46 protein-coding genes and 2 pseudogenes are annotated in these 50,647 nt (G+C 58.2%); 28 read left to right on the top strand and 20 right to left on the bottom strand.

Going from position 1 to position 50,647, the window contains the following annotated elements:
• Positions 1–184: 184 nt before the first annotated feature.
• Positions 185–608: pseudogene (locus ACZ6ZO_RS10400) on the top strand (IS256 family transposase); the annotation flags it as partial.
• Positions 609–685: 77 nt separating this feature from the next.
• Here the strand turns inward: ACZ6ZO_RS10400 and ACZ6ZO_RS10395 are convergent.
• The 3 genes from ACZ6ZO_RS10395 to ACZ6ZO_RS10385 form a co-directional block, all read right to left on the bottom strand.
• On the bottom strand, positions 686–1,195 hold the full coding sequence (locus tag ACZ6ZO_RS10395; protein WP_465292459.1) for a hypothetical protein: 510 nt from the start codon (positions 1,193–1,195) through the stop codon (positions 686–688).
• Positions 1,196–2,806 (bottom strand): hypothetical protein, encoded by a 1,611-nt coding sequence (locus tag ACZ6ZO_RS10390; protein WP_465292457.1) that lies wholly within the window; start codon positions 2,804–2,806, stop codon positions 1,196–1,198. It abuts the gene before it with no gap.
• Positions 2,807–3,399: 593 nt separating this feature from the next.
• Positions 3,400–3,699: a WhiB family transcriptional regulator gene (locus tag ACZ6ZO_RS10385; RefSeq protein ID WP_465292455.1), complete on the bottom strand. Its 300-nt coding sequence runs from the start codon at positions 3,697–3,699 to the stop codon at positions 3,400–3,402.
• A 308-nt stretch (positions 3,700–4,007) separates the two neighbouring features.
• Between ACZ6ZO_RS10385 and ACZ6ZO_RS10380 the strand changes: the two genes are divergently transcribed.
• Both ACZ6ZO_RS10380 and ACZ6ZO_RS10375 read left to right on the top strand, forming a co-directional pair.
• A complete protein-coding gene (locus tag ACZ6ZO_RS10380) occupies positions 4,008–4,571 on the top strand; it encodes a sigma-70 family RNA polymerase sigma factor (protein ID WP_465292453.1) in 564 nt (187 codons plus the stop codon).
• Positions 4,572–5,378 (top strand): hypothetical protein, encoded by an 807-nt coding sequence (locus tag ACZ6ZO_RS10375; protein ID WP_465292451.1) that lies wholly within the window; start codon positions 4,572–4,574, stop codon positions 5,376–5,378. It begins immediately after the preceding gene.
• Between the two features lie 117 nt (positions 5,379–5,495).
• Here the strand turns inward: ACZ6ZO_RS10375 and ACZ6ZO_RS10370 are convergent, their stop codons facing one another.
• On the bottom strand, positions 5,496–5,864 hold the full coding sequence (locus tag ACZ6ZO_RS10370; protein ID WP_182386882.1) for a DUF5319 domain-containing protein: 369 nt from the start codon (positions 5,862–5,864) through the stop codon (positions 5,496–5,498).
• Positions 5,865–5,946: 82 nt separating this feature from the next.
• On the opposite strand from ACZ6ZO_RS10370, the gene guaB reads away from it, so the two are divergent.
• The 3 genes from guaB to guaA all read left to right on the top strand — a co-directional run bounded on the left by guaB (position 5,947) and on the right by guaA (position 10,280).
• The gene (guaB, locus tag ACZ6ZO_RS10365; protein ID WP_182386881.1) at positions 5,947–7,473 is read left to right on the top strand and encodes an IMP dehydrogenase; all 1,527 of its coding nucleotides are present in this window, start codon (positions 5,947–5,949) and stop codon (positions 7,471–7,473) included.
• A 9-nt stretch (positions 7,474–7,482) separates the two neighbouring features.
• Positions 7,483–8,625 carry a GuaB3 family IMP dehydrogenase-related protein gene (locus ACZ6ZO_RS10360; protein WP_182386880.1) on the top strand — a complete coding sequence of 381 codons (1,143 nt, stop codon included), beginning with the start codon at positions 7,483–7,485 and terminating at the stop codon, positions 8,623–8,625.
• 104 nt (positions 8,626–8,729) lie between these two features.
• Positions 8,730–10,280, top strand: a complete 1,551-nt coding sequence (guaA, locus tag ACZ6ZO_RS10355) for a glutamine-hydrolyzing GMP synthase (RefSeq protein ID WP_182386879.1) — start codon at positions 8,730–8,732, stop codon at positions 10,278–10,280.
• Between the two features lie 102 nt (positions 10,281–10,382).
• Here the strand turns inward: guaA and ACZ6ZO_RS10350 are convergent, their stop codons facing one another.
• The 3 genes from ACZ6ZO_RS10350 to ACZ6ZO_RS10340 form a co-directional block, all read right to left on the bottom strand.
• The gene (locus tag ACZ6ZO_RS10350; RefSeq protein ID WP_465292447.1) at positions 10,383–10,949 is read right to left on the bottom strand and encodes a hypothetical protein; all 567 of its coding nucleotides are present in this window, start codon (positions 10,947–10,949) and stop codon (positions 10,383–10,385) included.
• Positions 10,950–10,970: 21 nt separating this feature from the next.
• Positions 10,971–11,435, bottom strand: a complete 465-nt coding sequence (locus ACZ6ZO_RS10345) for a PspC domain-containing protein (RefSeq protein ID WP_465292445.1) — start codon at positions 11,433–11,435, stop codon at positions 10,971–10,973.
• 171 nt (positions 11,436–11,606) lie between these two features.
• Positions 11,607–12,605, bottom strand: a complete 999-nt coding sequence (locus tag ACZ6ZO_RS10340; protein WP_465292443.1) for a PspC domain-containing protein — start codon at positions 12,603–12,605, stop codon at positions 11,607–11,609.
• A gap of 85 nt (positions 12,606–12,690) precedes the next feature.
• Here ACZ6ZO_RS10340 and ACZ6ZO_RS10335 point away from each other — a divergent pair, with 85 nt between their 5' ends.
• From ACZ6ZO_RS10335 to ACZ6ZO_RS10320, 4 genes are all read left to right on the top strand, one after another.
• Complete coding sequence (locus tag ACZ6ZO_RS10335; protein WP_182386875.1) at positions 12,691–13,845, top strand: ATP-binding protein; 1,155 nt, start codon at positions 12,691–12,693, stop codon at positions 13,843–13,845.
• Positions 13,845–14,492 (top strand): LuxR C-terminal-related transcriptional regulator, encoded by a 648-nt coding sequence (locus tag ACZ6ZO_RS10330; RefSeq protein WP_182387358.1) that lies wholly within the window; start codon positions 13,845–13,847, stop codon positions 14,490–14,492. The genes ACZ6ZO_RS10335 and ACZ6ZO_RS10330 overlap by 1 nt, the downstream gene beginning before the upstream one ends.
• A gap of 94 nt (positions 14,493–14,586) precedes the next feature.
• A complete protein-coding gene (locus ACZ6ZO_RS10325) occupies positions 14,587–15,255 on the top strand; it encodes a hypothetical protein (protein WP_465292441.1) in 669 nt (222 codons plus the stop codon).
• 9 nt (positions 15,256–15,264) lie between these two features.
• The gene (locus ACZ6ZO_RS10320) at positions 15,265–16,758 is read left to right on the top strand and encodes a Y-family DNA polymerase (protein WP_465292439.1); all 1,494 of its coding nucleotides are present in this window, start codon (positions 15,265–15,267) and stop codon (positions 16,756–16,758) included.
• Here ACZ6ZO_RS10320 and ACZ6ZO_RS10315 read toward each other — a convergent pair.
• The gene (locus ACZ6ZO_RS10315; RefSeq protein ID WP_232843337.1) at positions 16,755–17,381 is read right to left on the bottom strand and encodes an AMIN-like domain-containing (lipo)protein; all 627 of its coding nucleotides are present in this window, start codon (positions 17,379–17,381) and stop codon (positions 16,755–16,757) included. The two genes, ACZ6ZO_RS10320 and ACZ6ZO_RS10315, sit on opposite strands and share 4 nt — an antisense overlap.
• A 127-nt stretch (positions 17,382–17,508) precedes the next feature.
• Here ACZ6ZO_RS10315 and ACZ6ZO_RS10310 point away from each other — a divergent pair, with 127 nt between their 5' ends.
• Positions 17,509–18,372: a sucrase ferredoxin gene (locus tag ACZ6ZO_RS10310; RefSeq protein ID WP_465292436.1), complete on the top strand. Its 864-nt coding sequence runs from the start codon at positions 17,509–17,511 to the stop codon at positions 18,370–18,372.
• 5 nt (positions 18,373–18,377) lie between these two features.
• Positions 18,378–21,299 carry an FAD-binding and (Fe-S)-binding domain-containing protein gene (locus ACZ6ZO_RS10305; RefSeq protein ID WP_465292434.1) on the top strand — a complete coding sequence of 974 codons (2,922 nt, stop codon included), beginning with the start codon at positions 18,378–18,380 and terminating at the stop codon, positions 21,297–21,299.
• On the opposite strand, the gene ACZ6ZO_RS10300 is transcribed toward ACZ6ZO_RS10305, so the two are convergent.
• Positions 21,296–22,288 carry an alpha/beta hydrolase gene (locus ACZ6ZO_RS10300; RefSeq protein WP_465292432.1) on the bottom strand — a complete coding sequence of 331 codons (993 nt, stop codon included), beginning with the start codon at positions 22,286–22,288 and terminating at the stop codon, positions 21,296–21,298. The genes ACZ6ZO_RS10305 and ACZ6ZO_RS10300 overlap by 4 nt on opposite strands.
• Positions 22,289–22,401: 113 nt before the next feature.
• Between ACZ6ZO_RS10300 and ACZ6ZO_RS10295 the strand changes: the two genes are divergently transcribed.
• Positions 22,402–23,895 carry an ATP-binding protein gene (locus tag ACZ6ZO_RS10295; protein WP_465292430.1) on the top strand — a complete coding sequence of 498 codons (1,494 nt, stop codon included), beginning with the start codon at positions 22,402–22,404 and terminating at the stop codon, positions 23,893–23,895.
• 18 nt (positions 23,896–23,913) lie between these two features.
• On the opposite strand, the gene ACZ6ZO_RS10290 is transcribed toward ACZ6ZO_RS10295, so the two are convergent.
• Positions 23,914–24,150, bottom strand: a complete 237-nt coding sequence (locus ACZ6ZO_RS10290; RefSeq protein WP_465292428.1) for a hypothetical protein — start codon at positions 24,148–24,150, stop codon at positions 23,914–23,916.
• 212 nt (positions 24,151–24,362) lie between these two features.
• On the opposite strand from ACZ6ZO_RS10290, the gene ACZ6ZO_RS10285 reads away from it, so the two are divergent.
• On the top strand, positions 24,363–25,520 hold the full coding sequence (locus ACZ6ZO_RS10285) for a protein adenylyltransferase SelO family protein (protein WP_465292426.1): 1,158 nt from the start codon (positions 24,363–24,365) through the stop codon (positions 25,518–25,520).
• A 76-nt stretch (positions 25,521–25,596) separates the two neighbouring features.
• Here the strand turns inward: ACZ6ZO_RS10285 and ACZ6ZO_RS10280 are convergent, their stop codons facing one another.
• From ACZ6ZO_RS10280 to ACZ6ZO_RS10270, 3 genes are read right to left on the bottom strand one after another with little or no spacing between them, the layout of a single operon-like run.
• Positions 25,597–26,274 carry a methionine ABC transporter permease gene (locus tag ACZ6ZO_RS10280; protein ID WP_182386866.1) on the bottom strand — a complete coding sequence of 226 codons (678 nt, stop codon included), beginning with the start codon at positions 26,272–26,274 and terminating at the stop codon, positions 25,597–25,599.
• Positions 26,271–27,308, bottom strand: coding sequence for a methionine ABC transporter ATP-binding protein (locus tag ACZ6ZO_RS10275; RefSeq protein WP_208768737.1), 1,038 nt, complete (start codon positions 27,306–27,308; stop codon positions 26,271–26,273). The genes ACZ6ZO_RS10280 and ACZ6ZO_RS10275 overlap by 4 nt, the downstream gene beginning before the upstream one ends.
• Before the next feature lie 21 nt (positions 27,309–27,329).
• Positions 27,330–28,196, bottom strand: a complete 867-nt coding sequence (locus ACZ6ZO_RS10270; RefSeq protein ID WP_182386864.1) for a MetQ/NlpA family ABC transporter substrate-binding protein — start codon at positions 28,194–28,196, stop codon at positions 27,330–27,332.
• 206 nt (positions 28,197–28,402) lie between these two features.
• Here ACZ6ZO_RS10270 and ACZ6ZO_RS10265 point away from each other — a divergent pair, with 206 nt between their 5' ends.
• On the top strand, positions 28,403–31,546 hold the full coding sequence (locus ACZ6ZO_RS10265) for an error-prone DNA polymerase (RefSeq protein WP_465292422.1): 3,144 nt from the start codon (positions 28,403–28,405) through the stop codon (positions 31,544–31,546).
• Here the strand turns inward: ACZ6ZO_RS10265 and ACZ6ZO_RS10260 are convergent, their stop codons facing one another.
• Positions 31,547–32,167 (bottom strand): trimeric intracellular cation channel family protein, encoded by a 621-nt coding sequence (locus ACZ6ZO_RS10260; protein WP_465292420.1) that lies wholly within the window; start codon positions 32,165–32,167, stop codon positions 31,547–31,549. It lies immediately after the preceding gene.
• Positions 32,168–32,374: 207 nt separating this feature from the next.
• Here ACZ6ZO_RS10260 and ACZ6ZO_RS10255 point away from each other — a divergent pair, with 207 nt between their 5' ends.
• The 8 genes from ACZ6ZO_RS10255 to ACZ6ZO_RS10220 all read left to right on the top strand — a co-directional run bounded on the left by ACZ6ZO_RS10255 (position 32,375) and on the right by ACZ6ZO_RS10220 (position 39,752).
• The gene (locus tag ACZ6ZO_RS10255; protein ID WP_465292418.1) at positions 32,375–33,757 is read left to right on the top strand and encodes an anaerobic C4-dicarboxylate transporter; all 1,383 of its coding nucleotides are present in this window, start codon (positions 32,375–32,377) and stop codon (positions 33,755–33,757) included.
• A gap of 64 nt (positions 33,758–33,821) precedes the next feature.
• The gene (locus tag ACZ6ZO_RS10250; RefSeq protein ID WP_465292416.1) at positions 33,822–34,271 is read left to right on the top strand and encodes a PH domain-containing protein; all 450 of its coding nucleotides are present in this window, start codon (positions 33,822–33,824) and stop codon (positions 34,269–34,271) included.
• Positions 34,268–35,593, top strand: a complete 1,326-nt coding sequence (locus ACZ6ZO_RS10245; protein ID WP_465292414.1) for a PH domain-containing protein — start codon at positions 34,268–34,270, stop codon at positions 35,591–35,593. The genes ACZ6ZO_RS10250 and ACZ6ZO_RS10245 overlap by 4 nt, the downstream gene beginning before the upstream one ends.
• Positions 35,594–35,668: 75 nt before the next feature.
• Positions 35,669–36,763: a metal ABC transporter substrate-binding protein gene (locus ACZ6ZO_RS10240; RefSeq protein WP_208768743.1), complete on the top strand. Its 1,095-nt coding sequence runs from the start codon at positions 35,669–35,671 to the stop codon at positions 36,761–36,763.
• Positions 36,763–37,446, top strand: coding sequence for a metal ABC transporter ATP-binding protein (locus ACZ6ZO_RS10235; protein ID WP_465292412.1), 684 nt, complete (start codon positions 36,763–36,765; stop codon positions 37,444–37,446). The genes ACZ6ZO_RS10240 and ACZ6ZO_RS10235 overlap by 1 nt, the downstream gene beginning before the upstream one ends.
• Complete coding sequence (locus ACZ6ZO_RS10230; RefSeq protein ID WP_182386856.1) at positions 37,434–38,261, top strand: metal ABC transporter permease; 828 nt, start codon at positions 37,434–37,436, stop codon at positions 38,259–38,261. Before ACZ6ZO_RS10235 ends, ACZ6ZO_RS10230 begins: the two co-directional genes overlap by 13 nt.
• On the top strand, positions 38,258–39,082 hold the full coding sequence (locus ACZ6ZO_RS10225) for a metal ABC transporter permease (RefSeq protein ID WP_465292409.1): 825 nt from the start codon (positions 38,258–38,260) through the stop codon (positions 39,080–39,082). The genes ACZ6ZO_RS10230 and ACZ6ZO_RS10225 overlap by 4 nt, the downstream gene beginning before the upstream one ends.
• Positions 39,069–39,752: a metal-dependent transcriptional regulator gene (locus ACZ6ZO_RS10220; RefSeq protein WP_208768747.1), complete on the top strand. Its 684-nt coding sequence runs from the start codon at positions 39,069–39,071 to the stop codon at positions 39,750–39,752. The genes ACZ6ZO_RS10225 and ACZ6ZO_RS10220 overlap by 14 nt, the downstream gene beginning before the upstream one ends.
• Here the strand turns inward: ACZ6ZO_RS10220 and ACZ6ZO_RS10215 are convergent.
• Positions 39,732–40,202: a tRNA (cytidine(34)-2'-O)-methyltransferase gene (locus ACZ6ZO_RS10215; RefSeq protein ID WP_182387354.1), complete on the bottom strand. Its 471-nt coding sequence runs from the start codon at positions 40,200–40,202 to the stop codon at positions 39,732–39,734. The two genes, ACZ6ZO_RS10220 and ACZ6ZO_RS10215, sit on opposite strands and share 21 nt — an antisense overlap.
• A 49-nt stretch (positions 40,203–40,251) precedes the next feature.
• Between ACZ6ZO_RS10215 and ACZ6ZO_RS10210 the strand changes: the two genes are divergently transcribed.
• Together ACZ6ZO_RS10210 and ACZ6ZO_RS10205 are read left to right on the top strand one after the other, a co-directional pair.
• Complete coding sequence (locus ACZ6ZO_RS10210) at positions 40,252–41,103, top strand: bifunctional methylenetetrahydrofolate dehydrogenase/methenyltetrahydrofolate cyclohydrolase (RefSeq protein WP_208769121.1); 852 nt, start codon at positions 40,252–40,254, stop codon at positions 41,101–41,103.
• Between the two features lie 20 nt (positions 41,104–41,123).
• Complete coding sequence (locus ACZ6ZO_RS10205; RefSeq protein WP_182386852.1) at positions 41,124–41,441, top strand: DUF3017 domain-containing protein; 318 nt, start codon at positions 41,124–41,126, stop codon at positions 41,439–41,441.
• Here ACZ6ZO_RS10205 and metX read toward each other — a convergent pair.
• Together metX and ACZ6ZO_RS10195 are read right to left on the bottom strand one after the other, a co-directional pair.
• Positions 41,438–42,490: a homoserine O-acetyltransferase MetX gene (gene metX / locus ACZ6ZO_RS10200; protein ID WP_182386851.1), complete on the bottom strand. Its 1,053-nt coding sequence runs from the start codon at positions 42,488–42,490 to the stop codon at positions 41,438–41,440. The genes ACZ6ZO_RS10205 and metX overlap by 4 nt on opposite strands.
• 1 nt (position 42,491) lies before the next feature.
• The gene (locus tag ACZ6ZO_RS10195) at positions 42,492–43,805 is read right to left on the bottom strand and encodes an O-acetylhomoserine/O-acetylserine sulfhydrylase (protein WP_465292405.1); all 1,314 of its coding nucleotides are present in this window, start codon (positions 43,803–43,805) and stop codon (positions 42,492–42,494) included.
• A 332-nt stretch (positions 43,806–44,137) separates the two neighbouring features.
• On the opposite strand from ACZ6ZO_RS10195, the gene ACZ6ZO_RS10190 reads away from it, so the two are divergent.
• Positions 44,138–46,411, top strand: coding sequence for a carbon starvation CstA family protein (locus ACZ6ZO_RS10190; protein ID WP_465292403.1), 2,274 nt, complete (start codon positions 44,138–44,140; stop codon positions 46,409–46,411).
• A complete protein-coding gene (locus tag ACZ6ZO_RS10185; RefSeq protein ID WP_465292401.1) occupies positions 46,398–46,577 on the top strand; it encodes a YbdD/YjiX family protein in 180 nt (59 codons plus the stop codon). The genes ACZ6ZO_RS10190 and ACZ6ZO_RS10185 overlap by 14 nt, the downstream gene beginning before the upstream one ends.
• A 147-nt stretch (positions 46,578–46,724) precedes the next feature.
• On the opposite strand, the gene ACZ6ZO_RS10180 is transcribed toward ACZ6ZO_RS10185, so the two are convergent.
• On the bottom strand, positions 46,725–47,888 hold the full coding sequence (locus ACZ6ZO_RS10180) for a saccharopine dehydrogenase family protein (RefSeq protein WP_465292399.1): 1,164 nt from the start codon (positions 47,886–47,888) through the stop codon (positions 46,725–46,727).
• 105 nt (positions 47,889–47,993) lie between these two features.
• Between ACZ6ZO_RS10180 and ACZ6ZO_RS10175 the strand changes: the two genes are divergently transcribed.
• Positions 47,994–48,461 (top strand): hypothetical protein, encoded by a 468-nt coding sequence (locus ACZ6ZO_RS10175; protein ID WP_465292461.1) that lies wholly within the window; start codon positions 47,994–47,996, stop codon positions 48,459–48,461.
• Between the two features lie 86 nt (positions 48,462–48,547).
• Here the strand turns inward: ACZ6ZO_RS10175 and ACZ6ZO_RS10170 are convergent.
• Positions 48,548–48,799: pseudogene (locus ACZ6ZO_RS10170) on the bottom strand (hypothetical protein); the annotation flags it as partial.
• The gene (locus ACZ6ZO_RS10165) at positions 48,790–50,064 is read right to left on the bottom strand and encodes an MFS transporter (protein ID WP_465292397.1); all 1,275 of its coding nucleotides are present in this window, start codon (positions 50,062–50,064) and stop codon (positions 48,790–48,792) included. The gene ACZ6ZO_RS10165 and the pseudogene ACZ6ZO_RS10170, both read right to left, overlap by 10 nt.
• Between the last annotated feature and the right edge of the window lie 583 nt (positions 50,065–50,647).

Raw genomic sequence — 50,647 nt, 5'->3', positions numbered from 1 at the left:
GTAAACCTCTTGCGTTGCTGACTCATAATGAACATCCTCTCCTACGGACACAACATCCGTACTAATTGGGTGTCCACTACTCGAGGGTAACCTCACAGGAAACAGAGCAAGTCTTCAAGCCGTTTCTCGATGAAAAGACCAGGTACAAACCCGGCCAGCAGCTGATAAGGAAAACTCTAGGGAATGGACTGATCTACGCGATCGCAAGGCTTTGAATTCGCTTACACACTTGTACCGGCAAGGCTGGCTGTTCGCATGGCTGGACGCCCCAGACGGTTTCATAGGAACCCCCAAATCCACAACAAACAGCCTTGAAGGTGGCATCAACTCGCCCCTGAAGCTCCTAGCCCGCACGCACCGAGGAATGGGCAAAGAACATCAACGCACCGCGATCGATTGGTGGCTGTATTCGAAAACGCAACTGCCTGACGATCCAATAGAAGTCGCCAGGCAGTAACGCTTCGGTCAAGACGCACTCGCCAAAGTTACTGTCTTGACCCAACCAAACGAAAGCCACGCCAACCAGGAAACAGGTCGGCCGGCGCTCTTGCGACAACGCTATCCCAACCGAATACAACCACAACATCGGAATACGCAAAGGAACCATCGACTCAAGACACAAGTGTGTCCGGCCGACAACACCCCGACCGGACACACTTTTTGTTACTTAACCCCCTTTCGTTGGTCAAAACCAACTATCCTTGAACATCTCTTCACATTTGCTGAATTTCTCGTAATTGGAAATCTTGTGTTTTCCAATGATCAATTCTCCCTCTTTGAGGTTCAGGATCTCATCTCGCGTGGCATAAACTCCGGCACTTCTGGTATCTTTTCCTCTAGCAACAGTATAAATGCTAATCTCTCCCATATCTTGGGTGAATATTTCGAGACTTTCCGGGGAATTGGGGTCGAGTGGAAAGATCAACTCGAATTCTTCCGACTTGGGAGCTTCAAATCGGATGTCCTTTGAGAACTTTTCGATACGTTGTGGCGTTTTTGATTCAGGTCGGATGTTGTGAATGAACACGTCGGTCATTGGTGCACCGCATGGATTGACTAGCACTTTTATGGATGTGTCATCCACTTTTTGAATTGCTGCTTGCCCAATAAGCTTGGTGTCTACGGCGTTTCCGCATCCTAAGACTGAGAACGATGCGGAAAACAAGATCAGTGCTATGCAAATCTTCTTGAACAACTATTTACCCACAATTCCAAAGTAGTTTTCATGATGCTTTGCCACTACGGCTCCCCAGTAAGTTCTTGCGACATCGCGGCATAGTGGCGCGGCCCATGGGTACTGTAGTGTCTCGTTTTTACACACAGTCATCATATTCATATGAAACATTGCATCGCACTTGCGCATTCTTTCGCGACGTTCAGGCGCGTAGATTGCGTCGGGGGAATCGGAACGAAATCCATTTTTAACTTCGAGATAGCACATATCATGACGCGCGCACGCACCCCGAAAGCTGACGGATACCCCTGCCATATTCCAAGCATCCGGTGAGGAAGTACAAAAATCATCTAATCCATTGGTGTTGTGATACTCGTATTCCTCAGGAATCGTGACGCCTCCAACATTTGGGTTATCTGGGAACGGAAGCGAATCTTCTGTCACAAACGGACGTATGCTCACTGTCCCGGCATGAGGCTCGGTAGTAACCATCTGGTCAGGGATTAAATTGCTGACTTCCTTTCCATTGATATTTCGGCTTCCAAGTGAGCTAATCTCGGCGAACAAGTCGAATTCTCCGTGCTCAAAATGTTGAATTCCGTTACCTGTTGGAAGCGGCTGAGAATCTTCGACTGGATATCCCCAGCGGGAACGTTCCCAACCATGCTTTCCCCATACCGCAGAAACCAATGGATTAAGCCAATGTGCTCCGTGCTTAGGGTGCCAGTAGATCATGCCAAGCGCGAAGCGGTTGAACCGGCCGACACCGTCAGGGGTGCCCTCTTCATCGGTGGCTGGGTAACCGAGGGGCCCTTTTTCTTCACCCGTTTCGATCCACTTTTCTAAGATCTTGCCTTCAATAGACACCACGCCGGACAGGGACGTGTAGATACGACCTTTTTGGAACATTTGCTTGCGTCCGACCCCGTCGCCGGTACCGATCTCATCGGAGGTGGGGTAGCCGAGGCGTCCTTGTTCCCAGCCGTTGCGTGCCCAGACGATGGAGTTGTGGGTGGTAACTGACCATGCTCCGGTATCGGGGTGCCAGTAAATAAATCCGTTGTCGAATTCGGTGCGTTTGCCCACCCCGTCAGGGTTGGTTAGTTCCCCAGATTTGGGTAGCCCCAGGAAGGAGAGGGGTGTTTGTCCTGCCCAGGCGACGGCGAGGGATTCGTATTTGGCTTTAATGGCGCCGCAGACTTGGTGGGGGCGGGGCCAGTAGGTGCGGCAGTTATCTGCTGTCATGGCCCGCAGCTGGGGTTGCTGCTCTTTGGCTTCCATTACTTCGGCTTGGTCGGCTTCGTGTTTGGTGACGGTGTCCGGCAGGGTGATGCGGTCGGAGCGCATCTGTCCGTCAATGATCTGGGGTTGTGGCTCACCGAGGTCGGTGGGGAGTAGCTGTTCGTAGTAGTGGTTGTCGATGTTGTTTTTATTGACGCCGGGTTCGTTAAAGTCCCAGCCTGTGGTGTCAACATCGTAGATGTCTCTTTCGGATGGATGGCGCAGTTCATCGAGACTTGTTGTTGGCATGACCGGGTCTGCTGTGGCCGGGTCGAACGCGTCTAGCTGTGTGGTGAGGTCTGTTTCCTGCGCTGAAGCGGGGATGGGGTTAAAGCAAACGGTTGCGAGCACGGCTAGTGTGGCCCCGAGTTTTTTTTAGTCTGCATGTCATTGCTGGTCCTTGACAATAGGTAATCACTGGCAGTGGTAAATGTGGCAACTTTGTGAGTGTTGCCTGTAAGTAAACATAAAGTAACGGGAGCGTTCTGGTTGGCAATTTCAGAAATTTTTGCGAAGAGAGGGGAGCGGACTGCTAGCAATATGTCCGTACTCTCGTAGTGGTCACAGGTGACAGCATGTGTGGATCTTGAGCGTTACCAAGGCCTTTTGTGGGTTTTGTGCTTGTGCTGATATTGGATTGACGATAATTGCAGGTCACGTTAGTGAAAAAGGGTGGTATCGAGGGATCATCGTCAACCCAATATCGTCAGAACGCCGAGCCTGAAAGCCTGGAAAGCGTGCCAGTATGGTTTGTGCGTGAAAAGCCCCACTGTTTAGGGGTGAAGGGGATCTCCCTATTAGCCGTGATCACACATCTCTGACACCCGGCGACAATCCCCCCGGAGCATGGAAACTGCAGGCTAGATGTAGCGACTATCCCAAAAATAGGGGATTCGCACAAGGCGCCCTGAGAGCGGGTTCTAAAAGCAGAGGCACAGAAGGGATTAAACCACCATGCGACGGTTGCTGCGACGTGGGCGGAGGAGGAGGTCGCGTTCCGACTCACTGAGGCCACCCCAGATGCCGTACGGCTCGGCCACCTCTAGGGCGTGGTGACGGCACTGGGTGAGCACGGGGCACTCGCGGCAAATCGCTTTGGCGCGGTTTTCGCGTTGGGTTCGGGCCCGTCCGCGTTCCCCGTCTGGGTGGAAGAAAACTGCAGAGTCTTCGCCTCGACATGCGCCGTGAAGCTGCCAATCCCAAAAGTCTGCGTTCGGGCCTGGAAGTTGGCTAGGCTGTGGCATGCTCGATCCTCCTGTGAGCGGCAAACATTAACTACGACAGTGATCTTTAATTCCTTGGGTAAACAAAGCGTGTCGGAAAAGATGAGCACGGGTTAACTTGATGCTTTGTTAGGGGAGGAAAACTGTATCTAGCTGCGCAAATCGGGGTAGATTAACTGTAGATGAACTTTTTCTGCGGATGATACGTTCATTACAATCTGCTTACGGATGGCGTGGAAAAACCAGCTGCTTCACGCAAATGGGTAAAAATATAGCGTTGGGCTATAGTCCGAAAGGGGGCCGACGATCAGGCTGGGAAGGTTTAAGACGTGAATGACTTAGAAGCTCAGCTAGTGGAGCTTGTTCCATTGGCTGCTGACGGTGATCGCCGTGCGCTTCAACAGGTCATCACCCTCATCCACCCATTGATTCTGAGGTACACCCGCGCTCGCGTAGGTGGTGGAAAGCATCCCACTGCCGAGGACGTCACGCAAGAAGTTCTCCTGGCAGTGGCTACCTCAATTGGCAACTACGTTGACCGTGGTCGCCCATTCATGGCCTTCGTGTACGGTATCGCCTCCAATAAAGTGGCTGATGCTCACCGCAGCTTTGCGAAAGACCTGTCCAACCCCACAGATGAGATTCCTGATTCTGCGCTAGAACACGAAACTCCAGAAGAGTTTGCCCTGGTCAGCGACGGTAGTAACAGAGTGAGGCTACTTCTCGATTCATTAAATGAGAGGGCACGCGAAATCATTACTCTACGTGTGTTCGTGGGCCTTTCGGCAGAAGAAACTGCCGAAATTATAGGTAGTACTCCGGGTGCGGTCCGAGTAGCTCAACACCGAGCTCTTGCCTCGCTTCGGAAGCAAATGGATGGGCAGGAACATTAAATGACCGATCGTCGTGACGAGAGAGGCGCAGCCGAGCAGTTCGAAGAGCTGTTCGGTACTGACGCTTTCCTCGATGACCTTTCGCGCGGCGTAGATCCGACCGGCGGCACTGATCCGTTGGCGGAGCTGATGCTGACACTGCATCATGAGGTCACGGCACCAATGCCCCCGGCACCAAGCCTGGACGATTTGCTCCCCGAGGAAAACCCAGCAGTTGCATCGTTGGACGCGCACCGCCGTCGTCGTGTCAGCCCATGGATGTCTGGTCTCGTGGGGGCTGCCGCCGCAACGATGCTCATTGCGGGCACTGGTGGTGCCGTGTACAACGCCAGCCCTGGTTCTCCACTCTGGGGAACCAAAACCGCTGTCTTTGGAGAACACGCTGCTGTAGTTGATCTGGCGAGCGCCCTGGAAGAAGTAGACAAGCGTCATTCCGAGGGTGACGTAACCGGCGCTATGGAAGTACTGGAGCAAGCCCGTGTCTTGGCGGATGCTGTCAACGCGCAGGACCGCGAATCGACGCAGCGCGCCATCCAGGCCCTCGAAGCCCGCATCGTTGAGGTGCCGACAACGGTAACGGAATCGGTATCCACCACTACCGTAGAAACGTCCGTCTCCACCTCTACAGAAACGACTACCAAGGAACCCACCGTACCGGCATCGCCAATCTTCATTACGGAAACCGAAACGGTGACAGTCACCGTGGTGCCACCAGTAGCTACGGGTACGCCGACGCCGACGCCGGAGCCGACGCACCCCACTGATGGAGTTACCTCCCCGTCAGTTACCCCTACGCCAAAGCACTAAAAGCCAAAAGCCTCGCAGTGATGCGAGGCTTTTTCGTGTGGCCAGAGCGGAGATTTAGCGTACGGATGGGACGATCCGTGGCTTCAAAATCCCATCGGTACGCTAAATTCCGGGAACCTATCTAGCTTCTAGTCCATCCAGGTACCCGAGGCAATAGTCCCACGGTACATACGCTTGCACATCCGGGTTTGCGGATGGTTCGTGCACTGGGCTTTGCTGGCCACTGAGGATGGACCGCATGTTGTCCTTCATGATTTCCCAGTTGTAGTAGTGTGGCTCGGCGCAGTCTTCGCAGAAGAAGAAGATTCCGAGGACGCCGCGGGGCTCCAGGGCTGCCTGGAACTTTTCCAGCAGGGTGAGGTCTTCGAGGACATGGGCGCGTTCATCGATGGTCAGTGGCGGGAAATCATCCTCGGGTTCGAGGAATGATGCGGGATCGTTGGGATCGTCCGCAAAAGGGTCGAGTGGCATTCCTTCAAAGTTCACAGTGCAAACCTTACCGTGAATTAACCTAAAAGCCAGGAACGCACTACTCTAGGAAGCAATTACTTGCTTCGAGGAGGACTAGATGACTGACAATCGCGTAGCGACCGGTGGAGATGATCCAAATAAGGTTGCCCTTGTGGGCCTGACCTTTGATGATGTGCTGCTTATTCCGGATGAGTCCAACGTTATTCCATCCGATGTGGACACCTCCAGCCAACTGACTCGTGAGGTTCGACTCAAGACCCCAATCGTGTCCGCTGCCATGGACACCGTCACCGAGGCCCGCATGGCTATTGCCATGGCTCGCCAGGGCGGTATGGGTGTGCTGCACCGTAACCTTTCCACCGAGGATCAGGCGGAGCAGGTCGAGATCGTGAAGCGCTCCGAGTCCGGCATGGTCACCAACCCGATCACGTGTTCTCCAGAAATGACCATCGGTGAAGTTGACGCGCTGTGCGCCCGCTACCGCATTTCCGGTCTCCCTGTGGTGGATGAGACCGGCAAGCTGGTGGGTATCTGCACCAACCGCGATATGCGTTTCGAAGCGAACATGGACCGCAAGGTCGCTGAAGTCATGACCCCGATGCCGCTCGTGGTGGCTGAGGAAGGTGTCTCCAAGGAAGAAGCACTGGGGCTGCTGTCTGCAAACAAGGTAGAAAAGCTTCCGATCGTCGATAAGCAAGGCAAACTGGTCGGCCTGATCACCGTCAAGGACTTTGTGAAGACCGAGATGTACCCGGATTCCTCCAAGGATGCCTCCGGTCGTCTGCTCGTGGGTGCAGGCATCGGCACCGGCCCGGATTCCTGGGCGCGGGCAGGCGCGCTTGTCGACGCCGGAGTTGATGTCCTCATCGTCGACACCGCACACGCCCACAACCGTGGCGTCCTGGATATGGTCGCCCGCGTGAAGCAAGGATTCGGCGATAAAGTCCAGATCATCGGCGGTAACCTCGCCACCCGTGGCGCCGCTCAGGCCATGATCGACGCTGGCGCTGACGCCATCAAGGTCGGTATTGGTCCAGGTTCCATCTGCACCACTCGTGTGGTCGCCGGCGTGGGCGCACCGCAGATCACCGCCATCATGGAGGCCGCTGCCGCTGCTAAGAAGGCAGGCGTTCCGATCATCGCCGACGGCGGTATGCAGTTCTCTGGCGACATCGCCAAGGCACTGGCAGCTGGCGCATCCACCGTGATGCTCGGCTCCATGCTGGCCGGCACCGCAGAAGCCCCAGGCGAGATTACCGTGGTCAACGGTAAGCAGTACAAGATGTACCGTGGCATGGGCTCCCTCGGCGCTATGCAGGGCCGTGGCCTGACCGGTGAGAAGCGTTCCTACTCCAAGGACCGTTACTTCCAGGCAGATGTGAAGAGCGAAGAGAAGCTGGTGCCAGAAGGCATTGAAGGGCGTGTGCCGTTCCGAGGCAACATTGATTCGATCATCCACCAGCTGGTGGGCGGTCTGCGCGCTGCTATGGGCTACACCGGTTCCGCCACCGTGGAGGAGCTGCAAAACGCCCGCTTCGTCCAGATCACCGCAGCTGGCCTGCGCGAGTCCCACCCACACGACATTCAAATGACTGTCGAAGCACCTAACTACTACATGCGCTAAGGATTCATCGTGCGAGACATTGTCGAAATTGGCATGGGCCGTGAAGCGCGCCGCGCTTTCAGCCTGAACGACATTTCCATCATCCCTTCGCGTCGCACCCGTTCCTCCAAGGACGTGGACACTACCTGGCACATCGACGCGTACACCTTCGACATTCCTTTCATGTCCCACCCGACCGATGCTTTGGCAACGCCAGAGTTCGTCATCGAGATGGACAAGCAGGGTGGCCTCGGAGTGATCAACGCCGAAGGCCTCTGGGGACGCCACGCTGACCTGGAAGGCGCCATCGATCAGGTCGTAACAGCTGCGAAGGACGAGCTGCTGTCCACCGACATCCTCAACTCCAAAGCAATCGCTAAATTGCAGGAGCTGCACGCGGCGCCGTTGGACACTGACTTGCTGTCTGAGCGGATCGCCGAAGTGCGTTCCTCGGGTGCGACGGTGGCAGTGCGAGTGTCGCCGCAGCGGTGTCGTGAGCTGGCACCGGTCGTCGTGAAGGCAGGCGCTGAGCTGCTCATCATCCAGGGCACGCTCATCTCCGCCGAGCATGTGCAGGCCGACGGCGAGCCCCTCAACCTGAAGGAATTCATCGGCAACCTGGACGTTCCGGTAATCGCCGGTGGCGTGGGCGACTACACTACCGCGATGCACCTCATGCGTGCCGGTGCTGCTGGAATTATCGTCGGCGGCGGTGACAACACGAACGTCACCGCCCTCGGGCTGGAAACCCCGATGGCTACTGCCATTGCCGACGCCGCAGCCGCGCGACGTGAGTACCTGGATGAAACGGGTGGTCGCTACGTGCACATCATCGCGGATGGTGAGATTGAAACGTCTGGTGACGTCGTGAAGGCCATTGCTTGTGGCGCTGACGCCGTTGCGCTGGGCGCCCCACTCTCGCAGGCCGCAGAAGCAGCCGGCAAGGGTTACTACTGGCCAGCAGTGGCCGCGCACCCACGGTTCCCACGAGGCGTGGTGTCCGCAGAATACCTGGAAGACACCCCTGCGCCATCCCTGGAGGTTGTGCTGCACGGCCCATCTACCGATGCATTCGGCCACCTCAACTTCGTCGGTGGTTTGCGTCGCGCACTGGCCAAGTGTGGTTACACGGATCTCAAGAGCTTCCAAAAGGTAGCGCTCGGGGTTCGTTAACCCCACCTCGCTTTAACCAAGGCAGCCAGCATTCCTGTTGGCTGCCTTTTTGGTTCGCCCCAGGGTAGTCGCGTCCACATGTCCACGTGGGCTAAACTGCAGGTGTGACTCAACATCGCCCAGTACTCGTCGTCGATTTCGGCGCCCAATATGCCCAGCTCATTGCGCGACGTGTGCGTGAAGCCCGGATCTACTCTGAGGTTGTTCCACACACGGCCAGCATTGAGGAAATTACCGCTAAGAACCCGTCTGCGCTGATTCTGTCCGGCGGACCGTCCTCCGTCTACGAGGACGGCGCGCCGAAGATCGACCCGGGCGTGTTCGAGCTCGGACTGCCGGTCTTTGGCATCTGCTACGGCTTCCAAACCATGACTCACGCCCTCGGTGGCGTTGTCGCCAACACGGGTAACCGTGAGTACGGGCGCACCGACATGTCTGTCACCGGTGGTATCCTCCACGCAGGTTTCGAGCAGACACACAAGGTGTGGATGTCACACGGCGATGCCGTGCATGAAGCCCCTGAAGGTTTCACTGTCACTGCGAAATCCGCTGGTGCGCCGGTTGCGGCGTTTGAGTGCGTCGAAAAGCGGATGGCTGGTGTGCAGTACCACCCAGAGGTCATGCACTCGCCACATGGCCAAGAAGTGCTGGTCAAGTTCCTCACTGAGATCGCTGGCCTGGAGCAGGATTGGACCCCGGCTAACATTGCTGAGGAGCTCATCGTCGCGGTGAAGGAGCAGGTTGGCCCAGAGGGGCGCGCGATCTGTGGCCTGTCCGGCGGTGTGGATTCTGCGGTGGCTGCCGCCCTGGTGCAGCGCGCCATCGGGGACCGCCTGACCTGTGTGTTTGTTGACCACGGTCTGCTGCGCGCGGGCGAACGCGAGCAGGTGGAGAAGGACTTCGTGGCCGCAACCGGTGCGCGGTTGGTGACTGTGGATGAGCGCGCTGCGTTCCTTTCCAAGCTCGCCGGTGTGACCGAGCCGGAAGCCAAGCGTAAGGCCATCGGTGCGGAGTTCATTCGTTCCTTCGAGCGCGCCGTCGCTTCGGTGCTGGAAGGCCAGGACGTGGGCTACCTGGTGCAAGGCACCCTGTACCCGGACGTCGTCGAGTCCGGTGGCGGCGCCGGCACCGCGAACATCAAGAGCCACCACAACGTCGGTGGCCTGCCTGACGACGTCGAATTTGAACTCGTCGAGCCACTGCGCCTGCTGTTCAAGGACGAGGTCCGCGCCGTCGGCCGTGAGCTGGGCCTGCCAGAAGAAATCGTGAACCGCCAGCCGTTCCCAGGCCCAGGCCTGGGCATTCGCATCATCGGTGAAGTCACCGAAGAGCGCCTCCAAACTCTGCGCGCCGCTGACCTGATCGCCCGCACCGAGCTCACCGCAGCCGGCCTGGACAACGAAATTTGGCAGTGCCCCGTCGTGCTGCTTGCCGACGTCCGTTCCGTCGGCGTCCAAGGCGACGGCCGCACCTATGGCCACCCAATCGTGCTGCGCCCAGTGTCTTCCGAGGACGCGATGACCGCTGACTGGACCCGCCTGCCTTACGACGTTCTGGAGAAAATTTCCACCCGCATTACCAACGAAGTCCCGGATGTGAACCGAGTGGTGCTGGACTGCACCTCCAAGCCTCCGGGAACCATCGAGTGGGAGTAACGTTCGAATAAGCGCCCCGTGGCCAGTGCCCGGGGCGCTTGTTTGTGCTTTCACTTGATAGCGATTTGTTTGCCGAAACACATCGCTATCCGCGAGCGGCCACTAGTTGATGTTCAGTTCACCACCGTTGCTGATGACTTTGACGGTGAGGGTTTTGCCGTCGGCATCGAGGTTGTAGATCTCTTCGCCTTGAGCGAGCGGATCGGTCTTGTCGCTGTGCCTGATTCGGACACGAGTGTCATCTGGCAAGGTGAGGTTGAGGTCACCGGAGCCGTGGGTGATAGTGACGGTTCGCTTCTCATCGAGTGGACCCACATTGGACAGGTCGAAGTCGACGTCGTTGTCTCCGAACTCATGGTGTCGTTTCAGGTTGCCGACGTTAGCAACATAGACGTCACGGTCTTCTTTGCTGTCTTCGAATGCTGGTTCGCCGCTGACATAGTCGTCGTTCATGGCCGCCAGGACGGTGCCGCCGATTGTGGCGACTCCTGCGATGGCGAGGATGAAAGCCAGCGCGATGCCGATGAGGATACGGAAGACCCATTTGAGCGGGTTGCTGCTTTTCGCTGCGTAGGTGGAGGCGTTGGGGTCCGGAAGGTCCCAGGCAAACGGTGCTGCGCCAAGTGGGTCCCAAGATGGAGGAGTGCGGTCGTTGTTGTCGTTGTTCATGATTCCTGCTTTCTGAAAAACTTAGGCGATGGGGGCGCGCTTGTGGAGGAGGTACCAGACACCGAAGGTGACGGCGAAGGTGATGAAGGGGGAGCTGCCGATAAGCGCGATGAGGCTGGTTCCTACCGTGCCCAGGCCCAATACGAGGACAGCTACCAGGAGCCACCAGCCGAGGCGCTGCTCTGCGGGGGCGTGCCCACCACCTGGTTTGATTGCGGCTTCGATGGGGGAGAGCTGGCAGTCTGGGCGCCGCATGATCAGCCAGGCGATGAGGTAGGCGAGCACACCACCGCCGAAGAACGCGGCCAAGAGAAAATAGATCCGGACGAGTGTGACGTCTACCTGGTAGCGGGCGGAGATGCCTTCGCAGACACCGGCGATTTTCGCGTCACCGTAGATGTCTTTCGGGAGGCGCAGTGGGCGCTGCGCCCACATCTGTTCAAAGCTTGGGGAAAACTGTTCTGTCCCTGGTTGTGTCGTTGTCATGCTTTTATTGTGGCTGCTTAGGCACCCTAAATACATCGGGGTTTGTCCTGATTTAGCCCTGAACTTAAAACGTCAGGGTTACCTTTTTGAGCCCACGCATGCTTGTCGACGCCTCCCCCTAGCGCGAAAAGGCCCCGCCGGTGCGGGGCCCAAGGTGTGCAGCGATTGGAGTTAGTAGCCGATGTAGACATCACCGATACCGCTGGTGATGTTGACGGTGAGCATGTGGCCGTCGCCTTGGTTGTAGAGTCCAGAGACGCAGTTGGACTCTCCGACGCGGTATTTGCTGACGCTGGTGTGGCACTGGAGTTGCACCGGAACGTCTTTAGGCAGCGTGAGATCAAGGTCGCCTAGATCGTGGGTGACGTTCACGGTGCGGTCATTCGGTAATGGACCGAGTTGGCTGAGATCCAGGTTAAGATCGCCGATGCCGTTATCGTAAGAGTCTTGCAATTCATCAGGGGAGTTGACGACGATGAGCGCGGAGGCCGGCTCTGACATGGTGTCCACAATGCGGCCGCTAAACATGCTGGCCAGTGCCGTGCAGCCCAGGATGACCACAGCGCCTGCGATCCATATCCAGCCGTGCGACTTCTTTTTCGGGGCGGGAGGCGGCGTAGCTGCGCCGGGCTCTGGCAGATGCCACAGCGAAGGGACCGCGCCGAGCGGATCCCACGCTGGTGGGGTAGGCATTTCAAACCCAGGTGCGGGGTGAATCAACGCGGTATCAACCTTCGGCGGCGTTGGTTGTTTGGTGTGTAGGAAATACCAGGCGCCGAACGCCAATCCTAATGAGACAAGGGAAGTTCCGCTGAGGAAATCACCGCTCGTGCTGGTGGCGCTAAACCCGAAAATAACGAGGGCGATAAGGAGCCACCACCCGGTTTCTTTTTCCTTTTTGTATTCGTCGCCGAGGTTTTTAATCATGGCTTCGATGGGGGAATATTGCGTCGAGAAGCGTGGCATGATGAGCCATGCCACCAGGTAGACGCCGAGCCCTCCTCCCGCCAAGCCAGCGGCTACGAATAGGATGCGGATAAGCGTCGGGTCGATCTGGTAGCGAACACCGATGCCTTCACAGACACCGGCGATTTTTGCATTGCCCCCTTGGCTGGAAGGGATGCGGGCAGGGCGGGTCTCCCACATGGCATTAATAGTCTGTGTATTCATACTTTTATGATCCCGCAAAACAAGGAAGAAAACATCAGGGTTTCCACTGATTTCAAAAAGATAAAAGCGTGCGAAGATAGCAGTCATGATGTACCCCAAGTTTTATCGCCCGCGGAAGCGTGTTGTTGGCGGCGTGGCGTCTGGTTTGGCTGTCCACCTTGATGTTGACGTGCTGACCGTGCGCCTGGTGCTGCTGGTGTCGTGTCTTCTTGGTGGCATGGGGCTGGCATTTTATATGGGCACCTGGATGTTGACGAAGCCGTCCCCGGTGGGACAAGAACCGGAAGTGCCGACCAAAACGGAGATCCCGCGGCTCGTCAACCTCGGGATTGTGGTGCTGGGCATGGCAGCGGCGGTGCTCAGCTTGTCAGTGCTGACAGGCTTCGAGGGTTCCTCGTTGATCCCGCTGCTGGTGGTGGGCGTTGGTGCGTTAGTGGCGTGGCGGGCCTACGACCAAGGAGTGGAATCGCTCGCGCAACCCAAGAATGCGGTCTCTATTTTCGGGGGCATGAGCTTGGTGCTGCTCGGAATTTTTGTCGTGGCGGTGAACTGGGCTGATCCTGCGTTGTTCGTAGCGACGATCGTGGCGGTGATGGTAACCCTGTTAGGCGCCGCGGTGCTGGCGATTCCGCTGCTGCTGCGTATGTGGCAGCGCCTCACCGAGGAACGCGATGAGAAAGCCAAAGCGGAAGAACGTGCCGAGATCGCGTCCCGCATCCACGATTCGGTGCTGCAAACGCTCGCCCTGATTCAGAAACGCGCCGAAGACTCCGCCGAGGTCGCGCGGTTGGCGCGGGGACAGGAACGCGAACTACGGCAGTGGCTTTTCGACGGCAAAACCTCCTCTTCTAGTACCGTCTCCCAAGCCCTGGAATTAGCAGCCGGCGAAGTGGAAGATATGTACGGGATCCGTATTGCCCCGGTGACGGTGGGGGACGCTCCGATCACTGATGAAACACAAGCTGCCGTGCTGGCGGCTCGTGAAGCCATGGTCAATGCGGCGAAGCACGCACAGGTGACGAACCTCGACGTGTACTGCGAGGTCTTTGGGGATGTGGAGATTTTCGTCCGGGACCGCGGGGTAGGCTTCGATCCTTCCCAGGTAGCTCCTTCCCGGCACGGACTGCAAGACTCCATTTGCGGTCGCGTGGAGCGCGCCGGGGGTGAGGTGTTTGTGAAGACGGCGCCTGGTGAAGGCACTGAAATACATATCCAGATGCCAGTAGACTCGGAGGCATGATACGTGTCTTTCTTGTTGATGATCACTCCGTCTTCCGCTCCGGTGTCCGCGCGGAGATTTCCGGGCAGGTGGATATCGTCGGCGAGGCAGGCAGCGTAGCGGAGGCTGTCGAGGGGATTTCACGCACAAATCCGGATGTTGTGCTCCTCGATGTGCACATGCCCGACGGCGGTGGCCTCGCAGTGATCGCCGGCGCCCCCACCCCGCGCTACCTGGCGTTATCCGTATCCGATGCCGCTGAGGACGTGATTTCCGTGATCCGCGCTGGCGCCCGCGGGTACGTCACCAAATCAATCAACGGCGCCGAGCTTGTCGACGCCATCCGCCGAGTCCACGAAGGCGACGCAGTGTTCTCGCCACGCCTCGCAGGTTTTGTTCTCGATGCCTTTGCCACCCCTGATGCGCACGCGGGAGCAGGTGTAGTAGACGAACCGGCCGAGCAGCCAGAGCTAGTTGACGCACTGACCCGCCGAGAGCTGGAAGTATTGCGCTTGCTGGCCCGCGGTTACACCTACAAAGAAATCGCCGCCGAGCTGTTTATCTCCATTAAGACAGTAGAGACCCACTCTTCGAACATTCTGCGCAAGACCCAGCAATCGAACCGGCATGCGCTGACGCGGTGGGCGCAACGGTATGACCTCGCCTGAGAAGGTTTGAAATGGACAGAGGTTTTGTTAGCCGTCATGAAACCGTGCGCTCTCGGCTTGACGAGCGCCACAACGACCCGCAATACTGTTACCCATGGAGGGAACAAGCGTTCGAAAAATTGTGGCGGGTGAGCTCTCGACGCTAAGTCGGGAGGATCGCATCGCCACTCTTCGGGCGCGCATGGAAGCCGTAGGGGCGGCGCCCAGGCCAGAGCTTCCGGAAGAACAGGGGATACCTGCCCCGCCGACGCTTCAGCTAACCTTCCCGCGTCGCGCGGTGGTGCACTGCACGGATACTCCCGCTTTTGTGGTTGAGATCATTCGAGCAGCGGTGCAGGAAGGAAATTTTGTTGCTGTGGTGGGCTGGCCAGAGCTGCTGCTGTCGGATGTTGCGCAGTCGCTGCCCAACGTAGTCACAGTCCCTGACCCGGGCCCGGATCCGCTGAATACCGTGGCCGTGCTGACTGAGGGGATGGATGTGGTGATTTACCGGGCAGAGGCGCCCCAGGAATTGTCGCCAGTGCGGGCACGCCCGCTGTTGGGCAAGGTGCGTAACGGCAACGCTGCGGTGCTGCTTGTGAATCTTACGAGCCCGTCCCCGCACCTGACACTGACGGCTAAAGTGACGCGTTTTCATGGTATCGGTCCTGGTACAGGCCGGATTCGTGGCCTGGAAATTGACGTCGAGATAACAACAAAAATGGGGCGCCGCGTCCAAAAGCTCACGGTGGGTGAGGCGCAGTCGCATTTGCGGGTGGTGTAAATGCGGGTCATGGCGGTGTGGTTTCCGGACTGGCCAACCCATGCGGCTGGGGTGGACGCCGTGGTGAAGCAGCATCGCATCAAAGTCTGCAGTTCGCGGGCTCGATCCCAGGGGCTGCGTCGGGGGATGCGGGTGCGGGAGGCGCAAGCATTGTGGCCTCAGGTGGCGCTCGCAGAATGGGATGAGGACCGGGATGCGCGAGAGTTTGAACCGGTGTTGCGGGAACTGGAAGAGGTGACACCGAGCGTGGAGGTGCTGCGGCCAGGCCTGGCGGTGGTAGCTGCTGATGTGGCGGCACGGTTTTATGGCGGCGAAGAACAGGCGGTGCAGTTATTGGCGGACGCGGCAGCGCTGCGGGGAGTGGACTGCATGGTGGGGGTTGCTGATGAGATTACGACAGCTCTGATTGCTGCCCGTGCGGGGACAGCGGTTGCACCTGGTGCCAGTACCCAGTTTTTGCGCAAGCAGCCGTTATCGGTGCTGCGGGCGGAAGAGGCGTTGGGGTGCGATCCGGAGGTGGTGCGGGGTTTTGAGGGATTGGGCGTCGTGAAGCTTGGCGAGCTGGCTGCGTTGCCTGCCGCTGCGGTGGCGACCCGGTTTGGGCGCGCCGGGCTGCACTGCCGACGGGTGGCGAGCGCCCAAGAGATGCGGAAGGTCGCGCCGGAGTTGCCGACCGCGGAGCTGCGGGTAGAGCTTACCCCAGAGGAGCTGATTACCCGGGTGGATGAGGCCGCGTTTGTGGCGCGCACGTTGGCGGTGACGCTGCATGATAAGTTGCGCCAGGCGGGCGTGGTGTGTCAGCGACTGAGGGTTATTGCAGAGTTTGACGTGCAGCTGGAACGAGTGTGGCGTACTCGGGAGGCGCTTACGGAGCAGGCGACGGCGGACCGAGTGCGGTGGCAACTGGACGGGTGGCTGACGAGCCGTGAACTGCCGGGTATTCGTACGCTCGCGCTGGAGCCGGTTGAGGTGACCGCCCCCGGCAACGATGCAGGGCTGTGGGGCGGTTCCGGGGAGCGTGCGGCGCAGGTGCGCCGGGTGGTGTCGCGGGTGCAGTCGATGCTGGGGACAGATGCGGTGCTCCAACCGCGGGCCGTGGGTGGTCGGGGTCCCGCGGAGTGTGTCGAACTGGTGCCCTACGGGGAAGAGGCGGCCCCTGCGCGTGCGGATGGGCCCTGGCTGGGGGCGATTCCCTCGCCACGCCCGGCGCGCAGCGTCACGCACCCGGCCGCAACGTTGCAGCTTATCGACGCCACCGGCTCCGATGTGTACGTCACTGCGGATGCGGTTCTCAACACACAGCCGGCATGGTTGGTGCGTGGTGGCCGGAAGTTTCCCGTCACCGCGTGGGCGGGGCCGTGGCCCGTGGACGAGCGCTGGTGGGAGGAAACCGGGCGGAGGTATGCGCGCCTGCAGCTAGTGGCGCAGTATGACGACGCCCCGCGAGCTTTGTTGTTGCTGTGGCTCGCGGGGCGGTGGCGGGTAGAAGCTACCTACGATTAGTTCTGTTCGAAGTCGATGACGAGTCGCTTCGGGTCTTCCAGGAAGGAGACCGAGTACGGACGAGGCGCACCATTGAGTCCGATGATGAACTGGGAGCGGCCTTCAAACGTGCCACCGGAGACGACCTCATTCACGGCAGGGCCTGCGCCCTTGACGGGAGTGAGTTCTTGTTCGGGAACGCCAATTTCGAAGGGGTAGGTGGTGCCGTCGATGTTGACGTTGAGGAAAGAATCTCCGCTCACCGGAAGGTCTTGTCCGCTGGCCTGCTGTTGCGGGGTGGGGATGTAATCCACATGCCAGCCAGGGGTGCCTTCGCCCGTGAACTCGACTACCACGCGATCAAAGCTCTTGTGGGTGCCGGCGCGCATCGCGACGGGGACGAGCTTGGCGGGAGCTTCCATTGCGTGAGTTTTCATCGTCGGGTCTGTCTTGCCCAGTGGGGAGAGATCCGTAGATTCTGGGGCGGGGGAGGGGGTGCTATCGGTTGCTAGCGAGTGCTTTTGGATGTTGGTGGGCCCGCCAGACGATGTTTCGGTTGTGCCGCATGCAGTCAGGCCGATAGCGGCCAGGCTGACAGCTGCCACGAGAGCTGTGCTGCGGGCATAACGAAAAATGGCATTCATGTATCTACCGTATCTAGAGGGGCCTATCAAAAGATAATTATCGGCGGAATCGTTGCCAAACAGTAATAACATCAGACACTTGAGTAACAGGTTAGGTAATCCTTAGCGAACAGGCTAGTCTGGTGCCATGAACGCCGATGTTTTTTGCTCTACGGGACGTGCGGAACCGCTGCCGGGGACCGCAAAAACGGGAAAGATATTCCTCGCCATCGAGCATGCACACGGCTGGGGCCACGACGTCATGGACGGTGACGCCTTCGGACCAGAGATCACAGAGCAGTTGGCTTCCTACCTGAAGAGAATGGGTGCCACGGTCCAGCTGATCCGCAAAGCGGGCAGAGAAGGACAGCAACGCGCCAACACAACAGTGTTCATCGCTTTTACAGAAGTAGGAGTGGTAGAAAAACTGATGATCTCGGATATCTCGCAGTTGTGGGATATCGATATTTCCGCACCAGGGCGCTCAGGCGGGGAAGAGGTGGATCACCCCGTGGTGCTGGTGTGTACGCACGGCAAACGGGACCGGTGCTGCGCGCTCAAGGGGCGCCCGCTTGCTGCCGACCTGACCTGTGCCTTCGACGGCGACATCATTTGGGAATCCTCCCACACCAAAGGCCACCGCTTTGCGCCGTCGATCATCACCTTGCCGTGGGGCTACTCCTATGGTCGGCTCAACTCCTCGGCCGCGATCGACATGGTGCGCCACCTGCAACGGGGCGAGCTGTTCATACCCGGCAACCGCGGACGAAGCTGCTACACCAAGGTAGAGCAGGTGGCTGAGCTGGCCGTTGCCACACAGCTCATAGAATCCGGCGAGCCCGTGGCAATGGGGGCACTACAAGCCACTGGAAACACCGTCACTCACCATGACGGGAGAACATGGGACGTCACGCTGGAAGAACGGGAGGTTCCCGGAGTGATTTCTTCCTGCGGAGATGAACCTAAAACTGGGAAAGCGTTGGTGGCCCAGGAAATAACTCGAGTATTTTAAGGAGCATGAAGAAGCTCCTCACCCTCGACACCACCAAGATCGGCCTTCCCCACAGCAGCGGCGAAGAATTCCCGGATCGGTTCCCAGAGGAACTCGCCTCCGGCACGCCACAAGAACTAAAAGCGGATCTATCAGCACTGCTGGGAGCCGAGCAGGTTCATTGGCGTGCCCTGGACCTGGTGCGCTACGCGTCAGACGCCAGCCACTACCGGCTATTTCCGCAGGTAGTGGTGGCTCCGCGTGATGCCTCCGATGTGCAAAAAATCATGGCCTACTGTGAGGCGAACGGTCGAAATCTGGTGTTCCGCTCCGGCGGATCTTCCCTCAACGGCCAGGCCCAGTGCGATGACATCCTGGTGGATGTCCGCTCCAACTTCCGTGGCATTGAGGTACGCGAGGACAGCGTGTACGTTCGCCCCGGCGAAACCCTCACCGCTCTCAATGCGGTGCTGGCACGCTCTGGACGACGCTTCGCCCCAGATCCTGCCTCTGCGGTAGTGGCCACGATCGGCGGCATTCTCTCCAACAACTCCGGTGGCATGCGTTGCACCGTGGAGCAGGACTCCTATCACGCGATCCGCGAAGCCACCATCGTGTTGCCGTCGGGAACGGTCGTCGATACGCGCGCTGCTGACGCTGACGCCACCCTCGCCGCCGCTGAGCCCGAGCTGGTGGCGGGGTTGATGGACATCCGCGCCCGACTGCTTGCCGACGACGCCCTGGTTGCCCGCCTGCGCCGCAAATTCTCCATCCGCAACACCAATGGCATCCGCCTCGACGCCTTCCTCGACGCAGATACCCCCGTTGGAATCCTGCGTCGCCTGATGGTGGGTGCCGAAGGCACACTCGGTTTCATCGCAGACGCAGAACTGGAGACCCAACCACTGCCCACGGTCAAAGCCGTCACGTGGGTCATGCTGCCCACACTCGCCTCCGCGGCGGAGTGCGTCCCACAGCTCATGGCTGCTGGCGCCGCCGCCTGCGAGATCCTGGTGAGCCCCGTGCTGCGCGAATCGGTGGGTAACTTCAAGGGCGCGGACCCGAAATGGATTGACCTCGATGATGACGCCTCCGCGCTGCTGCTGGAAATCGCCGGCGTGGATGAGGCAGACCTCCAAGCAAAAATCGCTGCTGCCCAGGCAGTGCTTGCCGACGCGCCGCTCACCGCGCCACTGGACTTCATGCGGAACCAACGCGATATTGACCTGGCGTGGCAGATCCGTGGTGGCCTGTTCACCCTCTTCGGAAAGCAGCGCAAGGAAGGCACCGCATTGATCACTGAAGACGTGTGCTTCCCACCAGCAGAGGTGGGCGAGGCCGCGAAAGACCTGATGCAGCTGCTGCGCGAACACGAGTACCCAGAGATGGTCATGGGGCACGCCGCATTCGGAAACTTGCACTTCTTCATGACGCCCGCCTTCGGCAACGAAGCAGAAGTACACGCCTACGAAAACTTCATGGATGACCTGGTCAAGCTGGTGATCGATAAGTACGACGGCTCCCTTAAGGCCGAACACGGTACGGGACTTGCCATGGCCCCCTACCTGGAGCGGGAATGGGGCACGGAGCTGTTCAACTTGATGTGGGAGGTCAAGCAACTGCTCGACCCACACGGGATCCTGGCCCCCAACGTCAAATTCACCCGAGACCAAGACACCCACATGAAGAACTTCAAGTCCTTCCCCCGCATCGAAGCGGAAGCCACCCACTGCGTGGAATGTGGTTTTTGCGAGCCGGTGTGCCCCTCCCGCAACGTGACCGTCACCCCACGCCAACGCATCGCCCTGCGCCGCGAGATGGCACGCCAGCCAGCCGGATCCGCGCTGCTCAAGGCGCTGTTCGACGATTACAGCTACGACGCCATCGACACCTGCGCCGCCGACGGCACCTGCGCAATATCCTGCCCCATCTCCATCGACACCGGAGCCCTGATGAAGAGCTTCCGGGCAGCACAACAGTCCGCTGCGGCGAACCAAGTAGCACTGAAACTGGCTCAGAACTGGGCCACTGTGGAAAAGGCTGCCCGCGGTGGACTCTCTGCTGCCGGGGCAGTGGAAAAAGTAGTGGGACGTGGGGCCTTGTCCGCAATCACCGGCGCGCTGCGCACCGTGATTTCCGAAGACCTCGTGCCTTCCGCCCAGGATGGCCTGCCACCGGCGGCCACGACGCTGCCCGCCACGACACGCACCGGGGCCGCGGCCATTTACTTCCCAGCCTGCATCAACCGCATGTTCGGGCGGTCTGGCGCCGGGGTGTCCCTGCCAGAAACCCTGGTCGCAGTGTCCGAGCGTGCGGGCAAGCCACTGCACATCCCAAGCGGCGTCGCCGGAACCTGCTGTGGCACACCGTTTAGCTCCAAAGGTTTCCGAGACGCCAAGCACTACATGTGCGTGAAACTCCTCGAGGACCTGTGGCTGTGGTCCGAATCCGGCACGTTGCCGATCGTGGTAGACGCAGCCTCCTGCACCCATGGCATGCTGGAGAACGTGCCCGGAGAGCTGACAGAGGAGCAGCTGTCGCGCTGGGAGAAGATCCGCATCATGGATGCGGTGGAGTGGGCAGCATCCTTGTTGCCTTCCTTGACCGTCGCCCACCCGGTTAGCCGCGTGGCCGTGCACCCGAACTGCTCCCTCCACCACATGGACCTGGTGGATCCGCTCATGGATGTTGCTTCCTTCGCAGCCGAGGAGGCATTCATCCCAGTCGGCGCCACCTGCTGCGGTACCGCAGGTGATCGCGGCCTACTCCACCCAGAGCTCCTGGAGTCAGCGACGCAGGACGAACGCGCGGGGCTGGCGTTAGCGCAACAGGACGGGCCTATCGACGCCTTCGTCTCCGCCAATCGCACCTGCGAAATGGGCCTGGAGCAAAAGACCGGATACAACTACGAACACGTGTTGTACCTGCTGGATGAGGCGACGCGCTAGCTAGCGGGGTGCCACTGGGACAGCTTGTCGAGCAGGATTCGATCCGAGTCTTGCTTGGCGGTTCGGTTGTCTTCCACAGTGCCTCCGAGCATCTTTTCCCAAGATGGGCCGAAGGTGGTGATGTCCTCGGAGAACATGTGACCGGCGCCCGGGTAGACGTGCGCCTCAAGGCCGGGGTTTCGCTCTGCTAGGTTCGTTGCGGCGATGTCGCCCGGCCACATGGCGTCCTGGTCGCCGGCGAAGAGTAGCCCCTGGCCATGGAAGTTCTCAATAGGAATGCGGGCAGCCTCGGTATTGTCGGCGCGTTCGGGCATGCTTGAGTAAATCTCGCGGTAACGGATCGGCAACCCCAACGCCATGTCTGCCAACATTTTCAGCGACGGGCCAACCTCGGAGTTTCGGAAGGGGAGGAACGGCACCGGCTCACCATCCTGGGTGAAGGACGACTTCTCTTGTTGCCCGAAGGCAAGGCCTTCGTAGGTGTATTCGCTTGGCGTGAATAACACTATGTTGTCGATCTTGGCACCACGTGCTGCCAAGTTCGCGGTAAGCTCCGCCCCCTTGGATGCGCCGATCACAGTGATTGGCCCCTCAGGAATGAGGGCTGTGACCTCGCCAAAGAACTCCAGCGGGACTTCCGCCAAGCTTTCCTGCTGGTTTGGTTGTCCGAAGAAGAACAGCGCGTAGACCTCGTAGCCTTGCTCCCACAACTGTTTGGCCCGGTCGTAACTTGGGGAGCCTTCGGAACCGCCGAAAGTGATCACTACGCCTTGGTGGCGTTTCTCAGTAGGAAGGAAATGGAAGCCATTCAGGTAAGTTCCCTCAATTGGTGAAATGGACTGGCTGGTTTCGTAACTGGACTTGTCGCGTGGATTGGCGCCGGGGACCGCGAATCGCGAGGAATTGTAGCTGTGAATTCCGAACAACACACCCACAATGATGACAACGGCTACCAGCATGGCTAGCAGGAACTTCAGAAGTTTTTTCATAGCATCCACCTAGCAAAATTGGGGAAGAAGGAGATTGCTTACGCCAATCATACTTTCAAAAAGTCTTAGTTAGGGATTGAAACTGAGAAAGTTTGTGAGTTATCATTCGGAGTATGCAACTTAACTCGGGGGAAGTGAAGGCTGTCCTAGCTGAATTGCGCAGCCGTCGTGGCGACTCCGCAAGTATTGAAGTCAAGGCTGCTCAGGGAGGGCTTCCTGCCGATATTGGGGCGACGGTGTGTGCGTTTGCCAACATGCCCAACGGGGGAACTGTCATGTTGGGAATCGGGGAGGAAAGAAACTTTGAAATCCTGGGAGTTTCAGAACCAGCACAACTAGAGGCAGGGCTGATAGAGGCTGCCAGGATGAGCGTGGATCCTTGTCCACATATCAATTCCTATGTGGTGCAGCTGCAACAGAAGCAAGTGGTGATAGCGAACATTCAAGGGCTAGATCCGCTCGATCGACCAGCGCGTTTTCATGGTAAGGCATACTTGCGTCAGTCCGATGGCAATTACGAGATGAGTGCCACTGAATTACGCATGCTGGAATCCAGCAAACTGCAAGTAGATGTATCCGCTACTTTTGAACAGCGACCCGTCGCCGACACAGCAGTGGAGGATCTGGATCCGGCATTGGTCGCTAAGTTTTTGTCGGCCGCGCGTACCCGCATTTCCCGGCTTGCAGGTATTGCAGACGATCACAAGTTACTCCGCACGTTGGGGGTCACAACTGCTACGGGGGAACTGACGCTTGCCGGACTCTACGGGCTCGGGAACTTCCCGCAAGGTCCCTTGCCTTCACTGGCGGTTACCTGCGCAGTTCGTTTGCCACGCAGTGATACAGCGAGATTGCGCAACCTAGAAACCTTCCACGGTCCGGTGCCGGATCTGATTCAGGCAGTTATGCAGTGGGTGGCTCTTAACCTGGACAGGGTAGAGCAGTATCAGCCAGACGGACACATGAAGACGGTCCTCGAACTGCCCTTGCCAGCAATTCGAGAGGCTGTAGCGAACGCGCTGGTGCACCGCGATCTTGGACCCCTGACGGTGGAAAGCGGAAAGTCCATTGACATTCGACTCGAGCCAGGAAAACTGGTCATCGCATCGCCGGGAGGGCTCAAAGCACTTTCCCTCAATCAGCTTCTCAGTGAAGAGCTGACCCGCGCCGAGGTAAATCAGCGACTCTATCGTATTGCCAAACTTATTACCGACCCCGATGGAAACTCAATCATTGAAGGCGAAGGCGGTGGCATCCAGGAAATTCTGCGGCAGTGCGAACGCCACGCGATTGCCCCACCGACTTTTGTGGACACTGGGGTGAAATTCACGACCATTTTTTGGCGGAACCAACCTGAACAGAGAAAACAAAAGATCACTGCATCGCATGATCCCGTGGAGATCCTCAGCCTCGGCAAAAACGCGCCCCTGATCTACCAAGTAGCGCAAACCAAGCCAGATGGCTTTTCCTTGCACGACCTGGAAGAAGAACTATCGCTTACAGAGGCACAAATTCGCTATGCCTTGGCGCCACTGCTGAAAAAAGGAATCATCCACAGGGATGGCGGACAGGGCAAAAAGAATACTTCGTATCGACTCGCACCTTAACAAGGGCACCAACGAATGCTATTTCGGTGTGCTTGCGACCTTGGTCTCCGTCCAGCTAAACCGAAACTCCGGAAACGGCAGGTTAATCGTCTCCAAGTGGTAGAACGAATTCTTGCCGTGCTTGGCGTAGTGGTACTCCCGCGCCCGCAGCGTGGTTACCGAGACCAAATTCCCAAAGCCAGGCAAGAAACCAGGGGAATGGAGCTGCAGAAACGGCGTGAGGTCGAGCAACCAGGCGTCGGCAAGCAGCTGCACCTATATTCTTGGGTTTCGCTCAGGTCATTAGGTAGCGCGGCACCGGCATATGAATGCTGTAGGTGTGGGGCCCTGTGCCAACGCCCACGGCTTTTCCGTTAAACCAGCTGGAATCGACGTCCCTGCCACGCTGGCGACAGACGAGAGCCCACATGCGTGCCAGAGAAGCTAGCAGAGTTCTCGGGATAGAAATCCCCGTACACTCAAAAGGCATGAAGCCAGAATTCCCGATCGCCGAAGCCCTGCCCGAGCTTGCCTACCATGCCGTCGGCGAGGCGACGCCCGACCCCGAACTTCTGCTCCTCAACGAGCCCCTCGCCATCGAGCTTGGCCTCGATCCCGACTGGCTCCGCTCACCCGAGGGCATCACATTCCTGCTCGGCCAGTCCGGTGGTTACGCCCTCGCCTACGCCGGGCACCAATTCGGGCAGTATTCGCCGCTGCTTGGCGACGGCCGTGCCCTCCTCCTCGGGACCTTCCAAGGATACGAAGTACAAGCAAAGGGGACCGGCCGAACCCCATTTTCCCGCGGTGGTGACGGTCGGGGACCGCTGGATGCCATGCTGCGCGAATACCTCATTTCCGAGTACATGCACGCCATCGGCATTCCCACCACCCGAGGACTCGCAGTGCTCACCACGGGACGGAAAATTCAACGCCAGCTAGTGGTTCCGGCTGCGGTAGGTTTGCGCGTAGCGCGCTCTCACCTGCGCGTGGGCACGTTTGAACTTGTTCGTAATAATGGCACTCCAGACATGATGGACCGGCTCGAGTCTTTTGCGTGGTCGTTGTTCCCCGGCGGTGTGTCAGCTGTTGCCCAACGCCAGTGCGACACTGTGGCGCAATGGATGGGCGTTGGTTTCGTACACGGCGTGATGAACACCGATAACTGCTCGATCTCCGGCGAAACCCTAGACTACGGGCCCTGTGCATTCCTAGACACCCATGATCCGGCGGCGTGCTTCAGCTCGATTGATACTCAGAAGAGGTACGCCTATGGGCGCCAACCTGCGATTTTGCAGTGGAATCTCACGCAACTGGGCTTTGATGGGGACTTCGTCTCTATGTTCTCCTCATCACTACAGCGCGTTTTTGCTCGCAAGCTGGGAAAATCCGATCCGGATGCTATCAACGAATGGTTTGCCTCGCTCCCGGGCAAAGACCACACTCTGGTTCACACGGACCTGCCTGGCACTAATCCCCAGGTCATCCCACGTAATCACGTGGTGCAACAGGCACTCGATGCCGCGAACGAAGGAGACATGTCGCAGTTCCTTGCATTGCACGAAGTGCTGCAACAGCCATATGAAAAGCCGCCTGCTGAATATCAGCAGACGGCAGAGCAGTACGTCACGTATTGCGGTACTTAGTACGGCGGAATTTGTGGCTCGAAATGACCAAAAGGCACCCCCGTTTTGGTCAAACAGAACCACAAATCCGACCAGCCTAACGACGCATAATCTTCTTAGACAACCAGTTTCCGAACAGTTGCGCGATCTGGACGATCACGATGATCACTGCGGTTGCTGCGAGGGTAACTTCGGTGTCGAAGGAGCGGTACCCGTAGACGATGGCGAAGTCGCCGAGGCCGCCGCCACCGATGTAGCCGGCCATCGCGGACATGTCGACGACGGCGATGAAGATGAAGGTGAAGCCGAGGATCAATGGGCCGAGTGCTTCGGGGATGATCACGGTGCGGATGATGCGCCATGGGGAGGCACCCATGGAGCGAGCGGCTTCGATGACGCCTGGATCGATGGCGACGAGGTTTTGTTCCACGATTCGTGCGACACCAAAGGTGGCGGCTACGGACATAACGAAGGTTGCGGCATCGATGCCGATGGTGGAACCGATGGCGAGCTTGGTGATCGGTCCAATGAAGGCGATCAAGATGATGAAGGGGATCGGCCGGACAAAGTTCACCAGCAGGTTGAGCAGCCAGTACAGGGGAGTGCTCTGCAAGATACCGCCGGCGCGGGTGGTGTAGAGCAGAATGCCGAGGCAGAGGCCGAAGATACCACCGGCAACCATGGTGATGGACACCATGTACAGAGTGTCGATGATTGCGGAGATGAAGCTGTCGCCTAACCGGTCCCAGTTGGCGGCGAGGATGGTTTCGGTCATCGTTTGATCTCCTGAACCTCAGCGTTGGCGGATACGGACTGGTAGAACTTTTCGATGGCGTCGTCAGGGCCGGTGAGCTGCACCGTTACTTTGCCAAAGGAGTGGTGCTGCAGCGTGGTGATTCCGCCGTGCACGATGTTGATGCTGACTCCTGCCGGCGCAGCTTCGGCTGCGGCAGCGAAGAAACCAGTTTCCTCCGTGAGGTTGATGGTGAAGATTCGCCCCGGGCGGGTAAGCAGCTCGTCAGATTCCACCATGTCTGGGGTGTTACGCAGCGAGGTTGCCACGAATCGTTGAGCCACGGCGGTTTGTGGGTTGGAGAAGACTTCGTAGACACTGCCGTATTCGACCACCTTGCCAGCTTCCATGACGGCAACCTTGTCCGCGATGGAACGCACCACGTCCATCTCGTGAGTGATCACCACGATGGTGATCCCGAATTCCTTGTTGACCCGGCGCAGAAGTTCCAGGACATCGTGGGTGGTTTCCGGGTCGAGGGCAGAAGTGGCTTCGTCGGCAAGCAGCAGGCGTGGCTGCGTCGCGAGTGCGCGGGCGATGCCGACGCGCTGCTTCTGGCCGCCGGAGAGCTGCTCCGGGTAGTGACCGGCTTTATCGCTGAGGCCGACGAAGTCGAGCAATTGTGCTACGCGCTGCTGTCGTTCCTTCTTGGGCATGCCGGCCAGCTCAAGCGGGTAGGCCACGTTGCCGGCGGCGGTGCGGGAAGAAAACAGGTTGAACTGCTGGAAGATCATGCCGATGTCGCGACGCACGCCACGGAGCTTCTTTTCGGACAGGCCGACGACGTTCAGGTCGTCGAGAAGTAGCTCGCCACTGGTGGCGCTTTCGAGGCCATTGATCAGGCGTACCAGCGTGGACTTGCCGGCGCCGGAGTAGCCGATGATGCCGATGATCTCGCCTGGTTCGACAGTGAGGTTGATGCCGTCCAGCGCGTTCAGCGTCTTCTTGTTGGTGCGGAAGACTTTGGTAATGTCCCGGAACTCGATGCGAGTGCCGGGACGGGGTGCGGTAGTCACAGGTGATGCTTTCCTTAAAGGTTATTTTTGGTTAGCCTGCAGGCGATCGAGGATTTCCTTCAGCTCAGCCTTGTCACGCTTAACTTCGACGGAAGTGCCCTTGGAGTCCTCGGAAAGAGCCTTCTGGACAGCTTCGGTGTGGTAGACCTCTACGAGCTTAGCGATCTTTTCGTTGTTGACGTCGTCCTGACGAACCACGATGGCGTTGATGTATGGCTCAGCCTCAGGTGCGTTTGGATCGTCCTTGAAGATCGCAGCCTTCGCGTCGATGTTGGCACGCTCCAGGAAAGTGTTGTTGATGATTGCTGGCTTGCCTTCGCTGTACACGGTAGTGGTCTGTGCAGAGTCGACCGGAACGACCTTCACCTTGGACGCGGCGGTATCAATGTCGGCTGGGGTTGGGGTCACCAAGCCTTCGGACTTCAGAGTAACCAGTCCAGCCTGCTTGAGGACGTTGATGGCACGGCCCTGGTTGGAAGGGTCATTAGGCACGGCAACTTCCTGGCCATCGATGCCGTCGATGGACGAGTGATCCTTCCAGTAGAGCGCGAGAGGCACGATCTGGGTGGAACCGATTGGCACAAGGGTGTCATTGGCGCCGACGTTGTACTCAGCGAGGAACTTCAGGTGCTGGAAGAGGTTAGCGTCCACTTCACCTTCGGACAGCGCGCGGTTGGGGGTGCTGTAATCGGCGAACTGCGTGGTCTTGATCTTGACGCCGGCCTTCTCAGCCTCGTCTTCGAAGACCTTCCAGTAGCCCATGTCAGCTTCGGTGGTGCCGAGCTTAATGGTGTCTTCGTCATTGGAGGCGCCACGGCCGCAGGCGGTGAGGGAGGTGGCGGCGAGGATGGTTGCCAGCCCCAAGGCGGCGGAACGACGGAACTTCATTTCAAATCCTTTTCTAGACAGAGCTTTCTATTTGTTGGTGAAAACCGTAGCAATTCAACAGGTAATGCACAACTTGGTCTAGAAAGCTTGGTCTGTTCCTGCAATGTAAAAGGGGTGTTACCTGCAGTTTTTAGTTTCCCGTGATGCTGATCACTTAACAGGGTTTGGGTATAGAACAAAGTTTCTATATCTGTTATGGTGTGGGCATGGAATGGAATGGGGGTCCGGTCGGGTTCAACGGTAGACCACTAAGCTGGTCAAAGCTGGAAAAGATCCTCAATGGGCAGCAGGTTTCCACGCCAGTGTCTGTGCGTCATCTGGAGGAAGAACTTGTTGAAAATAATCCATGTGTGCGAAAGGATTTTGTAGAGCTTCATGCCCGAAGTTCGTACAACTTTCTCGTCGGTGCGTCTGAACCGGAAGAATTGGTGGCGCGTGCCGCAGAACTAGGCATGCCCGCTTTGGGAATCGTCGATCGCGATGGATTCTACGGCGCCGTCAAATTTGCGGAAGCAGCAGCTCACGCTGGGATCAGCACCGTTTTCGGGGCCGAGCTTTCGCTTGCCGACGCCCCACTCACCGTACTAGCGCGCAGCCCCGAAGGGTACCGGCGCCTCTCCCACGTCATCACTGACGCCCGCATGGCAGGAGGCACCAAAGACACCACTGTCTATCCACCTCTGGAACAACTCGGCGAACACGCGAAACATTGGATCATTTTGGCAGATCACCGTTGGTTTCCGGGCCTCGATGTGCTGGTAGATACCTTCGGCGTGGACAGCGTCGTCCTTGAACACCAAGCCCTCCTGATCCCCGAGGACGCCGATCGTCTCGCAGCACTACGAGACGCACAAACCCGCTTCGGATTGCGGGCAGTGGCGTCGGCGGTGCCCACGGCGGCGTCGTTAAGCAGCGTGCGGTTGGCCGCGGCGAAAAATGCGCTGAAGCTGCGTATGGGCGTGGCCCAGGCAGAAGCGCACCTGCATCCGATGGGAGCGTCGTGGCTGCGCGGCGAGGACACGCTGCGGCGCGCGCTTAACGACGCCCCAGACCTCATCGACGCCACCATCCCTCTCGCCGAAGAGTGTGCCTTCACTCTTGACCTGGTCGCACCGAATCTCCCGCACTGGGATGTGCCGGCGGAGGAGAGTGAAATGAGCTATCTGGCGGCGCTGACTAGGCAGCGCTTCCGTGATCGCTACGCGCAACGGCCCACTGACGTGCAAGAACGCGCCCGCGCGCAGATCGACTACGAGCTGAGCGTCATCGAATCGCTAGGCTTTCCTGGCTATTTTTTGATCGTCATGGACCTGGTGGACTTTTGCCGCGCCAACGACATCCTGTGCCAGGGGCGAGGATCCGCTGCGAACTCCGCGGTCTGCTTCGCACTAGGTATCACCGCTGTCGAACCTATCGGAGCGGGCCTGCTCTTTGAACGTTTCCTCTCCCCAGACCGGGACGGCCCACCTGACATTGACATTGACATCGAATCGGGGCGCAGAGAAGAAGTGATCCAATACGTCTACCGAAAATACGGCAGAGACAACGCTGCGCAAGTAGCGAACGTGATCACCTACCGAACCAAAGGCGCCATTCGTGACGCCGGGCGCGCACTCGGCTACCCGCAAGGCAGCTGTGACTCCTGGTCGCGAGGCAGCTCCGAACCGCCGGAACGCGTGGTAGCGCTAGCACAGCAGCTCACCGGACAACCTCGTCACCTCGGCATCCACTCCGGTGGCATGGTGATCTGCGACCGGCCCATCGCCGACGTCGTTCCGGTGGAATGGGCACGGATGGCAGACCGCTCCGTGGTGCAATGGGACAAAGACGACTGCGCCTCGGCAGGACTCGTGAAGTTCGATCTCCTGGGGCTCGGCATGCTCGAAGCGTTGCATCACATGATTGACCTGGTGGCGCAGCACCGCGAGGTAACAGTGAATCTATGGGACCTCGACCTTGCCGACCCCGCAATCTACGACATGCTCTCCCGCGCCGACGCGGTGGGAGTGTTCCAAGTGGAATCGAGGGCCCAACTGGCAACTCTGCCCAGGCTTAAACCGCGAAACTTCTTCGACCTCGTCGTGGAAGTCGCCCTGATCCGTCCCGGCCCAATCCAGGGCGGCAGCGTGCACCCGTACATTCGGCGACGCAACGGGCAAGAGCCCGTGACCTACGATCACCCCTGCCTCGAAGCCGCACTAGGTAAAACCTTAGGAATTCCCCTGTTCCAGGAACAATTGATGCAAATGGCTCGCGATGCCGCCGGATTTACCGGCGCGGAAGCCGATTCCCTCCGGCGCGCCATGGGGTCCAAACGCTCCCCGGCAAAAATGGCTGCACTTAAGGAGCGGTTCTACACCGGGCTGCGAGAAACCAACGGCATATCCGGGGAAATCGCAGATAAACTCTGGAACAAAATGGTCGCCTTCGCAGCCTACGGATTCCCCGAATCCCACTCCCAATCCTTCGCCGGGTTGGTGTACTTTTCTGCCTGGTTCAAGCACTACTACCCGGCAGAATTCTGTGTGGGATTGCTCAGGGCGCAACCGATGGGCTTCTACTCACCACAATCCCTCATCCAGGATGCTCGCAGGCACGGGGTGCGTATCCTCCCGATCTCGGTCAATCACTCGGGAGTAGAAGCAGATTGCCCAGGAGGGGCCATACGGCTGGGGCTCAACCTGGTCCGCGGACTCGGGGAGGAAGCAGCAGCCCGCGTGGCCGATGCCGCGCCATTCACGGGGGTAGCTGACCTCGCTCGTCGGGCAGATCTCAGTGTCTCCCACACCGAAGCGCTCGCCCGCGCCGGGGCACTCGATTGCTTTGGAATAGACCGCAGGCAAGCGCTGTGGGAAGCCGGGATCGCTGCTACGGAAAAAGACGGCATGTTGCCCGGCCTTTCTGCCATAGAAGCTCCTTCACTACCAGGCATGAACGCCTTTGAGTTGCTCGCAACAGATATCGCCGCCACCGGTGTCACTCACCACACCCAGCCCATGGCGATGCTGCGCAGCGCGCTAGGTGATGCCGGAATCATCCCAGCCAACCAGCTTTTGCGCGTTGAGGATGGCAGTCGAATCCTTGTCGCCGGCGTGGTCACTCACCGCCAACGGCCACACACCGCCAGCGGACTGACCTTTTTGGGAATGGAAGACGAAACCGGGCTGATCAACGTGATGGTGTCCCCAGGGCTGTGGGCACGTCACAAGGTGGTAGCCCGCACATCAAAAGCACTGCTCGTGCGGGGAATCATTCAAAATGCTACCGGCGCACCGACGCTGGTCGCAGACAAACTCGAAGCCCTGCCGGTCGGAGAATATCTCAGCAGGGGATCCAGGGATTTCAGGTGACTAGCTGCGTTCCTGGTAATCAAACACCGGCAGCGCCCAGCCACGCCAAATGGCAAGGAGCCGTGTACTCACGGCAATGAGCACGGCAACCACAACGGTGACAGGCTCAGAGGCCCCCAGCCACATCATCACGAAATAGACGCAGGTAGCGAGCACTGCGATGGACGCATACAGCTCTTTTTGGAACACCAGCGGAATGCGGCTACACAGCATATCTCGCAAAACACCACCAAACACGCCGGTGGTCACCGAGGCGACCATAGCAATGATGATACCATGCCCCAACCGCAACGCTACTTCGGTGCCAATAACAGCAAAAGCAGATAAACCAATGGCATCTAACACCAAAAAGACGACCCGGAAATTCTCCAGGAGAAACGGCATGCCAACCGTAGCTAATGCCGCGACCCATATCAACAGCAGGTAGTAGGGCTCTTTCACCCAGGTCAACGGGTAGTTGCCCAGCAGCATGTCTCGAATGGATCCACCACCAATCGCGGTGACGGAGGCGATGACCGCGACTCCGAACAGATCCATCCGCTGCCTACCAGCAGCCAGGGCCCCAGTCATCCCTTCGGCAGTGATGCCGATGATCCACAGGATTTTGAGCAGAGTAAACATCAATGCCTTCAGCTAGAGAGCGAAAAGTACAGGAATGAGACTAGTTCATCCTGGCGGGAAGCTAGCAAGTCCAACATGAAACCATATGGTCTGACCACAGTCAAGCTGTGAGTATGTGAGAAATCTCAGTGAATATTGGCTTTTCTCACACAAAAGTTTGGTTTTACCTTTGAATTATTCTGTTAACCGAACTGAAAGGGGAGATACGTGCTAGCCACGATTCTCGACCCCACATCGGCAATCGCCATTGTGCTCCAGATTGCTGTTGTACTTTTCTGTCTGCTTCTCGGTACTCGTTACGGCGGTATTGGCCTAGGCCTCATCTCCGGATTCGGTTTGCTGCTCATGGTGTTCCTGTTTGGTCTACAACCAGGAAAGCCTCCAGTAGATGTGATGCTCACGATCATTGCTGTGATCGGATGTGCGTCTACCTTGCAGCAAGCCGGTGGCCTCGACGTCATGATGCAATACGCGGAGAAGTTCCTGCGTAAAAAGCCAGAAATGATCACAATCCTCGCGCCCATCACCACGTGGTTCCTCACATTGCTGTGTGGCACCGGGCATGTGGTGTACACGATGTTCCCGATCATTGAGGATATTGCGATCAAGAAGGGGATTCGCCCGGAACGTCCGATGGCGGTTGCATCTACTTCTTCACAGATGGGTATCACCGCTTCCCCGGTGTCGGTGGCTACCGTGTCTCTGGCCTCGATTCTTGCTGAGAATGCCGGGATCATCGATAAGGCTTACTCCATCCCTCAGATCCTGATGGTTGCGATCCCCGCTTCGTTTTCTGGTGTTATTTTGGCGGCACTCTGGTCGATACGTCGCGGTAAGGATCTAGATAAGGACGAGCAATTCCAGGAACGAATGAAGGACCCCGAGTTCAAGGAAATGGTCTACGCATCTTCTGAAACCTTGATCGGCAAAGTCTTTCCAAAGGAATCGTTCCGCGCCATGTGGATTTTCTTCGTGGCGATTGTGGTTGTGGTCATCCTCGGTGCTTTCGAGGAGCTTCGTCCAGTATTTGAGGGGAAGAAGGGGATGCAGCCGCTTTCCATGAACCTGGTCATCCAGATGGTTATGCTCGTTGCGGGCGCTGCAATTTTGCTGTTCTGTAAGGCCGAAGCAGGAAAGATTTCCAGCACGGCTGTGTTCAAGGCTGGAATGACCGCTGTATTTTCCGTGTTTGGTGTTGCTTGGATGGCTGACACCTTCTTCCAAACCCATATTGATGCACTCAAGGACAGCCTTGGCGGTGTCGTCGAATCCGCCCCGTGGGCTTACGCATTGGTCCTGCTCATTGTGTCCAAGTTGGTCAACTCTCAGGCCGCTGCTCTCGTCGCGATTGCGCCGATCGGCTTGCAGTTGGGCGTAGCTCCCGAGCTCATCGTTGGTTTCTACGGCGCGGCGTACGGCTATTTCATTCTGCCAACCTACCCATCTGATCTGGCTTGCATCGGATTCGATAAGACTGGTACTACCCGCATCGGCAAGTTTGTCATCAACCACTCGTTCATCATCCCGGGCTTCATCTCGGTGATTACATCGTGCGTGGTCGGTGCTGCGCTCGCTTCCGTGCTGTTATAACGACCGTGCTGGGGATCCTTAGCCGTCGAGCGGATGGAGGATCCCTTCAGGTACAACTAGAGGCATGAATCCTGCTTCTTCTCGTCTTACTCAGGTCCGGTTGCTGGGGGCGCTTCCGTGGCCTGCGTTAGCTGCTGTTGCTTTCGCGGTGTTCGGCACGTTGTTTAGCCCGTGGTTTTTCGTGGGTACCGCGATTCTTGTGCTGGTGATCGGGTGGCTTTCGTGGCTCATCCCGGCGCAGGTGAGGAATCTGGGTTGGCAGGAAACTGACGATGATTTGTTGCTGACTAAGGGGAAGTTGTGGCACACGTTTACCGTGGTGCCATATGGCCGGATCCAGTTTGTGGATGTCAAGGCCGGGCCGATCGAGCGACTATTTGGTCTTAAGCATGTGCTGTTGCACACCGCGTCGTCGACGAGTGATGCGACGGTCCGGGGTTTGGAATCCGCGACGGCGGATGAACTTCGCCAGCGCCTGGCCGAGCGAGCCCGCGAGAGGATGAGCGGCCTGTGACTGATTTTTGCCCGGTACATCGTGCGACACCGCTGCTGAAGTTCTGGACTGCTATTCTTGCGTTCTTTGCCATTGCTATCGCCAACCTCAATGGGTCGGCGCTCCTGGGAATCTCGGCGTTTCTCACTGGTGAGATGCAGCATCTGCTCTGGTTGTTGGCTGCCGTTGCTGGTTTTGCCTTGCTCTGCGCCGTGGTGTGGTGGGGATCCGGTCTGTGGTGGAAGGCGATGGGCTACCGACTGGACGCGGAAGAAGTACAGGTGAAACATGGTGTGCTGTCCACTAATCTGCGGACGGCGCGCTTTGACCGGATTCAAGCGGTGGATGTGGTTGAGCCGGTTATCGCCCGGATTTTCCGGGTGGCGAAGGTGAGAATTGAAACCGCAGGTGGGCAAGGATCGGCGCTGGAAATTCTGTACCTGAGTAAACCGGAGGCGGAGCGGGTGCGCTCCGAAATCCTGTCACGGATCTCCACAACGCCACTGGCAGAGGAACCGCAGGCTGCTGAATTCATCCCGACCATCCCGATTCAGCACAGCATCATCGCTGCAGCGCTTCACCCCGCCACCGTCTTGCTACTCATCGCGCTGCCGTTGCTCGCTGTGCCGGGCGCCGCCGGCGCCGCGTTGCCGTTACTGGCGGCTGCCGGGCCGTGGCTGTGGAATGTCGTTGATAGCAGCTGGCGGTTTACCGGCACGCTTCACGACGCCACACTCAACGTCACCTATGGCCTCGCCGATAAGCGGAAGCAGACGATCCCGCTTGGCCGTATCCACGGCGTCAAGGTAGTGCAACCGATCTTGTGGCGTCGGTTCGGTTGGTGGAAGGTCATGATCTCGGTGGCTGGTTATGGGGCTGCTGACAAACAATCAGGAACCACCACGGTGCTGCCGGTAGGGAGCCGGGAGTTAGCTCTGAAGGTGGCGGCCACATTGGGGCCGGCGACGGGGGAGGAGCTGGATGGCGTCGTGAAGCCCGAGGCGGCTGAGCGTCCGCAGTACCGCAGTCCCCGGCGTGCCCGCTGGGTGTCGCCGATCGATTGGAAGCAACAAGCAGTGACGGTGCTGGGGGAGCGTGCCGTGGTGATCCATGCCGGCCGGTTCAGTCATCGGATGAGCATGGTCGCACCGGAGCATATTCAAGAGTTATCCCTGGTGAGGGGGCCTATCGCTCAGGTGTTAGGGATCGCGACGCTGCGGTTGGATATGGTGCCGGGGCCGGTGATGATGTCCGCGCAGCAGCTAGCAGTGAGCGACGCTACTGAATTGTTGGATCAGCTCCGACACCGGAAGCTGCCAGAACTGTATAGTTCAACTACTTGAACTTAAGGATTCAATGTCGTTAGTCTGGGAGGGTGGTCGCAACAGGTGCGATCAGCCCTGGAAGGAAAAACGACAATGAGAAAAACAGCTGGCTTAGCTGTCCTGGCGGCAGGATGCCTGCTCACCGCATGTACCCCCGGCACCGCAGATGGTGATGATGCACTGCAACTCGTCGCCACCACCACCCAAATCTGTGACTATGTCACGCACATTGCCGAGCAGCAGCCAGACTCTGAGATCGTCTTGGAGAAAACCGATTCCCAAGGCAAGAAGCATGCTCCGGACGGCGCAAAGCCTACGGTCAAACTCAACTGCCTGCTTGCGCCGAACGCGTCAGCGCACGATCATGAGATGACGCCGCAGCAAATGAAGGCCATGTCTGACGCTGACCTGCTACTCACTAACGGCGTAGACCTCGAGCACTTCCTAGACAGCGCTATTGATTCTTCCGGATTCAAAGGCAGCATGGTCGTCACCTCTGGCGTCCCGAACACTGGCGCAGAAGCTGGAAAATTCACCATTGACGCCGGCGACAACAAAGCAGATGTTGCTCCCTGGCCTTTCGATCCAGAACCCGGCGAAGAAGCAGAGTTCACCCACGATCCGCACATTTGGACCAGCCCTAGTGGCGCAATTGTGCAAGTACGCAACATCGGAGCCGCGCTAGCGAAGGCTGATGCCGACCACGCTGCTGACTGGGAAAAGCGAACCGACCACTACGTGCAGCAACTGACCGCGCTTGACACCTGGGCGAAGGACAGCTTCGACTCCGTGCCACAGGATAAGCGCGTGCTGTTTACGTCCCACGACGCCTTCGGCTACCTTTCCCGTGACTTTGGTATTGACTTCATTGGCGCGGCGCTGTCGGACTTTAACGCCCAGCAAGACGCTACCCACCAGCACATCGAAGAAGCCGTTGAACAGGTCAAACAGTCCCATGCAACGGTGATCTTCGCGGAAAACTCCAACAACTCGAAGTCGATTGAAGCCGTGGGACGCGCCGCAGGCGTTCGGATCATCACTGGCGAAGATGCACTCTACGGTGACTCGCTCGGCCCAGAGGGCAGCGAAGGTGAGACTTACACGGGATCGATCATCCACAATGTCCGTACCCTCGTCGAAGCATGGGGTGGCACGGTCAAGCCACTACCTGAGGAACTGCGCGACTAATGCTTCGGTTACGTAACGCCAGCTTCGGGTACGGTTCAGAGCCGATTGTCAGCGAACTGAACTTCGCTGTGCAACCCGGCACTGCACTTGCCGTGATCGGACCCAACGGGGCAGGAAAAACCACTCTTCTGAAAGGCCTGCTGGGCGAGGCCCACTTGCTAACAGGCCAGGTGGAATCTGAGACTACCGCGGTGGGGTATGTTCCCCAAACCACCCAATTTGATGCCACGTTCCCCATCAGCGCCGGCAATGTGGTGAAGATGGGCTGCTACGCGGCAGAACGCAAACTGCTGTGGCGCCCCACTGCCAAAACAAAGGCCAAGGTGGCAGCTGCGTTGGAGACCGTCGGGCTGGCGGACCGGGCAAACATCCGATTCGGGGAGTTATCTGGTGGCCAGCGACAACGAGTCTTGTTGGCGCGGGCCTTGGTAGGAAATCCGCAGCTAGTGCTCCTCGACGAGCCCTTCAACGGGCTCGATCCAGACAGCCGCACGGTGCTGTTGGATATCGTCTCTGATCTGAAGAAGCAAGGCGTTGCAGTCATTGCGACGACCCACGATCTGGGACTGGCGCGCGCCGTGTGCGATAACACTTTGGTTGTTGCAGGTTCCCAGCGTAACTTTGGTGCTACTTTGGATGTCATCGGAAATGCGAGCGCAGGGGAGATCCTGTGCAGCAACTGATGATGGTGCTCAGTACCAGCTACCTGCTCAGGCCGTTAATCATGCTGGTCATCTTGAGTGTCTGCGCTGGGATCGTGGGGACGGTGGTCAATCTGCGCGCTGGGGAATTCCGGGCGGAAGCCATGGTGCACGCCGTGTTCCCCGGCATCGTCGGCGGTTTTGTGGCAGGTGGCACGGATTCTATCGCGTGGGGAGCGAGCGTGGCTGCCCTGGCAACGGCGGTGGCGCTCACCACGGGTGCGAAGAACCACAACGACGTAGCCACCGCCGTTGTTCTTACCTCTTTCTATTCCTTCGGCATCGTGATGTCCCTGTATTTTGCGGATAAATCGGGTCAGCTGGAGGCCCTGATGTTTGGGCGCGTATTGGAGATGAGCACGGCTCGGATGTGGCAGTCGGTGGTGATTGCCGCTATGGGTGCGGTGTTAGTGGCTGCGACCTGGCGGGACCAAATCATTCTCGCGTTTGATGCTGCGAGTGCAAAATCCCTTGGGGTGAAGGTATGGCGTACCGATTTCGCTCTGAATTTGGGGATCGCCGCAGTTGTGGTCGCTGGCGCGGCAGTGGTGGGAGTGCTGCTGGTCATCGGCTTTGTGGTGGTCCCCGCGGTGACCGCGCGCCTGTGCGCACGAGGGCCGGTAAGCATGGCGGTGATCGCTGCGCTCGTTGCGGTGGCTGGTAGCGTGCTCGGGTTTTGGGCGATGCTGCTAGAGACTTCCCGCCCCATCTCACCGCAAGCTGCTATTACGCTGGCCATGCTCGCGGTGTTTGCCGTCGTTGTTACTGCAACGGAGTTGAGGAGGGCGGTCAAGTGATCTCCGTGCTGCCGATCGTGGAAGTCACGGTTCTAGGAGCGGCTACGGCCGCGGTTGGGGCCCTGGCCACCATGCACCGCAAGGTTTTTTTCGCGGAAGCCATCACGCACGCGACGTTCCCTGGCGCAGTGCTCGGGGTAGTGATTAGCGCGACTGTCCTGCCGCAGCTCAGCACGTACGGGCAGTCCCTCTGCCTGTTCCTGGGCGGATTTCTCATGTGCATTCCGCTGTCGGCGTTGATGCGCCGTCTGGCGCAGGTTCCGGGGATTAGCTCGCCCGCGGCTGCGGGAATCGTGCTGACATTTGGCTTCGGCTTGGGTTACTTCCTAGCCAAATGGTTTCAGCCGCTCCCGATCAGGGTGGACACCTTCCTCACCGGCTCAGCGCTGACTGTGAACAGGGCAGATGTGACCGCCGCGGGGTTGCTGCTCATTGTGGTGGCCGTGGCGTGCGCGTTGGTGTGGTGGCCGCTGGTGTTTCGGGCATTCGACCCGGGCGTCGTGAAGCATGGTGGCACGCTTATCGACGCCCTCGTACTCTTCCTCATTTGCCTCGCAGTCACAGTTGCCATTCCTGCTGTAGGCACTATCGTGCCGATCGCGCTGCTGGCGGCGCCGGCGGGTGTCGGTTGGGCACTGGCGCGGGCGCCGGGAACTTTCGTGCTTATTTCCGTGATTACGGGGGTGCTCATGGGGCTCATCGGGCTGACCGTCGGCGTGATGGGGGGTATTTCCGTGGGTGGTGCCATCGCGCTGACCGGCGGGCTGCTGTACGCAATCGCCAGATCGGCTGCCCTATTATGGAGGAATGCACGTCTCTGACCTGCCGGTGAAAACTCAGGATTATCTGAAACTGATTTGGGACATCTCTGAGCGCACCGGCCACCACGCCACGCTGAGCGAGATCGCTACCGCGCTCGACCAGCGCGCCTCAACCACCTCTGAAGCGATTAAACGCCTTGCTGCCCAGGATTTGGTATATCACCAGCCCTACGGCGGAATCTCGCTCACCCAAACCGGCCGAAAGTATGCCCTGGCGATGGCCCGCCGCCACCGGCTCTTGGAGACCTTCTTGGTGCATTCGCTGGGCTACCAGTGGGACGAAGTGCATGAGGAAGCAGACTCACTGGAACACGCTGTGTCTGAAAAGTTCCTCGCCCGCATCGATGACATCCTGGGCCACCCCACGCACGACCCGCACGGCGATCCAATCCCAACCGCCACTGGTGACATCGAGGACCTTGGGGTGCGGCACCTCGGGCAGCTGGAGCCAGGTGCCGTGGCAGTGGTGTCCCGAATCCACGACGGCGACCCAGCACTGCTGCGCTACCTTGACCAGCATGGGATCGTGCCGGGCGCGCAGGTGAGCCTTGGGGAACGAGGTTTTGGGGGCATGCAGATAGTGCAAGTAGCGGGTAATGAGGTCGCGCTCGCAGACATCGCCCTCACCGCAATCACCATCGCCGACGGCTCAGGCTCCGGGGAATCCTAACTGGCGCCAGGCCTCGTACGCGGCCACAGCAGCCGCATTGGAAAGGTTCATAGAGCGCCGACCAGGCAACATCGGAATCCGGAGCTGCTCGGTGATCCGCGGGTGGCTCAGGGCGGCGTCGCTCAGCCCCGTCGGCTCGGTGCCGAAGAGCAGCACATCGCCGGGCTGATAGTCCACCGCGGTGTAGCTGGTGGTAGCCCGCGCTGAAAACGCAAAGACGCGCGCGCCGGGCAGAGAGTCGAGGGCGTCCTGCAGGCTGTCATGCAGCTTAACGACGGCCAGATCATGGTAATCCAGGCCCGCGCGTCGCAGATTCTTTTCCTCCAAATTGAACCCGAGCGGCCCCGCCAGATGGAGTGTCGCGCCAGTCCCCGCGCACATGCGGATGGCATTGCCGGTATTGGGTGGGATAACCGGTTGGTCGAAGATGATGTGCGCAAAAGGACTCATGACTGACCAATCTAGTCGCAGGTACCGGGATCCGTGGAATAATGGCCCCATGACTGCTACCAAGCTTGATGGAAATTTGTACCGGGATGAGATTTTCGCAGACCTAGCCCACCGTGTGGCTGCGCTGAAGGAAAAGGGCATTACCCCAGGGCTAGCAACCGTGCTGGTGGGAGATGACCCGGCCTCGCACTCCTACGTGAAAATGAAGCACCGCGACTGCGAACAAATCGGGGTGCGTTCCATCCGGAAGGATCTGCCAGGGGACATTTCCCAAGAAGAGCTGCTGCAGGTCATCGATGAGCTGAACAACGACCCAGAGTGCACGGGATACATCGTGCAGCTCCCACTGCCGAAGCACCTGGATGAAAACGCGGTGCTCGCGGCCATTGACCCGGCAAAGGACGCCGACGGCTTGCACCCGGTGAATCTGGGCAAACTGGTTCTGAACGAGCCCGCCCCACTGCCATGCACCCCCAACGGCGCGATTTCTTTGCTGCGCCGCTTCGGCGTGGAACTTAACGGCGCGAAGGTCGTGGTGATTGGCCGTGGCGTGACCGTGGGACGCCCGATCGGCCTCATGCTCACACGCCGTAGCGAGAACGCAACCGTCACCCTCTGCCACACCGGCACCAAGGACCTAGCTGCGGAAACCCGCGAGGCCGACGTCATCGTAGCCGCCGCCGGCCAGCCACACATGCTGACGGCAGACATGGTCAAGCCCGGAGCGGCCATCCTGGATGTGGGAGTATCCCGTAAGGACGGCAAACTGCTCGGCGACGTACACCCCGACGTCTGGGACGTCGCAGGTTTCGTTTCTCCGAACCCAGGCGGCGTGGGCCCGCTGACCCGCGCGTTCCTGGTCCGCAATGTGGTGGAACGCGCAGAACAGGCAGCGCAGTAGCATTGCCTTCCCAGCCGCCGATGAACCTACTGGCTAATCCGCACGACGCGGATTTACCAGCATCCAAAGTCCCCCGGAACCTACAACTGGCCGGGGTAGTGCTGTTTGGCCTAGCCATCGTGACCGCCGCAGTGCTGTCTTTGACGGAGCACTGGCGCCGTTCCACGTTTGCCTTCGGCGTGGCCATGATATGGCTCGCCGTGCTACGGCTCACGTGTGATTCTCGATCCCTCGGCGTTCTGGCGGTGCGCTCACGACGCTTCGATGCTGCCTTTTCGACGCTCCTCGGCGCCATCATGGTATTCCTCGCAGTATCGGTGGACGCCCTCGGTAGTTAGGACCGTGCCAGCCGGAAGAATCGCCGCGTCAGTTGATCGAGCTGGCGCGTTTCCGTGAGGAACGCATCATGGCCTACCGGGGAGACAATCTTCCCCATCCCCAGGAGGTTTCCGAGGTTACGGGATAGGTGCTCCTGCTGGTGATAAGGGTACAAAATGTCCGTGTCTACGCCCACGACGAAGGTCGGAACCTTGATATTGGCCAATGCCCGGTTCAGGCCTCCGCGCCCGCGGCCGATGTCGTGGCGGTTGAGAGCCTCGGTGAGGATCACGTAGCTGCCAGGATCAAACCGTTCTGCGAGTTTGCGGGCCTGGTGATCAAGATAGCTTTCCACGGCGAAACGCTGGTCTCGGCGTCGGAAAGCGCCGCGCGGGTTTTCGCCGTCCTGCGCGTCAGCGCCGAACCGCTCGTCGATCTCCAGCTCGCCGCGGTACGTCAAATGGGCCAGCTTGCGAGCCGTGCCCATGCCAGTGATCGGGCCGGGGCCAAGTTCGTAGAAATCCCCGCCGTGCCACTCGGGATCCTTCTCAATCGATGTGATCTGCTGCGCCTGAATACCAATCTGCCAGGCGCTCGCGCGGGCGGACACCGCCAGGATCAGAGCGGCACCCACCTGGTCGGGGTACATCGCGCACCACTCCAACGCGCGGGCGCCACCCATAGAACCACCGATCACGGCGGTGAACTTCTCCAGGCCCAACGCCGTCAGAGCAGCGTGCTCCGCGCTGACCTGGTCGCGGATGGAAATCGCGGGGAAACGAGACCCCCAAAAACCACCCTCCGGGTGAGGGGATGACGGGCCCGTCGTGCCCCTGCAGCCACCCAGTACATTGGTGCACACCACGAAATACTCATCGGTATCGATGGCACGGCCAGGGCCCACGAGCCCCTCCCACCAGGTGGCAGCATCAGAGTCACCGGTCAGGGCGTGCTCGACCAAGACGACGTTGTCGCCCTGGTTCTCGCCCCACGTTTGGTACGCGATGGTGACATCGGCGATGACTGCGCCGGCTTCAGTGGTGAAATCACCAATGGAAACAAAATGCATATTAGATGGCCTCAAAACCTCGGTTCAGGTCAGCAATGATATCGGCGATATCTTCAATGCCGACGGATAGTCGGATTGTAGCTTGTGCGATACCTGCTCGTTTCAAACCGGCCTCATCAGACTGGGAATGCGTGGTGGTGGCCGGGTGCACCACCAGGGAACGAACATCGCCGACGTTCGCGAGGTTCGAGTGCAGCTTCAGGGCGTCGATAAAGCGCCAAGCCTCCTCGCGGCCACCCCTGATGTCGAAGGACAGCACAGAGCCGGTGTATTTTGCGCCGATCTTCTCCTTCGTAGCGTAGAACGGGGAATCCTCCAAACCGGCGTAGTTCACCGACGCGACCTTCTCATGCTCAGACAAGAAACGTGCGACTGCCAGGGCATTTTCGTTGTGGCGCTCCACACGCAAGCTGAGGGTATCCAGGCCCTGCGCCGTGATCCACGCATTTAGCGGGGAAGGAGCGGCACCGGTATCGCGCAGCACGCCGACGCGCGCCTTCAGCCCAAACGCTGGAGCACCAAGGTCAGCGTACTTCAGTCCGTGATATGCCGGGTCCGGAGTAACGAACTGTGGGAACACAGGCTTGCCGTTGCGCTCAACAGTCCAGTCGAAGGTGCCACCGTCAACGAGCACACCACCCAGGCCAGAGCCGTTGCCGGTGTAGAACTTGGTAAGCGATGCCACCACGATATCGGCGCCCAGCTCCAGCGGGCGAACCAGGGCAGCGGTGGCCAGGGTGTTATCCACGATCAGTGGCACGCTGTTGCGGTGAGCTACCTCAGCTACAGCAGGGATGTCCAGCACATCGGCGATTGGGTTGCCGAAGGTCTCCCCGTAGAAAGCAACGGTGTTGTCCTGCACCGCGGCTTGCCAGGACTCGGGATCCTCTGGGTTTTCCACGAAGGTGGTCTCGATACCAAGGCGCTTCAGCGTGACCTGGAACATCGTCTCGGTGCCGCCGTAGAGACGAGGGGAGGAAACGATGTGGCTGCCAGCCTCAGCCAGGTTCAGGATCGCAGCGGTTTCTGCAGCCATTCCGGAAGCGAACAACACCGCGTGGACGCCGCCCTCCAGGTCCGCGATTCGGCTTTCCACGGCGGCGACAGTCGGATTGGTCAGTCGGGAATAGACCGGTCCGGCATCAGAGAGATCGAAACGCTGCGAGGCGTGCTCTGCGGAATCAAACACATATGAGGATGTGAGGTAAATCGGCAGGTTACGCGCGCCCGTGTCGGAATCAACCGGTTGTGCAGCGTGGATTGCGCGGGTGTTGAATCCCCACTCTGAGGTGTTGGAGTTGTCGTATTTAGGCATTGTTTGTCCTTTCCGTGTTAGCTTCGTTATCAATGTAGCGGACAGCTTAGTCTATGTAAACCGCTTGGTCTATTTATGTGAGTAATTGCAGGTAGTGGAGGTGAATTAAATAGACCTCTTGGTCTTGGTGGGGTTGGCTTGGGTGGTGACTCCTAGGGGCGTGCTTGGGTAGTTTTTTCGGGAAGCTCGGGAAGCGTTTCCTGGGAATGTGGTGCAAAGGGCGGGGTGTTTCATTGCATATGAACGAAACTATTGTGACGCAAGTTGAAAAAAGATAACTTTGGGACGTAAGTGTCAAAATCATATGTGCTAACAGAAAGGGAACCGATGCGATGACTGCGGTAACTAGCAAGCTCAATGCCCCCGACGGTGTTGAATTCATCCATTCGGACGCCATCGATCTGCCGGTTGGCGTTGTTGACAATCGAAATCCGAGCTGGAAAACCAAAATCTTTCTTGTCATCGTCGCCCTGATGGCAGCAGCAGGCTGGGGCGTCGTAGCTTTTCATCGTGGGGAAACCATCAATGCGGTTTGGCTAGTGCTCGCAGCGGTGGGGTCTTACATCATTGCTTTCACCTTCTATGCGCGTTTGGTGGAATACCAGATTGTGCGCCCGAAGGACTCGCGTGCTACTCCCGCCGAATATCACAATGATGGCAAAGACTTCATGCCCACTGACCGCCGCGTTCTATTTGGACACCACTTCGCAGCCATTGCAGGTGCTGGGCCGTTGGTCGGGCCAGTTATGGCTGCCCAGATGGGGTATCTGCCTGGGACGTTGTGGATCGTTGTCGGTGTGATTCTTGCCGGTGCGGTCCAGGATTATTTGGTGCTGTGGGCGTCGACAAGGCGCGGCGGCCGCTCCCTGGGGCAGATGGTCAAGGACGAAGTCGGCTCCGTCGGTGGCGCCGCCGGTATCCTGGCCGTCATTTCCATCATGATCATCATCATCGCCGTGCTTGCGCTGGTGGTGGTGAATGCGTTGGCGGAATCACCGTGGGGTGTGTTCTCCATCGCGATGACAATCCCGATCGCACTGTTCATGGGTGTTTACCTGCGCTACATCCGGCCTGGCCGGGTCATGGAGGTATCCGTCATCGGTGTGGTGTTACTGCTGCTGTCCATCGTTGCAGGTGGCTGGGTCGCGGACACGTCCTGGGGTGTGGAGTGGTTCACGCTTTCCAAAGTCACCCTCGCGTGGGCGTTGATTGCTTACGGCGTCATTGCTGCGATCCTTCCGGTATGGCTGTTGCTAGCGCCACGTGACTACCTCTCCACCTTCATGAAGGTCGGTGTGATCGCGATGCTGGCTGTGGGCATCCTCATTGACCGCCCTGAAGTGCACATGCCTGCGATCACAGAGTTCGCCAAGAACGGTCAAGGACCCGTGTTTGCGGGTAACCTCTTCCCATTCCTGTTCATCACCATTGCTTGTGGTGCACTGTCTGGATTCCATGCGCTGATCTCCTCAGGAACCACTCCGAAACTGGTCGAGAAAGAATCGCAGATGCGCATGATCGGCTACGGCGGCATGCTCATGGAATCTTTCGTCGCGATCATGGCATTGATCACCGCCGTGATTTTGGACCGCCATCTCTACTTCGCAATGAACGCCCCCGCAGCTCTTACCGGTGCAAATCCAGAGACCGCAGCAGCCTTTGTCAACAGCTTGAACCTGCCTGGAGTTGGACTTACTCCAGAACAACTCACGGCCGCCGCACAATCGGTAGGCGAACACACCATCATCTCCCGCACCGGTGGCGCACCGACGCTGGCCTTCGGCATGTCGCAAATTCTCACCGACATCTTCGGCCACCCAGAGATGCAAGCATTCTGGTACCACTTCGCCATCATGTTTGAGGCATTGTTTATCCTCACCACCGTCGATGCCGGAACCCGCGTGGCGCGTTTCATGATGACCGACACCCTGGCCAACGTGCCAGGACTAAAGAAGTTCCGTGACCCAGAATGGACCCTCGGTCACTGGATCTCCACCGTCTTCGTCTGTGCGCTCTGGGGTGCCATCCTTCTCATGGGTGTCACCGACCCGCTCGGTGGCATCAACGTGCTGTTCCCGCTGTTCGGCATCGCTAACCAGCTCCTGGCTGCCATCGCGCTATCACTAGTTTTGGTAATCGTGGTGAAGAAGGGATACCTCAAGTGGGCATGGATTCCCGGAATTCCGATGTTCTGGGATCTGATCGTGACTATGTACGCCTCCTGGCAGAAAATCTTCTCCAGCAACCCCAAGATTGGTTACTTTGCCCAGCACAACCGCTTTGCGGACGCCAAGGCTCAGGGGCTTACCCAATTTGGCACGGCGAAGACAGTTGAAGAAATCGATGCAGTCATCCGCAACACAATGATCCAAGGCGTGCTGTCGATTCTCTTTGCGGTCCTGACGCTCGCAGTAGTGATTGCTGCTCTGGTGGCATGCGCACGCGCACTGGCGGCCCAGCAGCGTGGCGAGCAGACCCCAACTACCGAGGACGAGGAAGTTCCATCAGCGTACTTCGCACCACGCTCAATGGTGGCAACCGACGTAGAGAAGCAACTTGAAGAGCTCTGGGCAGAACAAAGGCCGGTGGCCCATGCGCATCATTAAAGCCGTGTGGTGGTGGCTCGGAGAGATCGTAGGAGAAAACGAGTACGCCAAATACGCGGCTCACCTAAGGCACCATCACCCAGACCGACCGATCCCCTCTGAGCGGGAATATTTCCGGCAACGCTACGCAGAAAAGGCCGCAAACCCAGGCGCGCGGTGCTGCTGAGCGGTGAGTCAGTTCTTAGTTACTTGAAACCCGGGAAGCATTTCCCGGGTTTCGCGGGCTGAAAAGCCAAATAGCACATGTGCGGCAGGTTGTGGCGCCGAGACCCGGGAAACGCTTCCCGGGGATATGGCCCATAACCGAGCCAGCCTAGCTAAAATACATCCCGCCAGCTCGGAGCGCTTCCAGGTAGGGCTCCCCAAGACCGGTGGCAGGGGTTAGTACGCCGGTTTCCTCAGGCAACCCGGCGGGGGAGGTGGCTAGGACAACGGCGGCCACGCCGAGCATCATTGCGGTGACTTTATATCCGGGGTCCCCTTCGGCGCTGACTCGTGCGGAATGGTAGGAGCCGTCGAGGGCTTGGCCGTGATGGGTGATGGTGAATCCGCCGTCGTCAAGCTTGGCGGGCCCTTCACCCGGCTCCGGCACCACGGCGGAGAGCGGTTTACGCAGCTTGTCCACCATGATGGCGGAGAAGGCCGCGCCGACCGCGCCGAGGAGCGCCTTCGCTTTGAGCTTGCCAGTCAGCCCTTCGCCGGTAGGGGCGACTTCGCTGTAGCGTAGCGCCCGCCCATAGCGGTAGCCGCTGAGCGTGTTGGAGCGGCGCACGACGCGGGTGTTGAACATCGACATGAAGAAGGGGCCAGCCCACTGTTTGATGAGCGGGATGTAGCGGGCCACAAAATCGGGCTGTTCGCCGAGGTCTGGTTCCTTCGTATGATCTGGTGACAGGGTGTAGGGGCTGTGCAAAATTGCGCCGCCTTTTGGCATGCGTTTCGCGTCGCGGCTCACCTCGCGCATCGAGTCGACGGTGCCGCCCGACAGTCCGCCCTGCAGCTTATCGACGCTCATCACCACCTCACTAAATTCCTTACGGCCACTCTTGAGCCACAGATGGAACATGCCCATGTCGCTAGGGACGGAATCGAAACCGCAGGAATGCACAATTTTGGCATCCGTCTTTCCGTGCCAACGATCAATCACACGGCGAATGAAGAGCGCTTCGCCGCAAAGGTCCACGTAGTGAGTGTCGTTTTCCGCACACGCATCAACGAGGAAATCGCCGTAGCGGGTGTAGGGGCCCACGGTGGAGATGATCACTTTCGTTTTCTTCGCGAGGTCATCCAACTCCGACTTGTTAGCTGCATCAGCCTTCAGGAGAGGGAAGGGGAGCTGCAAAGCCTGCAGCTTTGCCCAGTTACGCCCCGCGAGCGCGATCTTAAGGTCACCGTGTTCGCGCGCTAAATACTGAGCAGTGAGCTTGCCGACGAAACTAGTTGCACCAAAAACAATGATGTCAAAATCACGAGTCATGGTGCCCTAGTCTAGCGATGGCGACAAAACAACAACTTTTTATTAGTCAAATATTAAGGTATCGTTAAGGAATGTAGTTCAGATGTTACCAGTCGGGGAGTTAAAGTGATTTCCGCAATATTGGAGCAGCCTGCCGTAGCAAAACGGATTTTCCTAGGTTTAGGCTGGCTGGGAGTGCTAAGTGAGGCACTATTTATCCTCGGAGCCTACCTCTCCGGATCCTTTGGTGATGGCGCCATTGTCATGACCCCGTATCTCAGCTTCGTTTCTCCGCTGAGTCTTTCTAGCTTCCTTCTCTCAGGTTTCTTACTCTCGTGGTGGTTGGCGAACCGTCGCGCAGGTGTGCCCTGCTACCGGCAGATGATCCCGGTGTCCGCGGGGCATGCGGTATGCGTTAGCGTCATTGCGCTGTGGGGATTGTCTATGATCCTGACCCGCAACAGCGTCGGATTCCTTGGATTCATCGTGTTTGCCCCGCTGGTGGGCGAAACGGCTGTACTCACTGGCCTTTTGGTAGTGGCGGCCCGGGGTGTGCGCGCCCGGCCACAGTATTGCGGACCGGTATGTAGCTGAGTGCGGTTGTCGGCCCGTGTGCTGAATTTAGCGTACGGATGGGATGTTGCACTGACCCCTAGAATGCGCCGGTGATTGGTTGGCTCATCCAGGAGGTATAAATCTGCTGGCGTTGCTATACAATCGGTGATCTGAAGCCTGCGAAGATAACCCATCGATAAAGTCGACGCTTGAACGTCTAGGTATCCAGCTTCAATTACGTTTGAATCAAGTACTGTGTTTAATCTTTCTCCAACTTCCGTTTGACTAATTAAGCAGTGCATAGTCGGTGATGCTGGAATGGTCGTTGTAGAACTGTGTTTGAGCCTTTGGTAGATGACCTTGGGACTTACTCGCATACGGGGAGTAAATTGAACTCGGATGCTTTAGGTAGTGTGCGCAGGACCGAACTTGTCGCTATCAAGCAGGAGATAACCGAGCACAGAGCACATAACGCCATGCTTGCCTGAAAACCAATTGTGGCGAGAAATATACCCGCGCTGGCGGAAGCGATGATTGGTAGCAATCCCATCATTAGACGCGCTCCTGCCGAGCATTTTCCTATTTTTTCGGGAGGCGCTGATAACGCAAGTAGTCCTCCGGAGTATGAGTTGCATGCAATGGATGGAACTACGATGAAAAGTGCTGCGACTGCGATGAGTGCCCAATACTGGGAAAATCCGAGAAGCAACAGATACCACAGTAGTTCCCAAAGCATAGTTGCTCGGATAATGTTTCTTCCTGGAAATTGCTTGATGAGGCGGTCTTGAAGAAGTCCTCCAGCAATCATTCCAATAGTAAACATGGTTGAGGTTAGGCCGATTATCCAACCATCAAATTTGAGGTATGCCAGCCATAGGTCAATGGACGCGATGAGGAAAAAGTTGGCGAAGTTGGAGAAGATATCGATGCTGAAAATTGTTCGAAGCATCGGATATTTCCAAATCCAAGTCAAAGAATATTTGCTATCGGACCAGAATTCTCTAAACGAATACCGTTGCTCGCTGTTTGACTTCCCCAGGTCCATACTGAAAGTTCTTGAAGCATAAAGCGGACCCAACCCAGACAAGGTTTGTACAACAAAGGGAATAACCGGGGCTAGACCGTAGAGAAATCCTCCTAAAGGTAGTCCGACCATCCAGATAATGTTGTCTCGAGTTTGGTTACGGCCTTGCGCTTGAACAAGCAAAGTCTCGGGAATGATGAATCTCAAAATGGCGTTGGTTAGGCCTCCAAACGCGCCTGTAATCATTCCCGCAAACAGGCTAAAGAAGAACAAAAGTATGAAAGTGAATTTGCTCAAGTAAAGTAGCAGCGAGAAGGTTGACCAAATAGCAATTTGGCTCAGCCCGTAGAAGAGAAGTAACTTCTTTTTGTTGAAACGATCAATGATCATGCCGGCCGGGATCGTCATGATCATCGAGCCGGCCGAACTTGCGGCTCCAATCACTCCCGCTTGACTTAGGCTTCCAGTGAGGTGGTAGCTCGCAAGTGAAATAGGAATGGCCACGAGGGATGCCCCCAAGGCGCTTGCTGTATCGGCGAAGAACCAACGTAGATAGTCAGGATGATTCTTGCGTACGGTGGTCCAAAATTTTTGATAAGAAGTCTTATAATCCTGCATCGTGTCTCTCAATGTTTGACAACCGTGGCTGAAAGCTCATGCACGCAGCATGAACCCAGCATCGGATTTCCGAAGTGGGCAATTCTCACGGGTCAAATTCTTGACCCGCCACAACTTGCGGTGTGTCAAATGGGATTTATTGATGCAGTAATGTGAACATGATGTGCTCCAGGTACTATGCCTTTAATCTCGGATCAGTGCCTCTAGACTTCCCCGCAATAAGCTTACTAATTCTCTTGGGGTAGGCGCTTGCTCTTTAAGAACTGGATGGAGACCATAATAGGTGGTCCCTCGTTCATCACTAATGATTTCGAAATCTATGGCCTTAATCTCTAGTTTGTTGTTGATGAGAATGTTCGAGGGAGATACGTCTATCCACCGTACGTCTGAGTTTGCGATGGTTTTGATAAGGGACTCTACCTTTGAACAGATAATGTCGAGGCATTCTGTGCTTAAATTCTTAGCGAATTCTTGAAGAGGCACAAACCGGCTCATCCGGATCTGGAGTGCGTAATTAGCGGGAAGTGATATGTCGGGGTGGCACAACATATAGGGGCCCTGGCCGGTACAAGATGAGAGTTAC

This window comes from Corynebacterium sp. NPDC104732 (assembly GCF_055583565.1).
This window is presented reverse-complemented; position numbering and strand designations above follow the sequence as displayed.

What these genes read in the sequence shown, in the direction of transcription:
- ACZ6ZO_RS10210 (WP_208769121.1), top strand. Translation starts at nt 40,252, where the DNA reads ATGACTGCTACCAAGCTTGATGGAAATTTGTACCGGGATGAGATTTTC.
- ACZ6ZO_RS10180 (WP_465292399.1), bottom strand. Translation starts at nt 47,888, where the DNA reads ATGACTCGTGATTTTGACATCATTGTTTTTGGTGCAACTAGTTTCGTC.
- ACZ6ZO_RS10385 (WP_465292455.1), bottom strand. Translation starts at nt 3,699, where the DNA reads ATGCCACAGCCTAGCCAACTTCCAGGCCCGAACGCAGACTTTTGGGAT.
- ACZ6ZO_RS10205 (WP_182386852.1), top strand. Translation starts at nt 41,124, where the DNA reads ATGAACCTACTGGCTAATCCGCACGACGCGGATTTACCAGCATCCAAA.
- ACZ6ZO_RS10375 (WP_465292451.1), top strand. Translation starts at nt 4,572, where the DNA reads ATGACCGATCGTCGTGACGAGAGAGGCGCAGCCGAGCAGTTCGAAGAG.
- ACZ6ZO_RS10340 (WP_465292443.1), bottom strand. Translation starts at nt 12,605, where the DNA reads ATGAATACACAGACTATTAATGCCATGTGGGAGACCCGCCCTGCCCGC.
- ACZ6ZO_RS10270 (WP_182386864.1), bottom strand. Translation starts at nt 28,196, where the DNA reads ATGAAGTTCCGTCGTTCCGCCGCCTTGGGGCTGGCAACCATCCTCGCC.
- ACZ6ZO_RS10295 (WP_465292430.1), top strand. Translation starts at nt 22,402, where the DNA reads ATGCAACTTAACTCGGGGGAAGTGAAGGCTGTCCTAGCTGAATTGCGC.
- ACZ6ZO_RS10265 (WP_465292422.1), top strand. Translation starts at nt 28,403, where the DNA reads ATGGAATGGAATGGGGGTCCGGTCGGGTTCAACGGTAGACCACTAAGC.
- ACZ6ZO_RS10195 (WP_465292405.1), bottom strand. Translation starts at nt 43,805, where the DNA reads ATGCCTAAATACGACAACTCCAACACCTCAGAGTGGGGATTCAACACC.
- ACZ6ZO_RS10235 (WP_465292412.1), top strand. Translation starts at nt 36,763, where the DNA reads ATGCTTCGGTTACGTAACGCCAGCTTCGGGTACGGTTCAGAGCCGATT.
- ACZ6ZO_RS10220 (WP_208768747.1), top strand. Translation starts at nt 39,069, where the DNA reads ATGCACGTCTCTGACCTGCCGGTGAAAACTCAGGATTATCTGAAACTG.
- metX (WP_182386851.1), bottom strand. Translation starts at nt 42,490, where the DNA reads ATGCATTTTGTTTCCATTGGTGATTTCACCACTGAAGCCGGCGCAGTC.
- ACZ6ZO_RS10280 (WP_182386866.1), bottom strand. Translation starts at nt 26,274, where the DNA reads ATGACCGAAACCATCCTCGCCGCCAACTGGGACCGGTTAGGCGACAGC.
- ACZ6ZO_RS10300 (WP_465292432.1), bottom strand. Translation starts at nt 22,288, where the DNA reads ATGAAAAAACTTCTGAAGTTCCTGCTAGCCATGCTGGTAGCCGTTGTC.
- ACZ6ZO_RS10345 (WP_465292445.1), bottom strand. Translation starts at nt 11,435, where the DNA reads ATGACAACGACACAACCAGGGACAGAACAGTTTTCCCCAAGCTTTGAA.
- ACZ6ZO_RS10320 (WP_465292439.1), top strand. Translation starts at nt 15,265, where the DNA reads ATGGCGGTGTGGTTTCCGGACTGGCCAACCCATGCGGCTGGGGTGGAC.
- ACZ6ZO_RS10215 (WP_182387354.1), bottom strand. Translation starts at nt 40,202, where the DNA reads ATGAGTCCTTTTGCGCACATCATCTTCGACCAACCGGTTATCCCACCC.
- ACZ6ZO_RS10285 (WP_465292426.1), top strand. Translation starts at nt 24,363, where the DNA reads ATGAAGCCAGAATTCCCGATCGCCGAAGCCCTGCCCGAGCTTGCCTAC.
- ACZ6ZO_RS10165 (WP_465292397.1), bottom strand. Translation starts at nt 50,064, where the DNA reads ATGCAGGATTATAAGACTTCTTATCAAAAATTTTGGACCACCGTACGC.
- ACZ6ZO_RS10240 (WP_208768743.1), top strand. Translation starts at nt 35,669, where the DNA reads ATGAGAAAAACAGCTGGCTTAGCTGTCCTGGCGGCAGGATGCCTGCTC.
- ACZ6ZO_RS10250 (WP_465292416.1), top strand. Translation starts at nt 33,822, where the DNA reads ATGAATCCTGCTTCTTCTCGTCTTACTCAGGTCCGGTTGCTGGGGGCG.
- ACZ6ZO_RS10310 (WP_465292436.1), top strand. Translation starts at nt 17,509, where the DNA reads ATGAACGCCGATGTTTTTTGCTCTACGGGACGTGCGGAACCGCTGCCG.
- ACZ6ZO_RS10315 (WP_232843337.1), bottom strand. Translation starts at nt 17,381, where the DNA reads ATGAATGCCATTTTTCGTTATGCCCGCAGCACAGCTCTCGTGGCAGCT.
- ACZ6ZO_RS10325 (WP_465292441.1), top strand. Translation starts at nt 14,587, where the DNA reads ATGGAGGGAACAAGCGTTCGAAAAATTGTGGCGGGTGAGCTCTCGACG.
- ACZ6ZO_RS10305 (WP_465292434.1), top strand. Translation starts at nt 18,378, where the DNA reads ATGAAGAAGCTCCTCACCCTCGACACCACCAAGATCGGCCTTCCCCAC.
- ACZ6ZO_RS10260 (WP_465292420.1), bottom strand. Translation starts at nt 32,167, where the DNA reads ATGTTTACTCTGCTCAAAATCCTGTGGATCATCGGCATCACTGCCGAA.
- ACZ6ZO_RS10350 (WP_465292447.1), bottom strand. Translation starts at nt 10,949, where the DNA reads ATGAACAACGACAACAACGACCGCACTCCTCCATCTTGGGACCCACTT.
- guaB (WP_182386881.1), top strand. Translation starts at nt 5,947, where the DNA reads ATGACTGACAATCGCGTAGCGACCGGTGGAGATGATCCAAATAAGGTT.
- ACZ6ZO_RS10185 (WP_465292401.1), top strand. Translation starts at nt 46,398, where the DNA reads ATGCGCATCATTAAAGCCGTGTGGTGGTGGCTCGGAGAGATCGTAGGA.
- ACZ6ZO_RS10335 (WP_182386875.1), top strand. Translation starts at nt 12,691, where the DNA reads ATGATGTACCCCAAGTTTTATCGCCCGCGGAAGCGTGTTGTTGGCGGC.
- ACZ6ZO_RS10190 (WP_465292403.1), top strand. Translation starts at nt 44,138, where the DNA reads ATGACTGCGGTAACTAGCAAGCTCAATGCCCCCGACGGTGTTGAATTC.